The 55,517-nt window shown below is 70.3% G+C and carries 52 protein-coding genes and 2 tRNA genes; 28 read left to right on the top strand and 26 right to left on the bottom strand.

Annotated elements, in window-relative coordinates; translation table 11 throughout:
• Positions 1-33: 33 nt before the first annotated feature.
• Positions 34-243: a DUF397 domain-containing protein gene (locus O2L01_RS21105; RefSeq protein ID WP_270124012.1), complete on the bottom strand. Its 210-nt coding sequence runs from the start codon at positions 241-243 to the stop codon at positions 34-36.
• A gap of 212 nt (positions 244-455) precedes the next feature.
• On the opposite strand from O2L01_RS21105, the gene O2L01_RS21100 reads away from it, so the two are divergent.
• Both O2L01_RS21100 and O2L01_RS21095 read left to right on the top strand, forming a co-directional pair.
• Positions 456-635 carry a hypothetical protein gene (locus tag O2L01_RS21100; protein WP_270124011.1) on the top strand — a complete coding sequence of 60 codons (180 nt, stop codon included), beginning with the start codon at positions 456-458 and terminating at the stop codon, positions 633-635.
• Entirely contained in the window at positions 635-1,927 is a 1,293-nt protein-coding gene (locus O2L01_RS21095) for an RNA-guided endonuclease InsQ/TnpB family protein (protein ID WP_270124010.1), read from the top strand. The genes O2L01_RS21100 and O2L01_RS21095 overlap by 1 nt, the downstream gene beginning before the upstream one ends.
• Here the strand turns inward: O2L01_RS21095 and fbaA are convergent.
• Positions 1,920-2,942: a class II fructose-bisphosphate aldolase gene (gene fbaA, locus O2L01_RS21090; RefSeq protein WP_270124009.1), complete on the bottom strand. Its 1,023-nt coding sequence runs from the start codon at positions 2,940-2,942 to the stop codon at positions 1,920-1,922. The two genes, O2L01_RS21095 and fbaA, sit on opposite strands and share 8 nt — an antisense overlap.
• A gap of 186 nt (positions 2,943-3,128) precedes the next feature.
• Here fbaA and O2L01_RS21085 point away from each other — a divergent pair, with 186 nt between their 5' ends.
• Positions 3,129-3,332 carry a hypothetical protein gene (locus tag O2L01_RS21085; protein WP_270124008.1) on the top strand — a complete coding sequence of 68 codons (204 nt, stop codon included), beginning with the start codon at positions 3,129-3,131 and terminating at the stop codon, positions 3,330-3,332.
• Positions 3,333-3,541: 209 nt separating this feature from the next.
• Here O2L01_RS21085 and O2L01_RS21080 read toward each other — a convergent pair whose 3' ends face one another.
• Positions 3,542-5,641: a S9 family peptidase gene (locus O2L01_RS21080; protein ID WP_270124007.1), complete on the bottom strand. Its 2,100-nt coding sequence runs from the start codon at positions 5,639-5,641 to the stop codon at positions 3,542-3,544.
• Positions 5,642-5,791: 150 nt separating this feature from the next.
• Here O2L01_RS21080 and O2L01_RS21075 point away from each other — a divergent pair, with 150 nt between their 5' ends.
• Together O2L01_RS21075 and O2L01_RS21070 are read left to right on the top strand one after the other, a co-directional pair.
• Positions 5,792-6,832: an ATP-binding cassette domain-containing protein gene (locus O2L01_RS21075; RefSeq protein WP_270124006.1), complete on the top strand. Its 1,041-nt coding sequence runs from the start codon at positions 5,792-5,794 to the stop codon at positions 6,830-6,832.
• On the top strand, positions 6,829-8,700 hold the full coding sequence (locus O2L01_RS21070; RefSeq protein ID WP_270124005.1) for a YhgE/Pip family protein: 1,872 nt from the start codon (positions 6,829-6,831) through the stop codon (positions 8,698-8,700). The genes O2L01_RS21075 and O2L01_RS21070 overlap by 4 nt, the downstream gene beginning before the upstream one ends.
• Before the next feature lie 55 nt (positions 8,701-8,755).
• Here O2L01_RS21070 and O2L01_RS21065 read toward each other — a convergent pair whose 3' ends face one another.
• Positions 8,756-9,502 carry a TetR/AcrR family transcriptional regulator gene (locus O2L01_RS21065; RefSeq protein WP_270124004.1) on the bottom strand — a complete coding sequence of 249 codons (747 nt, stop codon included), beginning with the start codon at positions 9,500-9,502 and terminating at the stop codon, positions 8,756-8,758.
• A gap of 81 nt (positions 9,503-9,583) precedes the next feature.
• On the opposite strand from O2L01_RS21065, the gene O2L01_RS21060 reads away from it, so the two are divergent.
• Entirely contained in the window at positions 9,584-9,985 is a 402-nt protein-coding gene (locus O2L01_RS21060; protein WP_270124003.1) for a VOC family protein, read from the top strand.
• A 504-nt stretch (positions 9,986-10,489) separates the two neighbouring features.
• Here the strand turns inward: O2L01_RS21060 and O2L01_RS21055 are convergent.
• Positions 10,490-11,710 (bottom strand): glycoside hydrolase family 27 protein, encoded by a 1,221-nt coding sequence (locus O2L01_RS21055; protein ID WP_270124036.1) that lies wholly within the window; start codon positions 11,708-11,710, stop codon positions 10,490-10,492.
• A 263-nt stretch (positions 11,711-11,973) separates the two neighbouring features.
• On the opposite strand from O2L01_RS21055, the gene O2L01_RS21050 reads away from it, so the two are divergent.
• Both O2L01_RS21050 and O2L01_RS21045 read left to right on the top strand, forming a co-directional pair.
• A tRNA-Phe gene (locus O2L01_RS21050) sits at positions 11,974-12,050 on the top strand.
• Positions 12,051-12,339: 289 nt separating this feature from the next.
• Positions 12,340-12,807, top strand: coding sequence for a hypothetical protein (locus O2L01_RS21045; protein ID WP_344469284.1), 468 nt, complete (start codon positions 12,340-12,342; stop codon positions 12,805-12,807).
• Between the two features lie 203 nt (positions 12,808-13,010).
• Here O2L01_RS21045 and O2L01_RS21040 read toward each other — a convergent pair whose 3' ends face one another.
• Complete coding sequence (locus O2L01_RS21040; RefSeq protein ID WP_270124001.1) at positions 13,011-13,949, bottom strand: AraC family transcriptional regulator; 939 nt, start codon at positions 13,947-13,949, stop codon at positions 13,011-13,013.
• Between the two features lie 80 nt (positions 13,950-14,029).
• On the opposite strand from O2L01_RS21040, the gene O2L01_RS21035 reads away from it, so the two are divergent.
• Positions 14,030-14,554 carry an anthrone oxygenase family protein gene (locus tag O2L01_RS21035; protein WP_270124000.1) on the top strand — a complete coding sequence of 175 codons (525 nt, stop codon included), beginning with the start codon at positions 14,030-14,032 and terminating at the stop codon, positions 14,552-14,554.
• Positions 14,555-14,687: 133 nt separating this feature from the next.
• Here O2L01_RS21035 and O2L01_RS21030 read toward each other — a convergent pair whose 3' ends face one another.
• The 5 genes from O2L01_RS21030 to O2L01_RS21010 form a co-directional block, all read right to left on the bottom strand.
• Entirely contained in the window at positions 14,688-15,293 is a 606-nt protein-coding gene (locus O2L01_RS21030) for a response regulator transcription factor (RefSeq protein ID WP_270123999.1), read from the bottom strand.
• Positions 15,290-16,417: a sensor histidine kinase gene (locus O2L01_RS21025; RefSeq protein ID WP_270123998.1), complete on the bottom strand. Its 1,128-nt coding sequence runs from the start codon at positions 16,415-16,417 to the stop codon at positions 15,290-15,292. Before O2L01_RS21025 ends, O2L01_RS21030 begins: the two co-directional genes overlap by 4 nt.
• A gap of 23 nt (positions 16,418-16,440) precedes the next feature.
• Positions 16,441-17,181, bottom strand: a complete 741-nt coding sequence (locus tag O2L01_RS21020) for an ABC transporter permease (RefSeq protein WP_270123997.1) — start codon at positions 17,179-17,181, stop codon at positions 16,441-16,443.
• Positions 17,178-18,086: an ABC transporter ATP-binding protein gene (locus O2L01_RS21015; RefSeq protein WP_270123996.1), complete on the bottom strand. Its 909-nt coding sequence runs from the start codon at positions 18,084-18,086 to the stop codon at positions 17,178-17,180. Before O2L01_RS21015 ends, O2L01_RS21020 begins: the two co-directional genes overlap by 4 nt.
• 68 nt (positions 18,087-18,154) lie before the next feature.
• Positions 18,155-18,754: a TetR/AcrR family transcriptional regulator gene (locus O2L01_RS21010; protein WP_270123995.1), complete on the bottom strand. Its 600-nt coding sequence runs from the start codon at positions 18,752-18,754 to the stop codon at positions 18,155-18,157.
• An 85-nt stretch (positions 18,755-18,839) separates the two neighbouring features.
• Here O2L01_RS21010 and O2L01_RS21005 point away from each other — a divergent pair, with 85 nt between their 5' ends.
• From O2L01_RS21005 to O2L01_RS20990, 4 genes are all read left to right on the top strand, one after another.
• Positions 18,840-19,589, top strand: coding sequence for an SDR family oxidoreductase (locus tag O2L01_RS21005; protein ID WP_270123994.1), 750 nt, complete (start codon positions 18,840-18,842; stop codon positions 19,587-19,589).
• Between the two features lie 163 nt (positions 19,590-19,752).
• Complete coding sequence (locus tag O2L01_RS21000; protein ID WP_270123993.1) at positions 19,753-20,787, top strand: SAM-dependent methyltransferase; 1,035 nt, start codon at positions 19,753-19,755, stop codon at positions 20,785-20,787.
• 145 nt (positions 20,788-20,932) lie between these two features.
• Positions 20,933-22,975: a serine/threonine protein kinase gene (locus tag O2L01_RS20995; RefSeq protein ID WP_270123992.1), complete on the top strand. Its 2,043-nt coding sequence runs from the start codon at positions 20,933-20,935 to the stop codon at positions 22,973-22,975.
• Positions 22,976-23,197: 222 nt separating this feature from the next.
• The gene (locus O2L01_RS20990) at positions 23,198-23,671 is read left to right on the top strand and encodes a MarR family winged helix-turn-helix transcriptional regulator (RefSeq protein ID WP_270123991.1); all 474 of its coding nucleotides are present in this window, start codon (positions 23,198-23,200) and stop codon (positions 23,669-23,671) included.
• Between the two features lie 20 nt (positions 23,672-23,691).
• Here the strand turns inward: O2L01_RS20990 and O2L01_RS20985 are convergent, their stop codons facing one another.
• Entirely contained in the window at positions 23,692-25,071 is a 1,380-nt protein-coding gene (locus O2L01_RS20985; RefSeq protein ID WP_270123990.1) for an aldehyde dehydrogenase family protein, read from the bottom strand.
• A gap of 161 nt (positions 25,072-25,232) precedes the next feature.
• On the opposite strand from O2L01_RS20985, the gene O2L01_RS20980 reads away from it, so the two are divergent.
• Positions 25,233-26,330: a calcium:cation antiporter gene (locus tag O2L01_RS20980; RefSeq protein ID WP_270123989.1), complete on the top strand. Its 1,098-nt coding sequence runs from the start codon at positions 25,233-25,235 to the stop codon at positions 26,328-26,330.
• 9 nt (positions 26,331-26,339) lie between these two features.
• On the opposite strand, the gene O2L01_RS20975 is transcribed toward O2L01_RS20980, so the two are convergent.
• On the bottom strand, positions 26,340-27,110 hold the full coding sequence (locus O2L01_RS20975) for a sulfite exporter TauE/SafE family protein (RefSeq protein ID WP_344469282.1): 771 nt from the start codon (positions 27,108-27,110) through the stop codon (positions 26,340-26,342).
• A gap of 101 nt (positions 27,111-27,211) precedes the next feature.
• On the opposite strand from O2L01_RS20975, the gene O2L01_RS20970 reads away from it, so the two are divergent.
• Positions 27,212-27,811: a transposase gene (locus tag O2L01_RS20970; protein WP_270123987.1), complete on the top strand. Its 600-nt coding sequence runs from the start codon at positions 27,212-27,214 to the stop codon at positions 27,809-27,811.
• Between the two features lie 219 nt (positions 27,812-28,030).
• Here O2L01_RS20970 and O2L01_RS20965 read toward each other — a convergent pair whose 3' ends face one another.
• Entirely contained in the window at positions 28,031-29,500 is a 1,470-nt protein-coding gene (locus tag O2L01_RS20965; RefSeq protein ID WP_270123986.1) for a catalase, read from the bottom strand.
• Between the two features lie 155 nt (positions 29,501-29,655).
• Here O2L01_RS20965 and O2L01_RS20960 point away from each other — a divergent pair, with 155 nt between their 5' ends.
• From O2L01_RS20960 to O2L01_RS20945, 4 genes are all read left to right on the top strand, one after another.
• A complete protein-coding gene (locus O2L01_RS20960; protein ID WP_270123985.1) occupies positions 29,656-30,081 on the top strand; it encodes a Fur family transcriptional regulator in 426 nt (141 codons plus the stop codon).
• A gap of 263 nt (positions 30,082-30,344) precedes the next feature.
• Complete coding sequence (locus O2L01_RS20955) at positions 30,345-31,781, top strand: alanine/glycine:cation symporter family protein (RefSeq protein ID WP_270123984.1); 1,437 nt, start codon at positions 30,345-30,347, stop codon at positions 31,779-31,781.
• A 47-nt stretch (positions 31,782-31,828) separates the two neighbouring features.
• Positions 31,829-33,280 (top strand): Na+/H+ antiporter NhaA, encoded by a 1,452-nt coding sequence (nhaA, locus tag O2L01_RS20950; RefSeq protein ID WP_270123983.1) that lies wholly within the window; start codon positions 31,829-31,831, stop codon positions 33,278-33,280.
• A 28-nt stretch (positions 33,281-33,308) separates the two neighbouring features.
• Positions 33,309-33,698 carry a DUF3151 domain-containing protein gene (locus tag O2L01_RS20945; protein ID WP_270123982.1) on the top strand — a complete coding sequence of 130 codons (390 nt, stop codon included), beginning with the start codon at positions 33,309-33,311 and terminating at the stop codon, positions 33,696-33,698.
• A gap of 56 nt (positions 33,699-33,754) precedes the next feature.
• Here the strand turns inward: O2L01_RS20945 and O2L01_RS20940 are convergent, their stop codons facing one another.
• From O2L01_RS20940 to O2L01_RS20930, 3 genes are all read right to left on the bottom strand, one after another.
• Positions 33,755-34,237, bottom strand: coding sequence for a Rieske (2Fe-2S) protein (locus O2L01_RS20940; protein ID WP_270123981.1), 483 nt, complete (start codon positions 34,235-34,237; stop codon positions 33,755-33,757).
• 256 nt (positions 34,238-34,493) lie between these two features.
• Entirely contained in the window at positions 34,494-35,621 is a 1,128-nt protein-coding gene (locus O2L01_RS20935) for an acyl-CoA dehydrogenase family protein (protein WP_270123980.1), read from the bottom strand.
• Between the two features lie 43 nt (positions 35,622-35,664).
• On the bottom strand, positions 35,665-37,185 hold the full coding sequence (locus O2L01_RS20930; RefSeq protein ID WP_270123979.1) for an acyl-CoA carboxylase subunit beta: 1,521 nt from the start codon (positions 37,183-37,185) through the stop codon (positions 35,665-35,667).
• A gap of 634 nt (positions 37,186-37,819) precedes the next feature.
• Here O2L01_RS20930 and O2L01_RS20925 point away from each other — a divergent pair.
• Entirely contained in the window at positions 37,820-39,934 is a 2,115-nt protein-coding gene (locus O2L01_RS20925; RefSeq protein ID WP_270123978.1) for an acyltransferase family protein, read from the top strand.
• 43 nt (positions 39,935-39,977) lie between these two features.
• Here the strand turns inward: O2L01_RS20925 and deoD are convergent, their stop codons facing one another.
• Positions 39,978-40,685, bottom strand: a complete 708-nt coding sequence (gene deoD / locus O2L01_RS20920; RefSeq protein ID WP_270123977.1) for a purine-nucleoside phosphorylase — start codon at positions 40,683-40,685, stop codon at positions 39,978-39,980.
• 107 nt (positions 40,686-40,792) lie between these two features.
• Here deoD and O2L01_RS20915 point away from each other — a divergent pair.
• Positions 40,793-40,883 (top strand) — tRNA-Ser (locus tag O2L01_RS20915).
• 397 nt (positions 40,884-41,280) lie between these two features.
• Here O2L01_RS20915 and O2L01_RS20910 read toward each other — a convergent pair.
• Positions 41,281-41,880 carry a TetR/AcrR family transcriptional regulator gene (locus tag O2L01_RS20910; RefSeq protein ID WP_270123976.1) on the bottom strand — a complete coding sequence of 200 codons (600 nt, stop codon included), beginning with the start codon at positions 41,878-41,880 and terminating at the stop codon, positions 41,281-41,283.
• A 94-nt stretch (positions 41,881-41,974) separates the two neighbouring features.
• Between O2L01_RS20910 and O2L01_RS20905 the strand changes: the two genes are divergently transcribed.
• From O2L01_RS20905 to O2L01_RS20890, 4 genes are all read left to right on the top strand, one after another.
• Positions 41,975-42,217 carry a hypothetical protein gene (locus O2L01_RS20905; RefSeq protein ID WP_270123975.1) on the top strand — a complete coding sequence of 81 codons (243 nt, stop codon included), beginning with the start codon at positions 41,975-41,977 and terminating at the stop codon, positions 42,215-42,217.
• Positions 42,210-43,199, top strand: a complete 990-nt coding sequence (locus O2L01_RS20900; protein WP_270123974.1) for an alpha/beta hydrolase — start codon at positions 42,210-42,212, stop codon at positions 43,197-43,199. The genes O2L01_RS20905 and O2L01_RS20900 overlap by 8 nt, the downstream gene beginning before the upstream one ends.
• Before the next feature lie 415 nt (positions 43,200-43,614).
• The gene (locus O2L01_RS20895) at positions 43,615-44,553 is read left to right on the top strand and encodes an endonuclease/exonuclease/phosphatase family protein (RefSeq protein ID WP_270123973.1); all 939 of its coding nucleotides are present in this window, start codon (positions 43,615-43,617) and stop codon (positions 44,551-44,553) included.
• Between the two features lie 65 nt (positions 44,554-44,618).
• Positions 44,619-45,482, top strand: a complete 864-nt coding sequence (locus O2L01_RS20890) for an ABC transporter ATP-binding protein (protein WP_270123972.1) — start codon at positions 44,619-44,621, stop codon at positions 45,480-45,482.
• A 70-nt stretch (positions 45,483-45,552) separates the two neighbouring features.
• Here the strand turns inward: O2L01_RS20890 and O2L01_RS20885 are convergent, their stop codons facing one another.
• Positions 45,553-47,994 (bottom strand): transglycosylase domain-containing protein, encoded by a 2,442-nt coding sequence (locus tag O2L01_RS20885; protein WP_270123971.1) that lies wholly within the window; start codon positions 47,992-47,994, stop codon positions 45,553-45,555.
• 342 nt (positions 47,995-48,336) lie between these two features.
• Between O2L01_RS20885 and O2L01_RS20880 the strand changes: the two genes are divergently transcribed.
• Positions 48,337-48,663, top strand: coding sequence for a WhiB family transcriptional regulator (locus O2L01_RS20880; protein ID WP_270123970.1), 327 nt, complete (start codon positions 48,337-48,339; stop codon positions 48,661-48,663).
• Positions 48,664-49,319: 656 nt separating this feature from the next.
• Here O2L01_RS20880 and O2L01_RS20875 read toward each other — a convergent pair.
• Genes O2L01_RS20875 through O2L01_RS20865 form a run of 3 tightly spaced genes read right to left on the bottom strand, consistent with a single transcriptional unit; the run spans position 49,320 to position 52,130 of the window.
• Positions 49,320-50,585, bottom strand: coding sequence for an ArsA family ATPase (locus O2L01_RS20875; RefSeq protein ID WP_270123969.1), 1,266 nt, complete (start codon positions 50,583-50,585; stop codon positions 49,320-49,322).
• The gene (locus O2L01_RS20870; RefSeq protein ID WP_270123968.1) at positions 50,578-51,546 is read right to left on the bottom strand and encodes an ArsA-related P-loop ATPase; all 969 of its coding nucleotides are present in this window, start codon (positions 51,544-51,546) and stop codon (positions 50,578-50,580) included. Before O2L01_RS20870 ends, O2L01_RS20875 begins: the two co-directional genes overlap by 8 nt.
• 14 nt (positions 51,547-51,560) lie before the next feature.
• Complete coding sequence (locus O2L01_RS20865) at positions 51,561-52,130, bottom strand: hypothetical protein (protein ID WP_270123967.1); 570 nt, start codon at positions 52,128-52,130, stop codon at positions 51,561-51,563.
• Positions 52,131-52,251: 121 nt separating this feature from the next.
• Here O2L01_RS20865 and O2L01_RS20860 point away from each other — a divergent pair, with 121 nt between their 5' ends.
• Both O2L01_RS20860 and O2L01_RS20855 read left to right on the top strand, forming a co-directional pair.
• The gene (locus O2L01_RS20860; protein WP_205325936.1) at positions 52,252-52,410 is read left to right on the top strand and encodes a hypothetical protein; all 159 of its coding nucleotides are present in this window, start codon (positions 52,252-52,254) and stop codon (positions 52,408-52,410) included.
• A 2-nt stretch (positions 52,411-52,412) separates the two neighbouring features.
• Entirely contained in the window at positions 52,413-52,895 is a 483-nt protein-coding gene (locus O2L01_RS20855; protein ID WP_270123966.1) for a RidA family protein, read from the top strand.
• Between the two features lie 70 nt (positions 52,896-52,965).
• Here the strand turns inward: O2L01_RS20855 and O2L01_RS20850 are convergent, their stop codons facing one another.
• Genes O2L01_RS20850 through ispF form a run of 3 tightly spaced genes read right to left on the bottom strand, consistent with a single transcriptional unit; the run spans position 52,966 to position 55,423 of the window.
• Positions 52,966-54,060, bottom strand: a complete 1,095-nt coding sequence (locus tag O2L01_RS20850; RefSeq protein WP_270123965.1) for a fumarylacetoacetate hydrolase family protein — start codon at positions 54,058-54,060, stop codon at positions 52,966-52,968.
• A 55-nt stretch (positions 54,061-54,115) separates the two neighbouring features.
• Positions 54,116-54,940: a tetratricopeptide repeat protein gene (locus O2L01_RS20845; RefSeq protein ID WP_270123964.1), complete on the bottom strand. Its 825-nt coding sequence runs from the start codon at positions 54,938-54,940 to the stop codon at positions 54,116-54,118.
• A gap of 21 nt (positions 54,941-54,961) precedes the next feature.
• Entirely contained in the window at positions 54,962-55,423 is a 462-nt protein-coding gene (gene ispF, locus O2L01_RS20840; RefSeq protein WP_344469278.1) for a 2-C-methyl-D-erythritol 2,4-cyclodiphosphate synthase, read from the bottom strand.
• Between the last annotated feature and the right edge of the window lie 94 nt (positions 55,424-55,517).

Genomic DNA, 55,517 nt, shown 5'->3' with positions numbered 1-55,517 from the left:
CGCGGCCGGGCCCTCGTTTACTTGCGGGCCTTGCTAACGGCGCTCGCCGGACTTGACACCGGCAAGGAAGGCCGACCAGTCACCGGGGTTCACCAGCAGGTGCGGGAACTCGCCCTCGGTGGGCAACTTCGAGTCACGAACAGCGACAGCCGAAACCAGCCCGGCCACTTCCACGCACTGGCCGTTGCCGGAGTCAGAGCTTCGGCTCGACTTGCGCCAGACCGCACGGTTCAGCTGGGCCATCTGACTCGCGGGTTCCGGGCTCATTCCTCACTCGTCCCTCAACCTGCTCTTGAAGCGCACGGTCCGCAACGACTATCTGCGCTCGCTGGGCACCCTCGGCCTCCCGGTGCTTTCCGCGCCCGTCATCGACAAGCGGGTCGCGCGCTTCTGCCGACTGCCCGGTCAGGCGCGCATCCGCGTGACCTTCGCGAGCGTTCGGCCGCACAGGGATCGTGGCCGACCTCGACACCGGAGAGCCGCGCTTCATCGGCGCTCCGGAACATCTCGACTGGGCGAGGACCGCCGGGCATATCCGCCGCATCGTCGATGAAGCGTTTCTCGCCTACGCCCACCGCGACCGTGTCGAACTGCCGCAGCGCGAAATGTCGGAGTCGCCGGATAGCGTCGTCTGATGCGCAAAGGGTTCCGTGTCCGGCTCTATCCCGATCCAGACCAGGCGGCGTTCCTGCTGCGCACCATGGGATGCGCGCGCCTGGTCTGGAACAGGGTGCTGGCCTGGCGGCGCGAACGCTGGGCTGCCGAAGGGAAGTCGACTTCGTTTCGCGAAGCGTCCGCCTACTTGACCATGTTGAAGCGCGATCCGGATCTGGCCTTCCTCAATGAGGTCTCGGCGGTCCCGCTGCAGCAGTCGTTGCGCCGCCAGCAGCGGGCGTTCACGAACTTCTTCGCCGGGCGCGCTGCATATCCCCGGTTCAAGGTCCGGGGGCACAAGGCCTCGATGACCCTCACCAGATCGGCGTTCAGGGTGCGCGACGGGGAGCTGCACCTCGCGAAGATGGAGCGCCCGGTGCGGTGGGTGTGGACCTTCGACCTCGCTCCCGGCGATCTGGACATCTCCAGCCTGGCCGTGACCTGCGAGCCGGATGGTTCGTGGTGGGCGGCGCTCAATGCCGAGCTGTCCGAGGACCAGCAGCCAGAGCGTCCGGAGCCTTCCGGCAGGTCTGTCGGCGTCGATCTGGGCATCCGCGAATTCGGAGTGCCCTCCGACGGGGCTGCGGTGCTCGCGGCCCCTGACCTAAAGCGGAAGGAGACTAACCGCAGGCGGTACCAGCGGCGGATGGCTCGCAAGGAGTCCGGCTCGAAGAACCTCGAGAAGGCGCGGCGCAAGGCTGCTCGCGCCTACCGCAAGGAGCGCCAGGCCCGGGAGGACATGCTGCAGCAGGCCACCACTCGGCTGGTCCGGGAGTACGACTTGATCTGCATCGAGGACCTGCGGGTCTCGGCGATGGTGAAGAACCGGTGTCTCGCCCGTGCGATCGCGCGGATGGGCTGGCGGCGGTTCCGGGTTCTGCTGGAGGCCAAGTGCGCTCAAGCGGGCAAGCGACTGGTGGTCATCGACCGCTGGGAGGCCACCTCGAAGCGGTGTTCCTCTCCCGGGTGCGGGTTCAAGAACGAGACACTGTCACTGGCGGTCCGTGAATGGGCATGCCCGCGATGCGGCGCCCGGCATGACCGGGATGTCAACGCCGCGAAGAACATTCTTGCCGCCGGGCTGGCGGTGTTGGCCGAAAGCGAGGTTCGGGCCGCGCCTGCGGCGCGACCCGAACCTTCGGTCGACAAAGCCTGCGGAGCCCGTGTAAGACCCCGGAGGCATCCACCTCCAGGGCTGCGGGCGTCGAAACAGGAAACGACCCTCAGCGATGAGGTGAAACCTTCCCCTTGCGGGGAAGGGAAGGTCAATTGATCTTGTTGCCGGCCGAGCGGAGCTGCTGGCAGGCTTCGACGATGCGGGCGGCCATGCCGGCCTCGGCGAGCTTGCCGTAGGCGCGCGGGTCGTAGGCCTTCTTGTTGCCGACCTCGCCCTCGACCTTGAGCACGCCGTCGTAGTTGCGGAAGATGTGGTCGACGACCGGGCGGGTGAACGCGTACTGGGCGTCGGTGTCGATGTTCATCTTGATGACGCCGTGGTCGACCGCGTCGGAGATCTCCTGCGCGGTGGAGCCGGAGCCGCCGTGGAAGACGAGGTCGAACGGCTTGTCCTTGCCGACCTTGGCGCCGACCGCGTCCTGGATCTCCTTGAGGATCTCGGGGCGGAGGTGCACGTTGCCCGGCTTGTACACGCCGTGCACGTTGCCGAAGGTCAGGGCCGTCATGTAGCGGCCCTTCTCGCCGGCGCCGAGCGCTTCGACGGTGGCGAGGCCGTCTTCGACGGTGGTGTAGAGCTTCTCGTTGATCTCGGCCTCGACGCCGTCCTCTTCGCCGCCGACGACGCCGATCTCGATCTCGAGGATGATGTTGGCCTTCGCGGTGCGGGCGAGGAGCTCCTGAGCGATCTCGAGGTTCTCCTGCATCGGCACGGCCGAGCCGTCCCACATGTGGGACTGGAAGAGGGGGAGCTCGCCGCGCGCGACGCGCTCCTCGCTGATGGCGAGGAGGGGGCGCACGAACGAGTCGAGGTTGTTCTTCGGGCAGTGGTCGGTGTGGAGCGCGACCTTGACCGGGTAGTTCTTGGCGATCTCGTGGGCCGCGGCGGCCAGGGCGACCGAGCCGGTCACCTTGTCCTTGATGGTGGGCCCGGAGAGGTACTCGGCGCCGCCGGTGGAGACCTGGACGATGCCGTCGGACTCGGCCTCGGCGAACGCGGCCAGCGCGGCGTTGAGCGTCTGGGTCGAGGTCACGTTGATGGCCGGGTAGGCGAAGGAGCCAGCCTTCGCCCGGTCGAGCATCTCGTTGTATTCCTCGGGTGTTGCGATAGGCATGCTGCCAGCTCCTTAGACAAGTCGTTGATTGCTCCCCGACCGGGGGCGGGACTCAGACGCCGCTGTCTGATGGCCTCGAACTATTGCGTCGAGATGAAGTATTGCCCACAGCCGTGTGAAGGCATAACTCAGGCTACCTGGTGGTTCACTGGCCGGGCGGGCTTGGGCGCGTCTACGGTTGGTTATATGAACTATCACCAGGAATGGGCGGACGAGTCCGACGAGTTGTCCGAGTTCGACCTGGCGGATTCGGCGGAGCCTCCGGCCGACGACGACCCGGAGGAGGCCGTCGAGGCGCCGGAGGGGCTGCTCCCCGACGAGGTCGACCCGGCCGACGCGGCCGAGCAGCGCCGCGAGGTCCCACCAGACGACGAGGAACGCCCCGAATAGCCGAAGGGCCCGGCCTCCGTGAATCGTCACGGGGCCGGGCCCTCCTCAATACCCATGGCTTGCCCGGCGGCGCCGAGCTGCTCCGCCAAGGCGATCTGGGCTGGGCCCAGCTACTCTGCCAAGGCGATCTGGGCTGCGCCCAGCTACTCCGCCAAGGCGATCTGGGCTGCGCCCAGCTACTCCGCCAAGGCAATCTGGGCTGCGCCCAGCTACTCCGCCAAGGCAATCTGGGCTGCGCCCAGCTTGTCAAGCACCCAGGCCAGGTTGAAGGCCTCTTCCTCCCAGGCGTCGTAGCGCCCGGAGCGGCCGCCGTGCCCGGCCTCCATCTCGGTCTTCAGCAGCACGTCCGAGTTCGGGCTCTCGTGCCGCAGCTTCGCGATCCACTTCGCGGGCTCGTGGAAGCCCACGCGCGTGTCGTTCAGGCTGGTCACGGCCAGGATCGACGGGTACCGCACGTCGGCGATGTTCTCGTAGGGCGAGTACGACTTCATGTACTCGTACACCTCGGGGGACTCGAGCGGGTTGCCCCACTCCTCCCACTCGATGACGGTGAGCGGCATCGTCGGGTCGAGGATCGTGTTGAGCGCGTCCACGAACGGCACGTCCGCGAGCACCCCCGCGAACCGCTCCGGGGCGAGGTTCGCGACCGCGCCCATGAGCAGCCCGCCGGCGGACCCGCCGCGGGCGACGATCCGGTCCGGTGCGGCCCAGCCGACGTCGACGAGGTGCTCGGCGCAGTCCACGAAGTCGGTGAACGTGTTCCGCTTGTGGAGCAGCTTGCCCTGCTCGTACCACTGCCGGCCCATCTCGCCGCCGCCGCGGATGTGCGCGATCGCGAAGACCACGCCGCGGTCGAGCAGGCTCAGTCGCGCGATCGAGAAGTACGGGTCGATCGAGTGCTCGTACGAGCCGTACCCGTACAGCAGGCACGGCGCGGTCCCGTCGGCCGTGACGCCCTGCTTGGCGACGATCGAGATCGGCACCTTCGTGCCGTCCGCGGCGGTCGCCCACTCGCGGTACTGCACGTAGTCCGCCGGGTCGAAGTCGCCGAGGACGGGGGTCCGCTTGCGCAGGCGCAGCTCGGCGGCGTCGATGTCGTAGTCGTACACCGAGGACGGCGTCACGAGCGAGGTGTAGCCGAGGCGGATCTGCCGCGAGTCGTAGTCCGGGTTCTCCCCGAGCCCGACCGAGTAGATCGGCTCGTCGAACGCGATCTCCGTCAACCGGCCGTCCTCGCCTCCGAGGATGGCGACCTGCGAGAGCCCGGCGCGGCGCATCGAGACCACCACGTGGTCGGCGAACGCGTCGGCCGACTCGAGCCGCACCGCCTCGTCGTGGGGGATGACCTCGTGGAACTGGGTCGTGTCCTCCACCGGCGTCCAGCCGAGCGTGAAGTTCTCGGCGTCTTTGTTGTGCAGCACCCAGAAGCGGTCGCCCTGGTGGTCCACGGACAGCTCGACGCCCTGCACGCGGCCGTTGCCGAAGACCTTGAACTCGCCCGTGGGGTCGGCCGCGTCGAGGTAGCGGACCTCGGTCGTGATCTTCGAACCCGAGACGATGAACAGGTACTGCTCGGAGCGGGTCAGGTCGATCCCGGTCCAGAACCGCTCGTCGTCCTCCTGGTGGACCAGCACGTCCTTGTCCTCGTGCTCGCCCAGCACGTGCCGCCACACCTGGTACGGCCGCCACGCGTCGTCCACTTTGGTGTAGAAGAACACGGAGCCGTCCAGCGACCACGAGCCCCCGTAGAACACGTTCGGGATGTCGTCCGGGAAGTCCTCCCCGGTGCGGAGGTCCCTGAACCGCAAGGTGAACCGCTCGTCGCCCGAGTAGTTCACGGCGTACGCGAGCAGGTTCCCGTCCGGGGAGACGTCGCAGGTGCCGAGCGAGAAGAAGTCGTGCCCTTCGGCGAGCTCGTTCCCGTCGACCAGGATCTCCTCGCCCTCGATCGCCGTCCCGGCCTCGATCTCGGGCGGGGTGTCACCGTCCGCCTTGAGGCGGCACTGGATGCCGTACTGCTTGCCCTCCTCGGTGCGGCCGTAGTACCACCAGCCGCGCTTGCGGACCGGGACCGAGAGGTCGGTCTCCTGCGTGCGCGACTTGATCTCGCCGAAGATGCTCTTGCGCAGCGCCGCGAGGTGGGCGGTGCGGGCTTCGGCGAAGGCGTTCTCGGCCTTGAGGTATTCGACGGTGGCCGGATCCTCGGGATCCTTGAGCCAGGCGTACGGGTCGTTCACGGTGTCGCCGTGGTGAGTGCGCGGGTGGTCGCGGCGGGGAGCCGCTGGTTTCGCTGCTTGCGTTTCCGACATGCCTCAACTGTAAGGGCCGCGGGCGGGACGCGCCGGTCACAGCGGGGCCGCCTCGCTCCGCACATAAGTTACCCGTGAGTAACATTCTTGAGGTCAGCAACCCGCCCAATCGCCCGAAACCGGGCGCACGGGCCTGTGAGGATAGTGCCCATGAGCGACAGGAGCGATAAGACGGTGCCAACGCCCGAAACGCCCGGCAGCGACGACGACTCCGCCAACGGCGACACCGCCGCACCCGGCCACCCAACCGCCGCGACCGAAGCCGCCCGCACCACACCGGAAGACGCCACCGCGCCGCCCACCGCACCCCTCACCGGCGAAGCCGCCGACCACACGAACGCGCCCGCCACCGGCCCCACACCGGCCGACGGCGACCAAACCCGGGTCCGACCCGCCCACCCCGCAACCGAACCGGGCACCGCCCACGGCGGCGCGGCCGCCGCGACGGACCGACCCGCGCACCCCGGCCCCCTCCACCCCGAACCGCTCGACCACACCGCCGTCCTCGAACGCCCGAACGGCACCCCCTTCCTCACCGCCCACGGCCTCACGGCCGCCGGCCGCCAGGGCCCGATCTTCACCGACATCGCCCTCACCGCCTCCCTCGGCCAGACCGTCGCCCTCTGCGGCGACGGCGGCGAAGGCCGCACCTCGCTCCTCCTCGCCCTCACCGGCCGCTTCCCGTTCAGCAGCGGCACACTCGAAGTCGACGGCGAGACCAGGCCCGGCCACATCCGCCGCCGCTTCACCATCGCCCAGGCCGGACCCCCGATCCGCCTCGACCCCTACGCGACCGTCCGCACCTGCATCAAGGAGACCGTCACCGTCTCCAAAGGCGCCGCGACCCGCGCCAACATCAACGCCTGGCTCGACCGCCTCGCCGTCAACGTCGACACCGGCGACACCTTCGGCTTCCTCCCCCGCATCGACCAGATCCGCTTCACGATCGCCTGCGCCGCAGCCGCCCGCACCCCCGCCATCGCCGTCGACGACGCGGACGACGGCCTCGACACCGCCGGCTCCGAACGCGTCTTCGACGCCCTCCGCACCGTCGCCGACGCCGGCCAGCTCGTCCTCGTCACCTGCACCCGCTCCGACCCGCCCGCCGACACCGTCGTCGACCTCCGCGCCCAACCCGAACCGACCGCCACCGCGCCCCACCGGCGCGACCGAAACGGAGGCCACCGATGATGCGAGCACTGCTCAGCCCCTTCCAGCTCGCCGCCGCCGAGCTCCGCCGCTTCCGCGGCCACCCCATCCGCACCGCCGCACTCGTCGCCATCGTCCTCATCCCGCTCGTCTACGGCGGCCTCTACCTCTGGTTCGCCTGGGACCCTTACGGGAAGCTCGAACACATGCCCGTCGCCGTCGTCAACGAGGACACCGGCGCCAGCGTCGAGAACAACGGCGAGACGACCGCCATCAACGGCGGCGACCAACTCGTCGACCAGCTCAAGGAAGACCGCATCTTCGACTGGCGGTTCGTCTCCGCCGACGAGGCCCGCCGCGGCCTCGAAGCCGGCGACTACTACATGACCATCACCGTCCCCGAAGACTTCTCCACCCGCCTCGCCAGCCTCTCCGGCAGCGACCCCGAGCAGGCCACCGTCGACTTCGAACTCAACGACGCCAACGGCTACGTCGCCGGCATCATGGCCTCCACCGTCGAATCCGAACTGCGGAACCAGATCAACACCGCCGTCTACGTCACCTTCGCCACCACCATCTTCGGCGACCTCACCGAACTCCACCAGGGCCTCACCGAAGCCGCCGACGGCGCGAACCAGCTCGCCGACGGCATCGGCACCGCCCAGTCCGGCGCCGACCAACTCGAAAGCGGCCTCGGCGACCTCACCGCAGGCGCCCAACAGGTCGCCGACGGCGCCTCCCAGGTCAGCGACGGCGTCGACCAGGCCGTCGACGTCGCCCAACCCGTCATCCAGACCCTCGCCGACAACTGGAGCCAGATCCAGACCGGCGCCTCCTCCGCCGCCGACCTCTCCGAACGCGCCAACAGCGACCTCAACGGCGTCTACAGCACCCTCTGCGGCGCCGACACCGCCGACCCCGACGCGTGCGCGCAGCTCCAGACCTACATCGACGACGCCAACGGGGTCAACGACGACATCCAATCCGCCAACACCACCGTCCAGGACACCTCCACGGACACACTCGACCAGGCCTCCAGCGACCTCACCGACCTCCAGACCGGCGCCGCCGACGTCGCCACCGGCGCCTCCCAGGTCGCCGACGCCGCCTCCACCGCCCAGAACGGCGCGGACGACCTCTCCAACGGCCTCAGCGATCTCCAGGACGGCGCGAACACCCTCGCGACCAACCTCGCCACCGCCGCCCAGTCCGTCCCGAGCACCAACCCGGCCGACGACGCCGGCAACGCCGAGGCCTACGGCAGCCCCGTCACCGTCCACGAGGACAACCTCAACCCGGCGGGCACGTACGGGCGCGGGCTCGCACCGTTCTTCATCGCGATCGCCCTGTGGGTCTTCGGCCTCATGGGCTACCTCGTACTGCGTACGGTGAACAGCCGGGCGCTGGCCGGGCCGCTGCGCTCCGTCCCGATCGCCATCGGCGGCTGGCTCCCCGGCGCGGTCCTCGGCGTCGCCTCGGCGCTCGTCCTCTACCTGGCGGTGGAGCTCGGGCTCGGCCTCGACCCGAAGGACGCGTTCGACACGGTCGGTCTGTCGATCCTGGTGATCCTGACCTTCACGGCCATGGCGCACCTGTTCAAGCTCGCGTTCGGCACGGCCGGGAGCCTGCTGCTGGTCGTGCTCCTGATGCTGCAGTTGACGAGCGCGGGCGGCCTGTATCCGGTGGAGACGACGCCGGGGTTCTTCCAGACGCTGCATCCGCTGCTGCCGATGAGCTACGTGGTGGACGCGCTGCGCGTGACCATCAGCGGCGGCGAGGGCTCGCACGTCGTCAAGGCGCTGTTGGTCCTGGCCGCCTACCTCGTCGGCTCGCTGGCGCTCTCCTCGCTGGTGGTGGCCTCGCGCCGCAGGTGGAAGCCGGCCACCCTCAACGTCCCGCTGCAGGTCTGAGCACAGGGATCGGGCCCGCTCGCCTTCCCGGCGAGCGGGCCCGATCCCGTTCGGGTCAGCGTTCGATGAGGACGGCGAGCCCGTCGAGCGTCCGACCCAGGCCGAACTCGAAGGCGTGCCGGGCGTCGTATGCCGCGTCGTGCGCCTCGCCGGCGGCCTGGCCGACGCGGACGGCGGTCGGGAAGCGCTCGGCGTCGAGGACCTTCGCGAGCAGGGGCCCGTTGGCCTCCCACCACTCCTGGTCGTCCATGCCGCTCATCGCGCGCTCGGCATCGGCCTGGGCGGCGTCCTGCGCGGCGGTGCGGACGAAGGCGAGCAGGTAGGCCAGGCTGTCGTCCATCTCGACATCGTTGAGCCCCAAGCCTTCCAGTGCCCGCAGCTCATGCTCGTACTTCGCGCACTGCCCGGGCCCGAGCGGCGGCCGGCTCGGCGACGCGGCCGCGGCCCACGGGTGCGCGCGGTAGAGCGCGTAGTTCTCCCGCGCCACGGCAGTGAGCCGCTCCCGCCAACTCCCGGAGTGCTCGCCCCGCTGCATGACCTCGAACAGCGAGTCGAGCATCAGGGCGACGAGTTCGCTCTTCCCCGGCACGTACGTGTAGAGCGTCATGGGGGCCTTCCCCAGCTCCTGCGCGAGGCGCCGCACCGTGACCGCTTCCAGCCCTTCGGCATCGGCCAGCCTGATCGCGGCGGCGACGACCTCGTCGACGGTCAGCTTCTTGCGCGGCCCGCGCCCGGTCTCGGGGGCGGCCCTCCAGAGCAGTTCGAGCAGGTGCGGCTTCGGTGTCTCGGTGGCGGCAGTCACGGAGAAATCCTAACCGAAGTCTTCGTACGCCGTACATCGTACGTTGTACAATATACAACGTACGAAGAAAAGGAGCCGCACATGCGCATCACCTCATCCGCCGTCTCGCTCAACGTCGCCGACCCGACCGCCTCGGCTGAATTCCTCAAGCGCCACTACGGCTTCACGGAGGACATGGCCGCCGAGGGCTTCGTATCGCTCTCGCGCCCTGACGCCGGCTTCAACGTCATCTTCCTGAAGACGGGCCTGCCCACCTTCAAGCCGGAGAGCGCCAAGGGCCATGCCGACGGCCTCCTGCTCGCCTTCGTCGTCGACGACATCGACGCCGAATACGCCCGAATCCAGGCCGAGGGCGTCACCATCACGACGCCGATCGAAACCGAGGAATGGGGCGAGCGCTATTTCCAGACCGCCGACCCGAACGGCGTCATCATCCAACTGGTCCAGTGGATGACCGACCCCGAAGCGGCCGTGAGCGCCTGACCTGAGGTCCTGGCGCGATCCACAAAGTTATCCACAAGAAGAAAACTCACGGTTGCCGAATAAACGCAACCCGTGACACCGTTGCTGCATGTCCCAGAATCACCAAGCCAGCAGTACCTCCGCCACCGCTTTCACAACTCTCCACAAGGCCGTGTCCAGCAAGGATGTCGTCGCGCGGAAAGTTATCCACAGGCAGAAACTTTCTGTTGCAGAGCAACTACAACATGTGTCAGCCTTGGATCAAAAAAGCCATCTGGCCTTGCGGGATGGCGGCGACAAGAGGGATTTCGCGAACGCCACCATACCGAGACCGCGCGCGGGAAGCCGCCCGCGCGCGGTCCCCGCACAGGCCACACCTCCTCCATGGAGGAACACCAGAGGGCGGCCGGACACACCAGCCCGGCCGCCCTCTACACGTATGCCCGTCGCCCTTCAGTCGACCGGCGAATCGCCCGTCGGCAACACCACCCACCGGCAAAAGGCCGATGACCTCCTGATGACCTGTCAGGACAAGCGGAACAGCGTCGCACTGTGCGGCTGGAGCTTCGCCCGGAGGTGATCCCCGGGCACGATGTCCGAGCGTTTCCAGCAGTCGCGCAACCCGTCCGGCCGGGCCAGACCCAGGGTCTCCCACGGCAGTTGCAGCTCGGCCGCCTCGGTGCTCCGGTTGAAGACCGCTGCGAAGGCGCCGTCCTCGGAGGCCCAGGCCACGTGCCGGCCTTCGCGCCAGACCTCCCGGGCGGGGGCGGGGTGGCGTTGGGCCGCGAGGACTTCGGGGTTCGTCAGCAGTTCGATCGTTTCAGCGCTCGACGAGGGCAGATCGGCCCCGACCATGAGCGGCGAGCGGGCGATGCACCACAGGGTGAGCATGGTCCGCTGCTCGTCGGGCGTCAGCAGACTCTCCCGGGGTTCTCCGACTTCGGCGCGGATGCCCATGTGGCCCACGGGGAGCATGTCGGCGTCGGGCCAGTGGCCGGGGCCGGCGTAGGGGGCCCAGTCGCGGAGCAGGTCGAACTGGGTGTCGATGTCGCGCCAGCGGTCCCAGAGGTCGGCCGAAATGCGCCACAGGTGCGAGTGCGCCTGGAGGTGCCGGGCGTGGTCGGTGGAGAGGCTCATCCCGGGGGAGAGGCTGAGAATGATGTCGCGGTCGGCGCGGTCGACCGCGTGCCAGAAGGCCTCGACCTCGTCCTCCCAGTAGGGGGCGATCATGTCGTCGGCCTTGATGTAGTCCACTCCCCAGTCCGCGAACTGGCGGACCAGGGCGTCGTAGTACGCCTGGCCGCCCGGGTGGGAGTGGTCGATGCCCCAGTTGTCGTCGATCCAGGAGGAGACCCGCTCCCGGTCGGGGATCTGCGCGGCCGAGTATTCGCTGCCTTTGATGGGGGTGTCCGCGGCGACGGCTTGGCGGGGGACGCCTCGGAGGATGTGGACGCCGAACTTCAGGCCCAGGGAGTGCACGTAGTCGGCGAGGGGTTTGAACCCGGCGCCGTTCGCCGCCGAGGGGAAGCGGTTCGGGGCCGGCTGGGGGAGGCCGTACTCGTCGAGGGTGAGGCGGGTGCCCAGGTTGTAGCCGCCGGCGCGGGCCGCGGGGTCGTACCACTGGATGTCGACGACCACGTACTCCCAGCCGTGTCCGGCCATGTGCTCGGCGATGAAGGCGGCGTTGGCGCGGGTCTCGGCTTCGGTCACCGATGTTCCGAACACATCCCATGAATTCCAGCCCATGGGTGGGGTGGCAGCGAGTCGGGTCACAGAAACCTCCTCGGGGGTCGGGTCCCATTACGCTACCCGCGCGCGCCGACGCCCATGATCACGCCTCCGGAAGGGGTTGCGGCCCTTGGGGTCGGCCTGGTCAGGGCGGTGAAACGGCCGCGGCGGGGCCGCCGGGCGCGGGCAGGGGCCGGCGTCACGTTGGCGGCAATGCCGCTTGGAGTGCGTGACCGGCGGTGCTGTACAGTGTTCACGGCGGTGCGCGCGACGCGCCTCCTGGCCAGGTAGCTCAGTTGGTACGAGCGATCGCCTGAAAAGCGATAGGTCGCCGGTTCGATCCCGGCCCTGGCCACCATAGTGAAAGCCTCGTTGGTCTGCAGTTCTCTGCAGTGAACGGGGCTTTTGTTCTTCGCCACGGACGACCGTCCGCCATACGTCCGGATCCGGCACGTCTCACTGTGCCGTGCAATGTGGCGGGGGCCGTCGAGCAGACCGAGGGCCGGCGTCGCCCCGAAGCGCCGCGGCGCAGTGGCGTTCACGGCCCGCGTGCGGGCCGCACCGATCGACGCGCCTCGCGAGGTCCTAGTATCACCCACGCCCTCGCCCCCGGGCCACACCCGCTCATGGAGGTCGTCGTGGAGAGCATGACCGCGTATTCCCTTGCCGCACTGGTGGTCGCGTTCGTGGTGGTGCGCCAGTTGCGAGCCCGGCCGGTCCGCCCGGTCGGGTCGCTGATCGCTCCCGCGCTCTTCGCCGTGCTGGGTGCGGCGGGCATCGCGTTCGGCGTCGCCTCGGTCGTGAAGTTCCATCCGCTCACCGCGACGCCCATCGTGCTGCTTGGCGTCAGCTTGGCCGCTGTCGCGGTCCTCGGCGCCGCCCGCGCACGGACGGTGTCGGTATGGCGCGCGCCCGAAGGCGGCGTGCTTCGTCAGGGCACGGTGATCACGAGCGGGCTGTGGTTCTTCTCCTTCGCCGTGCACCTGGGATTCGGCCTGTGGATCGATCAAGCCGACGGGGTGGGCATCCTCGGCGCCGCATCGCTCTACGCCTACGTGGCGATCGGCTTGACCACCCAGAACCTCCTCCTGCGCCGCCGCGCGTACGCCCTCTGACGCGACCGGGCACTCGGCACGGCCCCCGCTCCGCCCCGCGCTTTCGCCCGGGGACGATGTCGTCCTTGATTTGCCGTCGCTTCGCCGTGCTCCTCACCGGTGGAACCGGGAACCCTCTGCCGTACAACGGGTCCGGTCACCCGGGGAGTTGGGATGGCCGGAGTTGAGATGGACGGAGTTGAAATGGCAGACGAGAGCGGGAGTCACGAGCTGCGCCTCTGGCGGTAGGCGAGAGGGCTGTCGCCGTAGTGGCGTTTGAAGGCGGTGCTGAAGGTGAACTGGCTCCGGTAGCCGACCTCGGCGGCGACGCGGAAGACCGGCGCGTCGTCGTGGCGGAGCCGGTCGGCGGCGAGCGCTAGGCGCCAGGCGGTCAGGTAGGACATCGGGGGTTCGCCGACCGCGGTGGTGAACCGGCGGGCGAATCCGGCCCGGGACAGTCCGACACGCCGCGCCAGGGAGGCGACGGTCCAGGCCTCGGCGGTCTGGTCGTGCATGAGGTCGAGCGCCGCCCCGACGACCGGGTCGGCGCCGGCGCCGAGCCATCCCGGCGGTCGCTCCTGGGGCGACTCGACCCAGTGGCGGATCGCCGTGACGGTGAGGCCGTCCAGGAGCCGGTCGAGCAGGCTGGCCTGGCCGACGCCGTCGCCTTGGATCTCATTGGCGAGGACCGTGATGAGTCCGGTGCGGTGCTCCGCTTCGCGTACCAGGATCGTCGGAGGCAGCACGCTCAGCAGTCGCGACCCGGCCGCGCCGACGCTCGGGTAGGTGCCCACGAGCATCGTGTCCTGGCCCTGCGTGGCGTTGCCCCAGGTCCGGACCCCTTGTCGCATGGGCAGTTCCAGGCTCGCGCCCGCCGGGGTCTCGCATCGGCCGCCGGGGTGGATGAGGGCCTGCGGCGGCCGGTCGGGGGTGTCGGCGAACAGGTACGGGTCGGGGCGGGCGATCAGGATCAGGTCGCCCGGAAGCAGTCGGACCGGCTCGCCTCCGTCGGGTGCGTAGCAGGCCGATCCCGATGTCACGGCGACGATCGTCAGCGGCGCCTCGTCCTCGATCCTGACCGACCACGGCGGCGTCATCGTCACCCGCAGCAGGAAGGCGCCCTGTGCGCGCGGGGCATCGAGCAGGGCGGTGATCGGGTCCATCCGGAGATCGTAGACGAATTCGAATGGAATGGCGCTTGACAGCTATGGATGATCGCATCGGGACGGGCTTTGATGAGGACATGACGAATGCACCGCACACCCTCGCCCGTCCGACCCGGCAGCCCCTGCGCACCGGAGTCCTGTTCCTCGCCACCTTGACGACCGGCCTGACGGCCGGCGTCTACGCGGATTGGTCGAGCACGATCATGCCCGGCCTCGGCGAGGTCGACGACCGCACGTTCGTGGCGGCCTTCCAGTCGCTCGACGCGGCCATCATGAACCCGCTCTTCATGGGCGTGGAGTTCACCGGCTCGCTGCTGCTCATCGCACTCGCCCTGGTCCTGCACCTGCGCTCGGGCCAGCGCGCCGTGCTGGTGTGGCTGTCGGTGGCGCTCGCGGCCTACCTGGTGTCCGTCGTGATCACCATGGGCGTCAATGAACCTCTCAACCAGCAGCTGCGGTCCGCCGTCGACACCGATCCGGCCGCGGCCCGCGCGCTGCTCGACGAGGCGCGCTGGACCGCGTGGAACACCATGCGGGCCTCGGTGACACTGACGGCCTTCGGCGGTCTCGCCTGGACGCTCGTCATCCACCGGCGCCGTTGATCACGTGTTCGGGCCGTGCACGTCTGGGTGGCTGCCGTCGGTCGGGCTGGTGCCGCTGCGGGTCCGGGCCGCTCGTGGCGGCCGGCCGCCGCCGGGGTCGGATTCGTCCGCTCCTGGTGCTGGTTCGCGGGGTTCAGATCCAGCCTTGTTCTTCTGCCAGGCGGGCGGCTTCGGCTCGGTTGCGGGCCCCCAGTTTGCCGATGGCCGTGGACAGGTGGTTGCGGACGGTGCCTTCGCTGAGGTGGAGGGCGGCCGCGAGGTCGGCGGCGGTGCCGCCGTTGAGGGACAGGCGCAGGACCTCGCGTTCGCGGCCGGTGAGCGGGCCTTCGCCGGTGGCGAGGGATTCGGCGGCCAGGGCCGGGTCGACGACGCGGAGGCCGCTGTGGACGCGGCGGACCGCTTCGACGAGCTGTTCGGGCGGGGCGTCTTTGACGACGAAGCCGACTGCGCCGGCGGTCATGGCGCGGGCGAGGTAGCCGGGGCGGCCGAAGGTCGTGCAGATGATGATGCGGCAGGCCGGGCGGGCGCGGTGGAGTTCCGCGGCGGTCTGGAGGCCGTCCTTGCCGGGCATCTGGACGTCGAGGAGCGCGACGTCGGGTGCGGTTCGGGCGGCCGCTTCGAGGGCTTCGTCGCCGGTGCCGGCCTGGGCGACGACGTCGATGTCCGGTTCGAGGCCGAGGACGGTGGCGAGGGCGCCGCGGACCATGGCCTGGTCGTCGGCGAGGAGCACTCTGATCATGGGACCTCCGCTTTCACGATGAAGCCGCCCTCGGGCGCGGGTCCGGCGTCGAGGGTGCCGCCGGCGGCGGCGAGGCGTTCGGTCAGGCCGCGCAGGCCGGTGCCGGCGGTGTGGCCGGTCTTGGCGCGGCCGTCGTCGGCGACGGTGATCCATTTGGGGCCCAGGCGGACGCGGACGGTGGCGGCATTGGAGTGGCGGATCGCGTTCGTGACCGCCTCGCGGACGACGTACCCGAAGACGCTGTGCAGGGCCGGGTCCACGTCGTCGACGGCGCGCGGCAGGTCCGCGTCGATGTCGGCTGCGCGGAGGGCCGCGCGGGCTCCGGCGAGTTCGCCTGCGAGGGAGACCTCGCGGTACTCGGAGACGGTGGCGCGCACGTCCGTGAGGGCCGAGCGCGAGAGGGCTTCGACGTCGCGGATCTCCTCGATGGCGCGGTCGCCGCCGCTGCCGGTCTCGATGAGCCGCCGGGCGAGGCCGGCTTTGACGGTGATGGTGGTGAGGCTGTGCCCGAGGAGGTCGTGGAGGTCGCGGGCGAGGCGTTCGCGTTCGGCCGCGACCGCGAGGGCCGCGATCTGCGCGTTCGCGTCCCGCAGGCGCCGCACGGTGCGGATGAGCCGCACCATGAAGAACAGTGTGGTGGTGATGCCGGCCATCGCCCACAGGTCGCTGTAGTCGTACCCGGCGCCGAGTGCGTCGGCGAGGCCGAGCAGTTCGAAGACGCCGAGGGCGGCGACGGTGCCGCCGTCGAGGACGAGCATCCAGCCGAGCGGGAGGCCCATCGCGACCGGGATGATCCCGTACAGCAGGCCGTAGACGCCGCCGGTGTTCGCGACCGCGAAGAGGGTCCAGCCGAGGCCGAGGATGAGGAACCCGAACGCGACCTTGAAGCGCAGGTCCGGGACGGCGACCGCCCACGGGAACACCATGTAGCAGGCGCCGTAGGCGAGTGCGACGGCCAGTGTGGACCATGCGCCGTTGTGGATCGCGTCCGCGGCGACGGGGATCGTGAACGGGGCGAGGATGGCGAGGCCGATGATCAGCCAGCGCCAGCGGGCGGGTGCGGCGAACGGGCCGGTGGAGTCGTCGCTCCACCAGCCCGTGCCGGTGCCGTTCGTGGCGGTCACGGGAGGCCTTTCGTTCCGCCCGGTCAGGACCGGGACGAGTCCTTACGGTACCGCCAGATGACGAGGGCGCCCAGGGCGATCGTCCAGGCGGCGAGGACGGCGGCGGTGGTGGCGAGGTTCTGGGAGAGGTCGCCGGTGACGGCGCCGCGGCCGAGTTGGGTGAGCCAGTAGCTGGGGAGGACGGGGGCGAGGCCCTGCATCCAGTCGGGCATGGCGTCGATGGGGATCCACATGCCGCCGAGGAAGCCCATGACGAGGGAGAGGCCCATGTTGAGGGGTTGGAGGGTTTCGGGGCGGGCGAGTTGGCCGATGAGGAGTCCGAGGAGGACGAAGGGGACGGCGCCGAGCCAGGTGCCGAGGATGATGCGGGTCCAGGCGGCGGGGTCGAGGTGGACGCCGCTGGTGAGGGCGGCGATGAGGGGGACGGCGATGAGGACGGGGAGGCCGAGGAGGAGGCCGGTGAGGCCTTTGCCGAGCATGTAGCCGCGGCCGGTGAGGGGGGTGAGGCGGAGTTGGCGCTGCCATCCGGCGGCGCGTTCGGTGGCGAGGCGGCCGCCGTTGGTCATGGCGGCGAAGAAGACGCCGAAGGCGAGCATGTTGACCATGATGACGGCGGTGGCGGTGGTCTTGCCGGGGTCGCCGTCGTGGATGAAGACGTTGGTCTGGAGGAGGAAGAGGAAGACGGGGAAGGCGAAGGCGAAGATCATGAAGCGGGGGTTGCGCAGGGAGCGTTTGAGTTCGATGCGGGTGTAGGCGAGGTTCATCGGGTGGCCTCCGTTGCGGTGGTGAGGTTGAGGAACGCGGTTTCGAGTCCGGCTGCGGCGATTTCGATGTCGCGGGCGGCGGGGTAGTGGGCGAGGAGGGCGCGGAGGGTGGTGTCGGAGTCGGCGCTGGTGATCTCGGCGCGGTCGTCGCGGAGGGTGGCGTGGGTGACGGCGGGGAGGGCGAGGAGGTCGTCTTGGCGGGCGCCGGGGATGGCGGCGCGGAGGGTGCGGCCGCCGGCGGCGGCGCGGACTTCGGCGACGGTGCCGTCGGCGGCGATGCGGCCGGCGTTCATGAGGATGACGCGGTCGGCGTATTCCTCGGCTTCTTCGAGGTAGTGGGTGGCGAAGAGGACGGTGCGGCCGCGGGTGGTGTCCTCGTACATGGCTTTCCAGAAGTCGCGGCGGGTGGCGGGGTCCATGGCGGCGGTGGGTTCGTCGAGGACGAGGAGGTCGGGGTCGGAGACGAGGGCGATGGCGAAGCGGACGCGCTGCTGCTGGCCGCCGGAGAGGCGGTTGGCGCGGCGGTCGGCGAGGTCGGCGGCGCCGGCGCGTCGGAGGGCGTGGTCGACGGGGAGGGGTGTGCGGTGGAGGGAGGCGACGAGGCGGACGGTTTCGGCGACGGTGAGGTCGTCGAGGAGGGTGCCGTTCTGGAGCATGGCGCCGATGGCGCCGTCGTGGATGGCGGCGGTGGGGGTGCGGCCGAGGATGCGGGCTTGGCCGGCGTCGGGGGTGGTGAGGCCGAGGATCATGTCGATGGTGGTGGATTTGCCGGCGCCGTTGGGGCCGAGGAGGGCGACGACTTCGCCTTGGCGGATGGTGAGGTCGATGCCGTCGACGGCGGTGACCTGGCCGTAGGTCTTGCGGAGGCCGGTGAGGGCGATCGCGGGAGGGTTGGTGCTGCTCATGTGGAAAGCATGGCGCGGCGGGGGGTCGGGTGCCTCTGTCGAAGGTCAGGAGTTGCCCCTGACGAAAGTCATGGTTTCGGGGTGGGGGCCTCGGTCTGGTTGAGGAGTGCCTGGGTGAGTTCGGTTGCGGCCCTGGGGGTGAGGGGGCCGTTGTCGAGGAGGATGCGGTACCAGAGGACGCCGAAGACCTGGTCGATGAGGAGGTCGGCGGGGGTGTGGAGTTCGCCGTTGGCGGTGGCGCGGTCGAGGAGTTCGCGGAGGGCTTGGCGGCGGCGGTCGGTGAATTCGCGGAGCATGCGGTGGACTTGGGGGTCGCGTTGTGCTTCGGCCATGAGGATGCGCAGGAGTGCGCTGGTGGTGGTGTCGCGGGCGGCGTTGAAGGTGGCGGTGATGAACGCTTCGAGGTCGCCGGCGTAGGAGCCGGTGTCGGGCTGGTCGACGCTGGTGCGGCCGAGTTCGGTCATGGCTTCGAGGAGGATCGCGTATTTGGTGGGCCACCAGCGGTAGATGGTCTGCCTGCCGACGCCGGCTTCGGCGGCGATGGTGGCGACGGTGACTTCGGCGGCGGGGCGTTCGCCGAATTGGCGGCGGGCGGCGCGGAGGATGGCGTCGCGGGCGGCTTCGTTGCGTTGGCGTCCGGTGTGGGGCCGGGCGGCGGGGGTCGTCATGTGACGAACCTACCATTGACGAGACGTGGCGTCTCGTCGCATGATTGTCAAGACATCAAGTCTCGACAAATTGGAGGCGATCCCGATGACCGACCAGCAGCGGTTCCAAGGACGAAGAGTGCTCGTGGCGGGCGGCAGCTCGGGCATCGGCGAGGCGACCGCCGCGCGCTTCGCCGCGGACGGCGCCCGCGTCGTCATCACCGGACGCCGTGAGACGGCGCTCAAAGCAGCCGCCGACCGCATCCAGGCCCGCACCGGACGCGACGTGGAAGCGGTCCGCCTCGACGCCGCCGACCGCGCGGCGCTCGAAGACCACTTCGCCGCCGGCACCGGCTACGACCACCTCGTCCTCGCCCTCGGCGGCGCCGAAGGCGGCGGCCCCGTCGCCGCCCTCGACCTCGACAGCCTCGCCGCGGGCTTCGAAGGCAAGTTCTGGCCCCACCTCCGCACCCTCCAAGCGGCGCTGCCGCACCTGCGCGAAGACGGCTCGATCACCGTGGTCAGCGCCGTCTCGGCCCGCGCCGCGATGCCCGGCACCGCCGGCCTCGCCGCGATCAACGGCGCCCTCGAGGCGATGATCGGCCCGCTCGCGGCCGAACTCGCCCCGCTGCGCGTCAACGCGGTCTCCCCCGGCGTGATCGACACGCCCTGGTGGTCCGGGGTCCCCGAGGACCAGCGCCGCGCCCTGTTCGACCAGTTCGCCGCCGCCCTCCCCGCCGGGCGCGTCGGCCGCCCCGACGAGGTCGCCGACGCCGTCGCCTTCCTCGCCGGGAACGGCTACACCACCGGCACGGTCCTCGAAGTCGCCGGCGGCGCCCACCTCGCGAAAGGCTGACCCGCGCGGCCGGGCCCCGGCCCGGCCGCCGCCCCCGGTCGCGGCAGACCTGTGACAGCGGACATGCGGACGTCGCGCGGCGGGAACGCCCCCGATGAATACACTGGTCGCGAATGTCCCCCGGCACGCGGCGGGCGTCCGCACGACCCGAGGGGCTACCCGCATGGCGACACGTAAGACGCTGCTTTCGATGGCGGCCGACTCCTGGCCGGCCGCGAAGGACGAGCTGCTGCGCCACGTCGAGGACGCCGTCGAAGTCCGCCGGGTCGGCGAGGAGTCCGCGGTCATCGAGACCGCCCACTCGACCGCCCGCGACCTCGCGGTCCTCGCCCGGCGGGTCCCGCTCGTCTTCCCCCGCCACCTCACGAACGTCGTCGCCGAGTACGACCACGCCGCCGCCGGCCTGGAGACCGTGATCGACTTCCTCGACACCGCGATCCGCGAGGCCACGACCGACACCCAGATCGCCCTCCAGATCTGGCTGAGCGGCAAGACCGCGTACAAGTTCAGCCGCCACGACGCGTGGGAGGCCGCCGCCCAGGTCCTCACCGACCGCGGCTACCAGGTGACCCGCACGGGACGCCCTGTCGCCGTGTCGATCTGCTTCACCCCCAAGACCGCGATCGTCGGCGTCAACCGCGTCGCGGACAGCCTCTCCTCCTGGCCCGGCGGCGAAGTGCGGCTCTCCAAGACGCCCGAGCAGGTCTCGCGCGCGGAGTTCAAACTCGAAGAGCTCTTCCAGGCCTACCCGATCGACGACGGCATCGCGGACAAGGGCACCGCCCTCGACTACGGCGCGGCCCCTGGCGGCTGGACGCGGATCCTCGCCGCCCGCGGCTACCGCACCACCGCCGTCGACCCCGGCGACCTCGACCCCCGCGTCCTCGCGCTCCCCGGCGTCGTCCACGAGCGCACCACCGCCGGGAACTTCCTGCGCGACAGCACCGCCCGGTTCGACCTCATCGTCAACGACATGAAGATGAGCCCCGACCGCTCCAGCCGCCTCATGGTCGACTCCGCGCGCCTCCTCAAGCCCTTCGGCGTCGCCGTCACCACCCTCAAGACCGGCAACCACCATGTGCTGGAACAGGTCGACGAGTCCTTCGCGATCCTCGGCGCCGCCTACGACATCGAGTTCGCGCGCCAGCTCCGCCACAACCGCAACGAGCTCACGGTGGTCCTGCGCCGCTTCGGCTGAGCAGAAGGGCTGCGCACAGGGGCTGCGCACGATGCCCCGACTGGCTCGATTTGGGGATACACCCGTCGGTCCGTCATGACAGAGTTGTGACGGGGGGTTCTAGCGTTGCGCATCATTGGGAACCGCCGACCACAGGAGCCGTCGCATGAAGCCACTCCGCGATGACGAACCGCGGCAGATCGGGCCGTACCGGGTCCTCGCCGAGCTCGGCGAGGGCGGCATGGGCCGCGTCCTCCTCGCCGCCGCCGGGGACGGACAACTGGTGGCCCTCAAGGTCATGCGCCCGCACCTCCTCCACGACCCCCAGTTCCGCTACCGCTTCCGCCGCGAGGCCATCACCTCCCGCGAAGTCGCCGCCAGCCGCTGGACCGCCGCCGTCCTCGCGTCGGACGAGCACGCGCCCGAACCCTGGCTCGCCTCCGAGTTCTTCCACGGCCCCACCCTCGCCGAAGCCCTCCACGCCAACGGGCCCTTGGACGAAGCCTCGAGGAGGCGCCTCATGCACGGCCTCGCCGCCGCGCTCGCCGAGATCCACTCCTTCGGCGTCGTGCACCGGGACCTCAAGCCCTCCAACGTGATCCTCACCGACGACGGCGTGCGGCTCATCGACTTCGGGATCGCCCGCGTCACCGAGGACGCCGGCGGCGAAGCGTCCGTCACCCAGACCGGCGCGCTCATCGGCGCGCCCGCCTTCATGTCGCCCGAGCAGGTCACCCGCCAGGCCATCGGGCCCGCCTCCGACCTGTTCTCGTTGGGCACCACCGTGATCACCGCGGCCACGGGCGTCAACCCGTTCGACGCCGAAGCGCTGTACGAGATCATGAACCGCGTCGTCAACGGCGACCCCGGCCTCGACCGCCTCCCCGAGGCACTGCGGTACCTCGTCGAGCCGTGCCTGCGCAAACAGGCCGACCAACGCGTCACCGCCGCCGAACTCGCGCTGCGCATCGGCGAACCGCTCGCCGCGCCCTGGCCGCCCGCCGTCGCCGCGGTCGAGCAGGCGCAGCGCGCCGAAGTCGCCGACCTGGCCCGCCGCCACGGCTGGGACACCCTCGTCCGCCCGGACCGCACCGTCGTCGCGTACGGGCCCGGCTTCGTCGCCGCACAGCCCTCCGAACCGGCGACCGTCACCTACCCGCCCGTGCCCACCGCCCCGTATCCCTCGGCGCCGCAAGGGTATTCGCCCGTCCCCTCGAACCCCTACCCGCCCGGGAGCCCCGGCTACGCGCCCGACGGCGCGCCCCTCCCGCCCGGCGGGCCGATGCTGCACCCCGGCCCCTACCTGCCGCCGCAGGCCGCCAAGCCCGACCGCACGGCCCTGTACGCCGCGCTCGCGGTACTCGCCGTGCTCGTCATCGCCCTCATCGTCATCCTCCCCAACCTCGGCGGCGACGACGAGGACCCGGACCTCACCGCCGGCGACGGCACCACCGGGGACGCCACCGCCACCGGCGACGACTCCGGGCTCGGCGGCGAGGAGACCGAACCCGTCGAGACCGAGACCGACCCGGTCGTGAACGCCGTCGTCGGCGACTGCTTCTGGGACTACGGCGACGAGACCACCGCCGACCTCGAACCGTCCTCGTGCGAGGACGGCGGCTTCGAAGTCGTCGACATCTACTACGACACCACCGAGCTCTCCTCCTGCGACGGCGTCGACGACGTCACGACCAGCGTCTCCTCCTCCGCGGGCAACCTGGTCCTCTGCCTGAGCTACCTGCACCCCAACGGGGACGCGTACCACGCCGAGGTCGGCGAGTGCGTCTTCGGCCCGAACGACAGCGTCTCCGAGTGGTACCCGATCGACTGCCAGGAGGGCGCGTTCGAGGTCCTCGAGCGCCTCGAAGGCGTCAGCGACCCCGCCTCCTGCTCCGCATCGGCGTACTACAACCAGAACTACACCTTCACCACCTCGCAGTCCTATCTGGACGTGGTGCTGTGCCTGAGCATGATCTACCCCGACGACATGGGGTACGCCAGCCAGGACGACTGCATGTCGATGAGCGGCGACCCCGACGCCGGGACCGCCCTGTTCGCCTTCGCCGACTGCGACAGCGCCAACACCTACGTCACCGGCCGCGTCGACGAGTACGACAACCGGGACTGGTGCGGCGACGACGGCTGGTCCACCTGGATGAGCAGCGACTTCCCCGAGCACGCCTACACCGTCTGCTGGCGGTACCTGTAGTCCCCAGTGGACTGTGCGGGTGCGCGTGAACCTACAAAAGCCTTGGGAGCGTGGACGATCCGCGTGGCAGGGCCCTGCTCTAGCGCGCGCAAGCGAGTTGGTATGATCTTTCCAGACTTGTCTTCGAGGGGTATGGGCCCTGACCGGTGGCGACACCGGTCAGGGCTCTTTTTCACGCCCGTATCGTTAGGGACACTAACGCCGCTGCGCTAGGCTGGCCCCATGGAATCCGACGACGCCGGACTGCGCCACAGCGACGCCGACACCCCCGAGCGGGTCCGCCGCCAGCTCTCGCGGCTCGTGGGCATGACCGCCGGGCAGCTCCGCAAGGCCGCCGGCGCGGCCCTCGCCGAGGTCGGCGCGCACAAGGACCACTTCGTCGTCCTCGCCTCGCTCGCCGAGTTCGGGCCCGCCAGCCAGTCCCGGCTCTCCGACCGCACCCGCGTCTACCGCAGCGACCTCGTCGCCGTCCTCAACGACCTCGAAGCGGCCGGCCACATTCAGCGCGCCCCCGACCCGGAGGACAAGCGCCGCAACGTCATCACCGTCACCGCGAAGGGCCGCTGCCGCCTCGGCGAACTCGACGAGGTCCTCGCCGGCGTCAACGAGCACGTCATGGCCCCGCTCGACCCCGCCGAGCGCGACACGCTCTTCGCGCTGCTCGCCAGGGTCAACGCCCACCTCGCGGACGGCTGAGCCTCACCGGATACGCCGCCTCAGCGCAGCCGCCGCAGCACCTGCTCCTTCAACGCCGTGAACGGCGGGTACACCACCCGCATCGTGTCCGGCGCCAACGGCTTGTCCAGCACCGACTTCGCGTGGCTGAACGTCTCGATCGACGCCTTCCCGTGGTACGCGCCGAGACCCGACTGCCCGACCCCGCCGAACGGCAGCCCCGGCACGTCGATGTGCGCCATGGGGACGTTGAAGCCCACCGCGCCGGAAGCCGTGCGCGTCAACAGCTTCCGCCGCGTCAGGTCCGAGTTCGTGAACGCGTACAGCGCGAGCGGCTTCTCGCCCCTGTTGACGAACGCGATCGCCTCGTCCAGGGTGTCCACGGCCAGGACCGGCAGGATCGGCCCGAACACCTCCTCGCCCATCACCGCGTCGTCGGGCGTGACGTCCGCGAGGACCGTGGGCGCGATGTACTTCTCGTCCCGGTTGTGCCCGCCCCCGCACACGAGCCGCCCCTCGTCGAGGAACCGCGCGAGCCGGTCGAACGACCGCTGGTCGATGATGCGCCCGAAGTCCGGGCTGTCGGCCGGCGCGTGCCCGTACATCTCCCGCACGGCTTCGGCGAGGTGCTTCTCGAGTTCGGGGCCGACGCCGTCGACGGCGAGCACGTAGTCGGGGGCGACGCAGGTCTGCCCGGCGTTCATGAACTTGCCCCAGGCGATGCGGCGCGCGGCCGTCGCCAGGTCCGTGCCCGGCTCGACGATCGCCGGGCTCTTGCCGCCCAGCTCGAGCGTCACCGGCGTCAGGTGCTCGGCGGCGGCCTTCGCGACGATCCTGCCGACGCGCGCCGAACCGGTGAAGAAGATGTGGTCGACGCGTTCGGCCAGCAGCGCCTCGGTCGCCTTCGGGCCGCCCTGGATCACGGCGACCGCGTCCGGGTCGAGGTATTCGCCGATGAGCCGCTCGAGGACGGCCGCGGTCGTGTTCGCGGCCTCGCTCGGCTTCACGACCACCGCGTTCCCGCACGCCAGGGCACCCGCGAGCGGCGCGAGGAGCAACTGCACCGGGTAGTTGAACGGCCCGATGACCGTGACGACGCCGAGCGGTTCGCGCAGCACGTACGCCTTCGCGGGCTGGAGGTGCGGCGGCGTGTAGACCCGCTTGGGGCGGAACCAGGTCCGCAGGTGCTTGCGCAGGGCCCGCACTTCGGCGGCCACGAAGTCGATCTCGGCGAGGAACGACTCGGGCGCGGCCTTGCCGAGGTCGGCGCGCAGCGCGTCGGCGAGTTCGTCTCCGGCTTCGCGCACCATCCGGTCGAGGCCCTTGAGCTGCTCCAGCCGCCATGGCAGGGGCTTGGTGCGGCCGGTCGCGAAGTGCGCGCGCAGGCGCTCCACGGTGGTGTGAATGTCGTTGCCGGTCATGCCATGAGCCTAGCGGGAATCGTCCAGCTGAGGGAGGGCCGCGCATGCCGCTGCCCTCCAATGCTGCCAGTGACAATGGGGACGATCAACGGTTTGTGGGCGGTTCCATCCGATCCGTGAAGTCGCACGTCGCGCGGACGCGTTTGTGAAACCATGCGCCCATGGCCGCCGTCACGAGGAATCCGCTGCTCTCCTGGACCGTCATCGCACCGATCGTGGGGATGGCGGTGCTCGCCGCGGTCTGGGATCGCCACCTCGGGGCGTTCTGGGTGACGGTGGCGGCGATCGCGCTCATCGCCACGGTCCTCGCGGCGGTGCACCACGCGGAGGTCGTCGCGCACCGGGTGGGCGAGCCGTACGGGTCGCTCGTGCTGGCGGTGGCGGTCACGGTCATCGAGGTCGCGTTGATCGTCACGGTGATGGCCGGGGGCGGCGAGGAGTCGACGACGCTCGCGCGCGACACCGTGTTCGCGGCGGTCATGATCACCACGAACGGCATCGTCGGCATCGCGCTGCTCGTGGGCGCCCTCAAGTTTGGGGTGACGCTGTTCAACCCCGAGGGCTCGGGCGCGGCCCTGGCCACCGTGGCGACGCTCGCGACCCTCGGGCTCGTGCTGCCGTCGTTCACGACCAGCGAGTCCGGGCCGGAGTACTCGACCTCGCAGTTGGTCTTCGCGGCGCTCGCGTCGCTGATCCTGTACGGGCTCTTCGTGTTCAACCAGACGGTGCGCCACCGCGACTTCTTCCTGCCGGTCACCGCGGAGGGCGTGGTCGAGGAGGAGGAGCACGCGGACCCGCCGAGCGGGAGGACCGCGCTGCTGAGCCTCGTCATGCTCCTCGTGGCGCTCGTCGGCGTCGTCGGTTTGGCGAAGGCCGAGTCGCCCGCGATCAAGGCGGGCGTGCTCGCGGCCGGGTTCCCGGCCTCCTCGGTGGGTGTGGCGATCGCGCTGCTGGTGCTGCTGCCGGAGTCGATCGCGGCGATCCGCGCGGCCTCGCGCGAGCGGATCCAGACGAGCATCAACCTCGGGTACGGCTCGGCGATGGCCTCGATCGGCCTGACGATCCCGGTGATCGCCGTGGCCTCGTTCTTCATGGACGGGCCGCTGCTGCTCGGCTTGAGCTCGACCGAGATCGTGCTGCTCGGCCTCACCGTGGTGGTCAGCGTGCTGACGATCGTGCCGGGCCGGGCGACGCGCCTGCAGGGCGGCGTGCACCTGGTGCTGCTCGCGGCCTACCTGTTCCTCGCGATCAACCCGTAGCGCCGACGGTCAGCGGAGCCAGACGTCCCAGCTCAGGCGGGCGAGGAGCGCGAGGACGACGATGACGAGGACGACCCGCACGAACCTGCTGCCCTTGGACATCGCGGTGTGCGCGCCGAACCACGCGCCGAGCATGGTGCCGAGGCCCATGACGGCGCCGAGGAGCCACCAGATGTTGTCCTGCGCGGCGAAGACGATGAGCGCGCCGAGGTTGGTGGTCACGTTGACCACCTTCGTGTGGGCGGCGGCGGCCAGGAAGTCCATGCCGAAGATCGTCGTGAACGCCACGGCCAGGAAGATCCCGGTGCCGGGCCCGATCATGCCGTCGTAGAACGCGATCGCGACGCCGCACACGACGAGGACGGCCGCGCCGCGCCACCGCGTGCGCAGCTCCGGTCTCGGTTCGAGGCCGAGCTGCGGTTTGGCGACGACGAGCACGAGCACCGCGAGGAGCACGGCGATGATGATGGGTTTCAACGCTTCCGAGGAGACCGCGAGCGCGGCGAGCGCGCCCGCGCCGGAGCCGAGGAGCGCGAGGCCGACGGTGGGCCACAGCAGCCGGTGCTCGAGTCTGATCTTGCGGGCGTAGGCGATCGCGGAGGTGGTGGTGCCGAAGACGGACGCCATCTTGTTCGTGCCCAGCATGAGCGCGGTGGGCGCTGTGGGAAAGGCCACCAGGAGCACGGGGAGCTGGATGAGGCCGCCGCCGCCGACGACCGCGTCGACCCAGCCGGCGAAGATCGCCGCGGCGATGAGCAGGGCGAACAGGCCGGGGTCGATGTCGAAGGGCACCACGCCAAGTTACTTGCCGCGCGGCTGGCGGACACGCCGATGAGGTGAGGAACACGTGTCGGTGTGTAATCGTCTGATATCAACAGGTCATGGACATGACGAAGCCTATGACCCACTTGGTGAAACGCGGCTACGAGTATACGTTCGACCCCGATGAGCAGCAGCGGCGGAACCTGGAGGAGACGCTGGAAGCGGTTCGGGCCGTGTACAACTGGTCGCTGTCGGTGTTCCAGCGCGAGTGGCGCGCGAAGGGGGAGAAGATCTCGTACGCGGAGATCTCGGCGCGCCTCACGAAGTGGAAGAACCAGCCCGCGAACCGGTGGGTGAAGGTCTATTCGTCGGTGCCGCTGCAGCAGATCGCCCGGCAGCTGCACACGGAGTACCACTCGTTCCTCAACGGGCGCGCCCGGGAGCCGGTGCCGAAGGAGCACGGGGAGCAGACGCAGCTCGTGTACTCGCGGGCCGGGTACTACCTGAAGGGCCGCGAGGTGAAGCTCGCGAAGCACAAGGAGCCCTTGGACATCATGTGGGGCCTGGAGCGCCCGAGCCGGGACGACATCACCTCGATCACGGTGAACCGCGAGCCGGACGGGAGCTGGAAGCTGTGGATCGTGGCGGAGGAGTTCATCGAGGTGCCCCGCCAGAAGCCGCCGGAATGCGGCGAGTGCGGGCGCGTCCTGGAGGACTAGCCCCGCGAAGCGGCACGGCCCGGCGGTCTCACCGCCGGGCCGCTTCGCGTTCAGGGCCTTGCGATGCGAGACGCCCGGCCGGGGTGCCCTTCCCGAGGCCCCGGCCGGGCGGCCGGACCCGTTCCGGTGCTGCCGACAGGGGGCGTTCCGGATCGGGTCGTTGTCGAAAAGCCGCGGGCCCGGCGGCTTCTTTCTGTGGGCCCGCGGTTCTCGGCGTCGTTACTTCCGCAGCTCGGCCACGGCTGCCGCGAGGCGCTTGCCGTAGTTCTCGTCGGCCTTCGCGAAGTTCGCGATGGCGCGCTCGGCGATGTCGTCGCGGCTGACCTTGGCGATGAACCCGGAGAGGTTGGCGATGAGGCGGTCCTGCTCGTCCTCGCTCATGAGGCGGTAGAGCTTGCCGGCCTGCACGTAGTCGTCGTCCTCGGCGTGGCGCGGGGTCTCCCACTCGCCGGTCTCGCCGCTGAGCTGCAGCGGCGCCCACAGGGGCCGGCCGGTCTCGTACGGGCCGCCGAACGAGTTGGGCTCGTAGTTCTTCTGGCGGCCGTGGCGGCCGTCGTAGCCGATGCCGTCGCGGTTGCCGTTGCGCGCCACGGTGGCGTGCGGGCGGTTGACCGGCAGGTGGTCGGCGTTGATGCCGACGCGGTAGCGGTGCGCGTCGCCGTAGGCGAACAGGCGGCCCTGGAGCATCTTGTCGGGCGAGGGGCCGATGCCCGGCACGAAGTGCGCGGGGGAGAAGATCGACTGCTCGACCTCGGCGAAGATGTTGTCGGGGTTGCGGTTGAGCTCGAGCTTGCCGATGGTGATGCGCGGGTAGTCCTCGTTGAGCCACACCTTGGTGAGGTCGAACGGGTTGTACCGGTAGGTCGCGGCCTCGGCGGCGGGCATGATCTGGACCTGCACGGTCCAGCTCGGGAACTCGCCGCGCTCGATGGACTCGCGCAGGTCGCGCTGGTGCGAGTCGGGGTCCTCGCCCGCGAGCTTGTTGGCCTCGTCCTGGGTGAGGTTCTTGATGCCCTGGTCGGTCTTGAAGTGGTACTTGACCCAGAACTGCTCGCCGGCCTCGTTGACCCACTGGAAGGTGTGGGAGCCGAAGCCGTCCATGTGGCGGTAGGACGCGGGGATGCCGCGGTCGCCGAAGAGCCAGGTGACCTGGTGGGTCGACTCGGGGGAGAGGCTCCAGAAGTCCCAGACGTTGTCCGCCTCCTGCGAACCGGTGTACGGGTCGCGCTTCTGGGTGTGGATGAAGTCGGGGAACTTGATGGCGTCGCGGATGAAGAACACCGGGGTGTTGTTGCCGACGAGGTCGTAGTTGCCCTCTTCGGTGTAGAACTTCAGGGCCCAGCCGCGCGGGTCGCGGCGGGCGTCGGCGCCGCCGAGGGAGTCGGCCACGGTGGAGAAGCGCAGGAAGGTCTCGGTCTCCTTGCCCACCTGGGACAGGAACTTGGCCTTCGTGTACTGGGTGACGTCGGCGGTCACGGTGAAGGTGCCGTAGGCGCCGGCGCCGCGGGCGTGGACGACGCGCTCGGGGATGCGCTCGCGGTTGAAGTGCGCGAGCTTCTCGAGGAGCACCTGGTCCTGGATGAGCAGGGGCCCGCCGACGCCGGCGGCCTCGCTCTGGTTGTTGTCGGAGATCGGCGCGCCGGACTCGGTGGTCAGCGGCCCAGCAGTGTTGTCGAACTGCTCGCTCATGGCTGCCCTTTCTGGCTGTTCACGGCTGTACTTGTAGTGAGACTCGATCCTAGCTTAGACTATGTCTAAACAAAGAACCAGTCCCAGGTAGTTAGTGCCACAGTGTTTCGCCTGCTAGAGTGGTATCCAATGCCCCGACCGCGTGAGAGAACAGCATGAGCGACCTCGTTACCCGACTCCGGCGCCACAACTGGCGCATCACGCCTCAGCGACGTGTCATCGCCGAGACCCTCGAGGGCTCCCACGTGCACTTCACCGCCGAGGAGATCCTGGAGCGCGCGGTCGAGCGCATGCCCGAGCTCTCCCGGGCCACGGTCTACAACACGCTCAACGAGATGGTCGCGCTCGGCGAGGTCCTCGAGCTGACCCTCGACGGCCGCTCGAAGCGGTACGACCCGAACGCCGACCACGAGCACCACCACCTCATCTGCGAGGGCTGCGGCCTCATGAAGGACGTGCACGCCATGGCCGACCCGGTGGACTGGCTCCCCGGCGACGAGCGCCACGGCTTCGCCGTCTCCCGCGGCTCCATCACCTACCGGGGCCTGTGCCCCGCATGCCAGGCCTCGCAGCAGGCCTGAGCCGGCGGCGCATCGCAAGGGGCGCAAACACACTCGAGCGGCCGTTCCATGGCCCGACTGTCGCGCTCTAGTCGCGCTTCGGTGACGATACGGTCTCGGCCCGTCCCTTTAGCTTGCCTTGTCCCGTTCTGCTCCGATATCGTCGGCGGGCCGCCTCGCCCCGATCCCCAGCGAGACCCCCGGCGGACCGCTAGGTTCAGGCCACGAGCCTGATCGCCCGTATGCGGGCCACAGGCCCGCGCGCCCGACCGAAGGAGTCCGAAGTGGACCAGTTGCTGTCCTGGAACGACCAGTACTGGGCGTGGGTGGTCATCCCGCTCATCGTCCTCACCAGCCTCCTCTACCTGGTCCTCACCAAGGGCGTGCAGTTCCGCCTCTTCGGTCAGATGATCCGCGGCCTGCGCGAAGACCCGGGCGAGAGCACCGAGGGCCACCGCAAGGTCTCGGCGTTCCAGGCGTTCGCGATCTCCTCGGCCGCCCGCGTCGGCACCGGCAATATCGTGGGCGTCTCCACGGCCATCGCCGTCGGCGGGCCCGGCGCGGTCTTCTGGATGTGGATCATGGCGATCACGGTGGCCGCCACGGCGTTCGCCGAGTCCACGCTCGCGCAGGTCTACAAGGAGCGCACCCCCGAAGGGTTCAAGGGCGGCCCGGCCTACTACATGAAGCACGGCCTCAAGGCCCCCTGGCTCGGCGCGGTGTTCGCCGTCATCCTCATCTTCACGTACCCATTCAGCTTCAACATGGTGCAGGCCAACACCTTCACCGGCGCGGTGAACGACTCGCTCGACGGGATGGGCGTCGCCACCGGGGACGCCACCACCTGGACCATCGCGGTGGTCCTCGCCGCGATCACCGCCGTCGTCGTCTTCGGCGGCCTCCAGCGCATCGCGCACTTCGCGCAGCTCGCCGTCCCCGTCATGGCCCTCATCTACCTGGGCCTGGGCACCGCGATCGTCGTCATCAACGCCGACGAGCTGCCCGGCGCCATCGCGAGCATCTTCAACTCCGCGTTCGGCATCGAGCAGTTCGCGGGCGCCGCGCTCGGCACCGTCATCATCCAGGGCGTGCGCCGCGGCATGTTCTCCAACGAGGGCGGCATGGGCTCGGCCCCGAACGCCGGTGCCACGGCCACCGTCAGCCACCCCGTCAAGCAGGGCCTCACGCAGGCCTTCGGCGTCTACTTCGACACGATCTTCATCTGCTCGATCTCGGCGTTCATCATCCTCACCACGAACCCGGTGTACGGCGACGCGAACGTCAACCTCGTCACCCGGGGCGTCGACGCCGCCCTCGGCGGCTGGGCGCTCCAGGTCATGGCGCTCATCCTCGTCCTGTTCACCTTCACCTCCGTGGTCGGCAACTACTTCTACGGCGAGAGCAGCATCCGCTACCTGCGCGACAGCCGCTGGACGGTCGGGGGCCTGCGCGTCATCGTCGTCGCCCTCGTCCTCGTCGGCTCCGTGGCCTCCCTCGAGACCGTGTGGAGCATCGCGGACGTCACCATGGGCCTCATGGCCACCGTCAACCTCGTCGCGGTGCTCGGCCTGACCGGCGTCACCGTGAAGGTCCTGCGCGACTACGACCGCCAGCGCAAGGCCGGCCTCGACCCGGTCTTCACCCGCGACTCCGTGCCCGGCCTCAGTGGACTCCAAGTGTGGGAGCCCGAGGACGCGCCTGTGACGGCGGTGCGCGATTAGTGACGACAAGGTGCCGATGAGTCCGCTCCGTCGATAGGCTCCCTCGCATGACCGAGTCGAAGGAACCCTGGAAGTCACCCATCTGGCGCTCCGAGCCGGCGTTCCTCTACTCGCGACGCCCGCTCGCCCGCTACGTCGGACGCCCCGCCGCCGAGTTCCTCAAGATCGAACCGGCGGCGGGCGTCGTCCTCGTCGTCTGCGCCGTCGTCGCGATGCTCTGGGCGAACTCGCCGTGGGCCGACTCGTACGACGCCCTGTGGGGCCTGGACATCACGTTCCAATTCGGCGACTTCGAACTGCACCACACCCTCCAGGACTGGATCAACGACGGCCTCATGGCCATCTTCTTCTTCGTCGTCGGCGTGGAGATCAAGAGCGAGATCGTCTCCGGGGAGCTCTCCAACCCCCGCAACGCGGTCCCGCCCATCGCGGCCGCGATCGGCGGCATGGCCGCCCCGGCCCTCATCTACGCCGCGTTCAACGCCGGCGGCGAGGGCGCGGGCGGCTGGGGCATCCCGATGGCCACCGACATCGCGTTCGCCGTCGGCGTCCTCGCCCTCTTCGGCTCCCGGATCCCTTCGGCCGCAAGGATCTTCCTCCTCACGCTCGCGATCGTCGACGACCTGGGCGCGATCGCGGTCATCGCGGTCTTCTACACGGACGACCTGTCGATGGCGTGGCTCGCGGCCGCCGGGGCGCTCACCGCGCTCGCGATCGTGCTGCGCCTCCTCAACGTCTGGTCCGCCCCCCTCTACCTGCTTGTGGGCATCGCCCTGTGGGTCGCCATGCTCGAATCCGGGGTGCACGCGACGATCGCGGGCGTGATCATGGGCCTCATCATCTCCGCGCGGCCGCTGCTCGACCCGCAGGTCGCGCACGAGGAGGCGCAGGAGATGGCCAAGGGCGGGCTCACGGCCGAGGAGACCGAGCGCCTCGTGAAGATCGCCCGGGACGCGGTGCCGCCGACCGAGCGGATCCAGGCCCGCAACCACATGTTCTCCTCGTACGTGGTCCTGCCGCTCTTCGCGCTCGCGAACGCCGGGGTCGCGCTCTCCAGCGACCTGTTCGCGGCCGCCGTCACGTCCACGGTGACACTCGGGATCGTGCTCGGCCTCGTCGTCGGCAAGCTCGTCGGCATCACCACCGTCACGTGGGTCGTCGTGAAGCTCGGGTGGGGGCGGATGCCCACGGGCGCCACCTGGCCGCTGCTCGCCGCGATCGCGATGGTCGCGGGCATCGGGTTCACAGTGGCGCTGTTCATCACCGAGCTCGCGTTCAGCGGCGGGGACGCGGACCTGCTCACGGACGAGGCCAAGATCGGCGTGCTCTGCGCCTCGTTCATCGCCGCGGTCCTCGGCGCGCTCGCCGTCCACCTGACCGCCCCGAAGACGCCGCAGCCCGACGAAGCGGACGAGGACGAGCGGGCTGTGGAGGGCGCTGCCAACGCGGGGTTAGGCTTGGCCGACTGCTTTGTTCACAGCGACTCGACCCTAGAGTGAGGACAGCGTATTGGCTCCGCAGAATCTCATGTCCCAGCCTCCGGCGACGAAGCTGCCCGAGGACACCGAGGCCAGGACGTTCCTCGACGAGCACTCGCCCGAGGACACGGTCCGCCGCTTCCCGTGGTTCTGCGCCGCCTGGGCGCGCCTCGCGAAGAACGCCCTGGAGTCGGGCGACGACGTCACCGCTTACGCGTTCGCGCGCACCGGATACCACCGCGGCCTCGACCAGCTGCGCCGCAGCGGCTGGAAGGGCCACGGCCCGATCCCCTGGGACCACAAGCCGAACCGCGGCTTCCTCAAGTCCCTGCACCAGCTCTCGCGTGCCGCGGCGGCGATCGGCGAGGCCGACGAGGCCGCCCGCTGCGCGCAGTTCCTGCGCGACTCGGACCCGGCCGCGGCGGACGCCCTGACCTAGACCGAACGACAACGGCCGGGACGCCCCGCGTCCCGGCCGTTGTCGCGTCTTCGCCGCTAGGCCAGGGAGATCTGGCCGTCCTCGACGGTGATCTCCACGGCGGACAGGTTCGTCTCGGCGGGGCCCTCTTCGAGCTCGCCGTCGATCGTCCACGTCGACTGGTGGCGGGGGCAGATGATGTTGCCGTCCGCGTCGGGGGCGGCGACGATCGCGCCCTGGTGGGGGCAGACGGCCGAGAACGCCAGGAACTCGTCGGCGGTCGGCTGCACGATCACGGTCTCGTCGACGACGATGCCGCCGCCGACGGGCACGTCCGCGGCCGCGGCGATCCCGGTGCCGCCGGTCTCGCCCGCGGACCCGGTCGAGCCGGTCGTCGCGTCGGCCCCGCCGGAGGTCGGGTCGGACCCGTTCGGGGACTCGGCGGTGCCGCACGCGGCGAGCGCGCCCGCCGCGCCCAGCCCGGCCAGCCCGCACATCACGCCGCGCCGTGACGCGAGCACGCGGCCCGCCGGATCGGATCCCGCCCTGGTGTCGGTCATTGTCGAACTCCTTAGCGCTCCGCGGCGCCGTGGCCGGCCGCGGCCCGTCCTGCGGGCCGGGCCTTGCCGTTGCGGCGCCTGCGGCCGCAACGCTAACGCCGGAATGCCGAGCTTGTCACGGACAGCGGCCGGATATCAAGAGTTTTAGTTGAAGCTTCATCGAATTCTCAGGAAGCTCACAGACCCCCGGCACCACCGCGCCACCACTCCGGCCACACCGCGCCCACCAGCCCCGAGACCCAACGGCCCCAACGCCCTACAGCCCCAGCGACCGCGCGATCAGCATCCGCTGCACCTCGTTCGTGCCCTCCCCGATCTCCAGCACCTTCGCGTCCCGCCACGCCCGCGCCACCGGCGTCTCGTTCATGAACCCGTACCCGCCGAAGATCTGCGTCGCCTCCCGCGCGTTCTCCACCGCCGCCTGCGACGCGTGCAGCTTCGCCAGCGCCGCGTCCGTCCCGAACGGCTCGCCCGCGTCCGCCTTCAACGCCGCGTCCTGCCACGCCAGCCGCGACGTGTGCGCCCGCAGCCGCATGTCCGCCAGCATGAACGCGATCGCCTGGTTCTCCCCGATCGGCCGCCCGAACGCCACCCGCTCCTTCGCGTGCGCCAGCGCCTCGTCCAGGCACCCCTGCGCCGAACCGGTCGCGAGCGCCGCGATCGCCACCCGGCCCGCGTCCAGCAGCTCCAGGAACTGCACGAACCCGCGGCCGCGCTGGCCCACGAGGTTGGCCTCGGGGACGCGGCAGCCGTCGAAGTAGACGGGCCGGGTGTCGGAGGCGCGCCAGCCGACCTTGGAGTACTCGGGGCCGATCTGGAGCCCGGGGGTGCCGGGTTCGACGGCGATGCAGGAGACCTCGCCGGGGCCGGTCTGGGCGGTGGCGATGATGAGGTCGGTCATCTCGGTGCCGGCGTTGGTGATGAAGCACTTGGCGCCGTCGATGACCCATTCGCCGTCATCGAGGCGGGCCTTGGTGTCGGTGTGGCCGGCGTCGGTGCCGCCGCCGGGTTCGGTGAGGGCGAACGCGACGAGGCCCTGGCCGTTGGCGAGGCGCGGGAGCCATTTGGCGCGCTGCTCGGCGCTGCCGTAGCGGGCGATGCCCTCGGCGCCGAGGGTGACGGAGGCTTCGACGGTGACGGCCACGGAGGCGTCGACGCGGGCGATCTCCTCGAGGGCGAGGCCGAGCATGAAGAGGCCTTCGCCGGCGCCGCCGTACTCCTCGGGGAGGGTGACGCCGAGGACGCCGAGTTTGCCGAGGTCGCGGACGAGTTCGGCGGGGAACTCGCCGCGCTCGTAGAAGTCGCCGATGACCGGTTTGATGCGGTCCTGGGCGAAGGCGCGCACGGCGGCGGCGAATTCGGTCTGCTCGAGGTCGAGTTTCATGGCGGTCTCCCTGCTGGTAGGCGGTTCGCAAGCGCCGTGGCGGCTACACCGGTGTGATCGGGTGTCTGCGGTCGGAGAACCGGCGGTCCTTGTGGGTCAGCCGGCGGTATCGGGCGATGAGGTCATCGCGGAGTGCGGCGGGTTCGACGATGTCGTCGACGACGAGTTCGCCGGCGAGGCGGCGCAGGTCGACGTCGGCCTCGTACTCGGCCCGCTTGTCCGCCACGAACCGCTCCCGCTGGGCGGGGTCGTCGATGGCGGCGATCTTGTTGGCGTACACGGCGTTGACGGCCGCTTCGGCGCCCATGACGGCGATGCGCGCGGTCGGGAGGGCGAGCACGGCGTCGGAGCCGAAGGCGGGGCCGGCCATGGCGTAGAGGCCGGCGCCGTAGGCCTTGCGGACGACGACACAGAGCTTGGGGACGGTGGCTTCCGCCACCGATGCGATCATCTTGGCGCCGTGGCGGATGATGCCGCCGTGCTCGACGGCGGCCCCGACCATGAAGCCGGGGACGTCCGCGAGGAACAGCAGCGGCACATTGAACGAGTCGCAAGTGGACACGAACCGGGCGGCCTTGTCCGCGGAGTCGGAGAACAGGACCCCGCCGCGCACCGCGGAGTTGTTGGCGACGACGCCCACGGGCCGGCCGTCGAGCCGCGCGAACGCCGTGATGAGCTCCCCGGCCCAGCGGGCCTGCACCTCGAGCACGGAGTCGCGGTCGACGAGCCCGTCGATGAAGGCGTGCATGTCGAACGGCGCGGACTCGCTCGCGGGGATCTGCGCGGCGAGGTCGACCGGCAGCGGCGGGCGGGCCGCGCGCACCGGCGCGGGCTGCGTCCAGTTCGACGGCAGGTACGAGAGCCAGCGCCGGACCGACGCGATCGCCTCGTCCTCGTTGCGGCACAGGAAGTGCCCGACGCCGGACTGCTCGCAGTGGACGCGCGCGCCGCCCATGTCCTCCAGGGTGGTCTTCTCGCCGGTGACCATCTCGACCATGCGCGGGCTGCCGAGGTACATGGAGGCGTTGCCGTCGACCATGGCGACGATGTCGCAGAACGCGGGGATGTACGCGCCCCCGGCGGCGCTGGGCCCGAACAGCGCGCACGCCTGCGGGATCCGGCCCGAGGCGCGCACCTGCTCGTGGAAGATCCGGCCCGCGCCGCGGCGGCCGGGGAAGAGCTGCACCTGGTCGGTGATGCGCGCCCCGGCGGAGTCGACGAGGTAGACGATCGGGTGCTGCTCGAGCTGGGCGGCCTCGACGGTGCGGATGATCTTCTCCACGGTGCGCGCGCCCCACGACCCGGCCTTCACCGTGGAGTCGTTGGCGACGAGCCGGATCGGGCGGCCCTGCACGGTGGCGGTGCCGACGACGACGCCGTCGGCCGGCAGCGTCGGATCGGGGTTGGCCCAGAGGTTGTCCTCGCGGAACGAGTCGGGGTCGCACAGTCGCCGGATGCGCTCGCGGGCGTGGTACTTCCCCGCGGCGGCCGCGGCCTGGTGGTACTTCTCGGCGCCGCCGCGCTCGATCCGCTCCCGTTCGACCGGGTAGTCCCCGAATTCCACGGCACGGCCTCCTTGCCGAAACAGCGTCCCTTAACGATCGTTAAGGCAAGCATATTGTGTCCCGCCCGCGCCCGCCTGTCAACGAATTCGCCCCACCGGTCATTCAGTTGTCAGACCCGCCCGCCACCGTCGAATCAAGGGCGCTCACCAACGCCCGTTTTGCATAGAAAAGCCAGGACGCCCCGCGGGCCCCGAACCCCGCCCCGAGTCCGAACCGCAAACCCCGAGCCGGGCCGCACCGCGAACCCGGAGCCTCGCCCAGGGCCCGCCCCGCCCGCCCGAGCCGCATCGGCGTCCGAGCCCGCCCGCCCCAAACCGCCTCGCCGCCGCACCCGAGAAGGCGCAACCGCACACCGGGGCCGCGTCCCGCCCGACGCGAGCCCGACTCGCGCCGCCCGTCGGTGCTGCGCCGCCGATCCGCAATCCGACCGCACTGTCACACCCTCCTGCCATCATCGAACCGGGGGCGGCTCCGAATGCCCGATTTATGGGCATCCGCCGCGAACCGCCACACTCGCGTTCAACCTCCCGACCCCTTCCGCGCCAACGCCGCCCGCCTTCCCGCAACCCGCCGCCGCTACCCTCGGGAGACCACCGCACCGTGCCCCCAGCACGCCGCCTCCCCCGGAGACCGATGAGCACCCCCGCGAGCACCAGCGCCGCCCCCACCGGCACCGCCACGACCGCACCCGCGCCGCCCGCCGCCAAACCGCCGCGCCTGCGCGAGATCGACGGCCTCCGCGGCCTCGCCATCGTCGTGATCGCCGTCTACCACCTCTGGTTCGACCGCGTCTCCGGCGGCGTCGACGTGTTCCTCCTGCTCTCGGGCTTCTTCATCACCGCGAGCCTCCTCCGCAGCGTCGAGAAGACCGGCTCCGTCCGCCCCCTCGCCTTCGCCGCCCGCATCGTGCGCCGCATCTTCCCGCCCGCGCTGGTCGTCGCCGCGGCCACCGTCCTCATGACCGTCGTCTGGCTCCCGCGCGCCACCTGGAACCAGCAGCTCGGCGACATCCTCGCCTCCGCGCTCTACTACGGCAACTGGAACCTCGCGCTCCACTCCGTCGACTACCTCTCCTCCAACAACGGCGCGAGCATCGTCCAGCACTACTGGTCCATGGGCGTCCAAGCCCAGTTCTACGTCCTGTGGCCGATCCTCATCGCCGCAGCCGCCTGGCTCGCCGCCCGCGCCCGCTGGAGCCGCCGCCGCGTCCTCGCCGCCGCCTTCGCGCTCGTCTTCGCCGCGTCGTTCGCCTTCGCGCTGTGGGAGACCGCGACGAACCAGGCCTTCGCCTACTTCGACCTCCGCGCCCGCCTGTGGCAGTTCGCCGCCGGCGGCCTCCTCGCCGTCGCCCTCCCGCGCCTGCGCGCCGCCGCCGCGAGCACCGATGCGCCGCAAGCCCGTTGGACGGCCGCACTGCTCGGCTGGGCCGGCGTCGCCGTCCTCCTCGGCGCCGGGTGCTTCCTCGACAGCACCGCCTTCCCCGGCCTCGCCGCGCTCTGGCCCGTCGGCGGCGCCTGCGCCGTCGTCATCGCCGCCTCCCTCAGCCCCGGCGGCGGCGCCGGGCGCCTCCTCAACGCCCGTCCCGTGCAATGGCTCGGCGACCTCTCGTACACGCTCTACCTGTGGCACTGGCCGATCCTCGTCTGCTACCTCACCGCCACCGGCCGCGACACCGCCACCGTCCTCGGCGGCCTCGGCATCCTCGCCGCCGCGGCCCTCCTCGCCTGGGCCACCCACTGGGCGCTCGAACAACGGCTCCCCGCAACGGGACTCGGCCAGCGGAGCCTGCGCGGCGCCTTCGCGCTCGGCGCCGCGAGCCTCGCCCTCGTCCTCGTCTCCTATGCGGCCCTGAGCTGGTATATCACCGTCGAACGCGACCGCCTCGCCGAGGCCGTCGCCGACCCCGCCGTCTACCCCGGCGCGGCCGCGCTCGCCGAAGGCCTCGAGACCCCCGACGCCCCCTTCGCACCCTCCACACTGGAAGCCGCCGAGGACTACGACCCCGCGCTCTCCGGCCGCTGCAACCAGACCATGGAGGGCTACGAGCCCATCCGCTGCGACTTCGCCGGAGGCGAACTTGTGCAGAGCGCCACGCCCGCAGCGGAAGCCACCGCCACGGTCGTCATGTACGGCGGCTCCAAGATCTGGCAGTGGCTCCCGGCCGTCCTCCACGCCGCCGATGCCCGGAACTGGCACGTCATCGCGTACACCAAGAACGCCTGCATCATCGAGACCGGCCAGGAGGCCCTCGGCGAGGAGCGCTACCGCTCCTGCGCCGCATGGAACGACGCCGTCGTCGCCGAGCTCGGCGAGATCCGGCCCGACCTCGTCCTCACCTACGGATCCCGCGTCGGCTACGAGGCCTACGAGACCTTCCCCGACTACACCGACCGCTACGAGCAGCTCCTCGCGACCGGCGCGGCCGTGGTCGCCCTCCGCGACACCCCGAGCCCCCGGTTCGACATCCCCCTCTGCGTGGACCTCAACGGCCACAAGTCGAACGAATGCACCGTCGACCGCGCCTCCTACTACGACGAGGGCGCGTTCGAGGCCCTGGAGGTCCCGAGCGGCATCCACAAGGTCGACCTCATCGACTACATCTGCGGGCCCCGCGTCTGCCCGCCCGTCGTCGGCAACATCCTCGTCTACCGCGACGACGCCCACATGACCAACACCTACGCCGCGACCCTCGGCCCCTACCTCGAGGCCGAACTCGCCGCCGCGCTCGCCGAACCCGCTGCGGGGTGAGCGAAAGGCCCGGCTCGCGCGAGCCGGGCCTGTTCGATGAGCCTTAAGCGGTGACCGCGTCCAAGGCGATCTCGACCATCTCGGAGAACGACTCCTGCCGGTCGGCCGCGGGCAGCTCCGTGCCCTTGAGGATGTGGTCCGAGATCGTGCACAGCGCCAGCGCGCGCGCCTGGAACTTCGCGGCGAGCGTGTAGATCGCGGCGGCCTCCATCTCGATCGCGAGGATGCCGTACCCGGCGAGCTTCGCCTCGACCTCGGGGGCGTCCGTGTAGAACGTGTCCGAGGAGTACAACTGGCCCACATGCAGGTTGATCCCGCGCGCGGCCGCCGCGTCCACGGAGGCGCGGAGCAGGCCGAAGTCGGCCACGGGCGCGTAGTCGACCACGCCGTTGAAGCGGATGCGGTTCATCGACGAGTTCGTGGAGGCGCCGATCCCGGCCACCACGTCGCGCAGCTCGATCCGGTCGTGGATCGCGCCCGCCGAGCCCACCCGGACCACGGTCTTGACACCGTAGACGTCCAGCAGCTCGTGCGTGTAGATCGACGCCGACGGCTGGCCCATCCCCGTGCCCTGCACGGACACGCGCTTGCCCTTGTAGGTGCCGGTGTAGCCGAACATGTTCCTGACCTCGGTGTAGCGGGTCGCGTCGGTCAGGAAGTTCTCGGCGATCCACTTGGCGCGCAGCGGGTCCCCGGGCAGGAGGACGCTCTCGGCGATGTCGCCCGGCTTGGCGGAGATGTGTGCAGTCATGACGCCAGCTTCTCATAAACATCCCATGAATTTGCGAGGACGGGCTGTGAGCTGGATCGCCGGGCCCGGTTCAGCGGGAGTCCGCGCGGTCCGGTAGTGTTCTCGGCGGTGGCGTGTCCGAGCGGCCGAAGGAGCTCGCCTCGAAAGCGAGTGTTGGGTAACCCTCAACCGTGGGTTCAAATCCCACCGCCACCGCCAACGTAATCCCAGTTCAGACGCCTGAGAAGGCGGATGAGCTGGGATTTTTCTTTGCCCTCTGACCTGGTGTTCCGGGTACGTCCGGGCTGCTCAAGGTTGCATTCCCCATCGATTCCCCACCGGTTTCCGGCTTCTCCGGGCTTCCAGGGCCGATCTGGGAGTGATCGCTCCCGCTCGCTGCCTGGATATCCGACTTCTCCCGGCCGCCCGGACCGGCCTCGGGGCGATCTCTCCCGCTCGGCTTCCCCGGCGGCCTGTTCGAACCCTTGCTTTCCTTTTGTCGGATCGGCTGGGGCGCAGCGGCTTCTGCGGAGGCTGTGCCGCTCGGTCACGCCGAGGGTGCGTTTCGGGCGCTGCGTTGGCTTGGGCGTCGGTCGTGAGACGGCGCCGTGGCGGTTCAGCGGGCGCGGAGTGCGGCGAGGCGGTGTTCGAGGGCGGCGAGGGCCGTCCGGGAGTCGTGGCGTCCGAAGAGGATCTGGAGGTTGAGGCCGTCGGTGAAGGTGATCAGCGCGTCCGCCTCCTGATCGGGGTCGAGGTCGGCGCGGAGGTCGCCGTCACCTTGGCCGGCGCGGATGAGCACGTTGATGAGCGCGGCCAGGTCCGCGTACTGCCGGCGCTGGATGGCCGCCAGGGCCGGGTCGACGGCGGCCTGGGCGGCGAAGGCCAGCCATACGCGGGTCTCGGCCAGGCTCGGCTCGTCGACCGGGACGATGCCGATGAGTGTCTGCTCCAGCATGATCGCGGCCGAGTCGGGGTCGCCGGAGGCGTCGATGCGGTTCTGCACCCGCTCGCTGACGCGCTGGTTCATGTATTCGAGGACGAACGTCATCATCTCCGCCTTCGTGGAGAAGCAGCGCTGCACGGCCCCCATCGACACCCCTGCTCGCGCGGCCGCCAGGCGCAGCGTGGCCCCTTCGGTCCCCTGCTCGCTGATGAGCTCGAAGACCGCCTCGGCGATCTGGCGCCGCCGGGCGGCATGGTCGACCTGTCTGGGCATCCGCCAAGCCTAACCGATGCGGTCGCATCGGTACCGTGTTACGATTCGATACGACCGCATCGGAACGTCCGGTGCGCCATCGAAGGAGACCCAGATGACCGAAGGCAAGCCGCGCGGCGACAGTTGGCAGGGCGCCCGCTGGGTGCTCGGGACCGTCCTGTTGCTGCAAGGATTCGGATCCGCGGCCACCGAGGCGTTGTGGAACACCGGCTTCGGTGCCGCAGGGCTGCTGCGGGCCGCAGGCCTGCCGCAGTGGACCGACTTCGCGGTGGGCGCCGCCGGGGTGGCGCTGCTTGTCTGGGCGGCGGCGCGGACGCGAAGGAGCGCCCGTGTCTGAGCGAACACGCGCTCCGCGACCGGACCAGACTGCCCGCCGGGGGCGGGCCGGGCGCCGCGGATTCCTGAAGGCCGCCGCGGCCGGGATCGGCGCCGGAGCCCTGACCGCGGCGGCGCCGGCCGGCGCGGGCCGCGGGCCGCGGCCCGTCTTCGTGCTCGTGCACGGCGCCAACGGCAACGGCGCCTCGATGGCGCCGCTGGCCTCCGGGCTCGCGCTGCACGGCTGCCCGGCCGTGTCCGTGGACCTGCCCGGGCACGGCCCGTCCGGCAGCTTCCCGCAGTCCTACCAGGCGCCGCAGGATCTGGAGGCGCTCGCGGTCGCCCCTTCGCCGGTGCTGGCCGAGACCACCCTCGCTGACAACGTCGACCATGTAGTCGCCATCGTGCGCCGGGCCGCGCGCAAGGGACCGGTGATCCTGGTGGGGCACAGCATGGGCGGAGCGACGATCACCCGCGTCGCGAACGAGGTGCCGCACCTCATCGCGCGGCTCGTCTACGTCTCGGCCTTCTGCTGCGTCGAGCTGCGTACCGTGCTCGACTGCTTCCTCACCCCGGAAGCCGCCACCACACTGCTGCCGACGATCCCCCAGATCGGCGACCCCGAGTGGATCGGCGCCACCCGCACCAACTGGCGCTCGGGCGACCCGGAGTTCATCGCCGCCACGAAGGCCGCGCTCATGGCCGACTACAGCGACACCGGATTCCTGGCCGCGCTCAACCTCTTCGAGCCCGACGAATCGAGCGCCGTGCCCGTGGACGATGCGAGCGGCGACCCCGCGACGTGGGGGCGGGTGCCGCGAACCTACGTGCGATACACCGCCGACCGCGCGATCCCGCTCGCGCTCCAGGACCGGATGATCGCCGAGGCCGACGCGGCCACCCCCGACAACCGGTTCGACGTCCACTCACTCAATGCGCCGCACCTGGGCCCGGAGAACCCGCAGGCCCTCATCGAGATCCTGCTGGCAACGGCGGGAACGTAGGACCTGGCGGGCGCCCCGGGTGAGGCCCGAACGCGTGCGGGGCGGAGAAGGGCGGGAGTGTCGAGCTCCCGCCCTTCCGTGCTCGTGGCTGCCCGTCATTCCCGTTCGGGAGGATGCCGAGCCTCGTGACTGACGGTCAATATTGAATCGCAGACGGTGAGTTCTCCATCTCTTTCCCGCGCGGGTCCGAGATGGACTCAGCTGCCGGCTTCGAGCTGCGGCGGAACCTGGACTGCGGGCAGCGGCCAGTGGGTTCGAGTCCCGCCGCCACCGCCGACGTTCCGGATGCCGGGTCTGTCTTCACAGGCCCGGCATTCGTCGTTGCTCGCCACGGGCGGCTAACCTGTCGGGACCGCGCCCGCCGCCGGCGGCGCGGCCGGCGCGGGTGCGCCGCACACAGAAAGGCGGACAGCGGGTGAGGCGATCCTCGACGGGCGGGAAGATCTTCAGCGGGGCGGTCATCGTCCTCTCGCTGCTCCTCGCCGCGATCCTGCTCCTCCACCGGTTCATCCCCAACCGCTGGTTCAACCTGGGCAGCCTCATCGAGACGTTCCTGCCCTGGTTCGGGCTCGCCGTCCCGGTCCTGCTCGTCCTGGCCGCGATCCGCCGCCGCCCGCTCGCGATCGTCTGCGCCCTGCTGCCGGGCCTGGTCTGGTTCCAGATGTACGCCGCGCTCATCCCGGACAAGCACGGCGGCGACGGCGACTTCCGGGTCGTCGCCCACAACGTGAACGCCAACAACACCGACACGGCGGCGACCGCGGCGACCCTGCTCGCCGCCGAACCGGACGTGATCGTCCTCGTCGAGCTCACCGAGGACCAGCGCTCCGCCTGGAGCGAGGTGCTCGACCAGCAGTACGAGTACTCGGTGTCGTACGGGACGGTGGCGCTCTGGTCGGCCTACCCCGTGGTCGACTCGAACGAGGTCGACCTCGACCTGGGGTGGGCGCGCGCCTTCCGCGCCGCCGTCGAGATCGACGGCGAGCCGGTCGCGTTCTACGTCGCGCACCTGCTCTCGGTGCGGGTAAACACCGAGGGGTTCACGTCCGCGCAGCGCAACCAGACCGCGCTGCTCCTCGGCGAGGCGATCGCCGACGAGCAGCTCGACCGGGTCGTGCTCGCCGGGGACCTGAACGGCACCTCGCAGGACCGGGCGCTCGCCCCGATCACGTACCAGCTGCACTCGGCGCAGGCCGACGCCGGCAAGGGCTTCGGGTTCACGTGGCCCGCCGACACCCCGCTGGCGCGGATCGACCAGGTCCTCTACCGGGGCCTGGAGGCCACGGGCTCGGACGTGCTGGACGCGACCGCTTCCGACCACCGCCCGGTCATGGCGGACTTCGCGTTCTCGTAGGCGCCCCGCCGAGCCGATCGCGGGCGGCGTGCAACCACTCGCGACGGTTCGGGCGTCTTGGAGACGTGACCGAAGACGACGCGACCATGATCCTCCCGACCGTCGGCGCGAACGGCCCGGCCGGCGCCGACGACACTGCGGTGTTCGCGCGCGTCGAGACCGGGCCCGCGGAGCCCGGCCGGGCGCTGATCGAGCTCGACGGCGTGGGCATGACCTACCCCGGTCCGCCGCCGGTCGAGGCGCTGAAACCGGTCGAGCTGCGGATCGAGGACGGCGAGTACGTCGCGATCGTCGGCCCCTCCGGTTCGGGCAAGTCGACGCTCCTCAACCTGCTCGGCCTCCTCGACGCCCCCACCGCGGGCACGTACTGGCTCGACGGGCACGACACCTCCAAGATGAAGGAGGCGCACCGCACGCAGCTCCGCGCCGACAAGATCGGCTTCATCTTCCAGGCCTTCCACCTCATGGCCCACCGCACCGCGACCGAGAACGTCGCGATGTCCCTGGTCTACCAAGGGGTCCCGAAGCGCAAGCGGCGCCAGATCGCCCGCGAGAAGCTCGAACTCGTGGGCCTCTCGCACCGCCTCGACTCCCTGCCCACCACGCTCTCCGGCGGTGAGCGGCAGCGCGTCGCGATCGCCCGGGCCCTCGCGGCCGGGCCGAGCCTGCTGCTGTGCGACGAGCCCACGGGCAACCTGGACTCGAAGACCGCCGACTCGATCATGGCCACATTGGACGAACTGCACCACGAGGGTCTGACGATCCTCATCATCACCCACGACCACGAGGTGGCCGAGCGCGCCCAGCGGGCCGTGACGATCCGCGACGGCCAACTGCGCGAAGGCAACCACCTCCACGACGACCACGTCGCCGCCGTCCCGACCGACCGCGCCGCCCCTGGCACCCTCGTGATGCCGAAGGCCCCCTAGACCTTCCTTCCTCCCAAAAAGGACCGCGGGCCCGCACCGAAAGGTGCGGGCCCGCGGTTCGTGTTGCGGCTCAGTCCCGGTCGGGCGGCGTGGCGCCGCCGTCGGGCGGCGTCTCGCTCTCCTCGGCCTTCTCGTCCTCGTAGTCCTTGCCGTTGGAGATGAGGATGTAGATCGGCGTGCCCTTCGGGGCGGAGCCGGTCATCGAGGTCGAGAATGCTTCGCCCTCTTTGCAGTCGGAGTCGAACTGGCCGGGCGCGATCGACGCTTCGAAGCCGGCGTTGGCCACGCGGGACCGGGCGTCGTCGGCGTCCATGCAGTCGATCGACGGGATCGACACGAGGTCCTTGCCGTTCTTCATGGCGTTGGTGGGCTTGGGCCAGTCCTCCTCGTCGAGGCCCTTCACGGCCTTCTTCAGAATCGCGACGCCGACCTCCTTGACGGAGATCTTCAACTCCGGGGTGGCCACATTGGACCGGAAGCTCGCGTCGGGGTCGCCGACGAAGGTCGCGGTGGTGGCGTTCGGGGTCGAACCGATGAACCAGTACGAGCGGTTCGAGTCGGCGGTACCGGTCTTGCCGAACAGCGGGCGGCCGAAGCCCCCGGTGTAGGCCGCGGCGGTGCCGTTGCCGGAGCACTGGGTGCCCTCGGCGTTCTGGCCGACCACGCAGCGCCCGGCGCTGACGGCCGCGTTCGCGACCTCCTTCGGGAAGGCCTGGTCGCATTGCGGCGCAGCCGCATCGGTCCATTCCTTGCCGTCGGAGCCGATCACCTGCATCACCGGCAGCGGCTCGCAGTGCAGGCCTTGGGCCGCCACGGTCGCGTAGGCCTCGGCCATCTCGAGCGGCGTGGTCGCGTCGAACCCGAGGGTGAAGGTGCCGTAGTTGTCGAGGTCGTCGTTCTCGGCGCGTACGGCCGCCTCGCTGCTGGGGGCGAAGTCGATGCCGGCGGCGGTGGCGGCCGCATAGGCCTTGCTGGTGCCGACGGCCTGCTGCAGTTGGACGAACGCGGTGTTGGAGGAGCGTCCGAACATGGCCCACATGTTCATCGGTCCGGAGGACCAGTTGCCGTCGTTGGTGGGGCACCAGTGCCGCAGGCCCCCTTCGGTGACGCTGCCGCACGCCGAGGGGTCGTCCTTGCCGGTGAGGTACTGGGAGGTCAATCGCGACGGCGACGGCAGCGCGGTTCGCAGCGGGAATCCCGCGTCGAGAGCGGCGACCATGGTGAACAGCTTGAACGTCGAGCCCGCGGGGTAGCCGGAGACTTCGTCGTTGCCGCTGAGGAGCGGGATCGTCGTGTTCGGGTAGTTCGACGGCTTGGAGTCGTCGCCGTCGGTGCGCGGTTTGTTCTCGGTCTGGTCGAGACTGTAGTTGCGGTTCACGGCCATCGCGCGCACGTGCCCGGTGCCCGGGGTGATGGTGACCGAGCCGAGCGCGGCCGAGTTGTTGACGCTCACCTCCTCGGTGAGGCGCTCGGTGGCGTCGTCCTGGAGCTTCGCGTCGAGGCTGGTCACAATCCGGAAGCCGCCGCGCTTGAGCAGGCTCATGCGCTCGCGCTCGTCGGCGCCGAAGGCCTCCTGGCTCGCCCACCACTCCTTGAAGTAGTCGCAGAAGAAGCCCCAGTTGGGGGTCGCGACGTCGACGCACTCGCTGCGGACGGGCCGCGGGTTCAGGCCGAGCGGCAGCGCCTTGGCCTCGTCGGCCTCGGCCTGGGAGATCTTGCCGAGGTCGGCCATGCGCTGGAGGACCCAGTCGCGTCGATCCACAATGGGCTTTTCGTCGCCTTCGCCGTCGAGCAGGCCGTCGGCGAGGGAGGGGAACTTCGGCAGGGAGGCGAGGGTGGCGGCCTCGGCCACCGTCAGCTCGCTCGGCGGCTTGTTGAAGTACGTGTATGAACCGGCGTGGACCCCGTAGGCCTGGTTGCCGAGATAGATCACGTTCAGGTAGCCCTCGAGGATCTCCTCTTTGGACATCGTCTCCTCGACACCCATGGCGTACCGGGCTTCTCGCAGTTTGCGCTCGTACGAGTCCTCCGACGCCGCGATCACCTCGTCGATGGTTGAAGCGGAGTAGATCAGGGTATTGCGTACGAACTGCATGGTGAGGGTCGACGCCCCCTGGGAGTCACCGCCCTGGTTCGCGACCGCGGCCCGGACGATGCCGGCCCAGTCGACCCCGTTGTGCTCGTAGAACTTCGAGTCCTCGGCGGACAGGAGCGCGTCGATCATGACAGGGGAGACCTCGTCGAGAGTGATCTCGCGGCGGTTCTCCTCGTAGAAGGAGGTGATGAGTGTCTCGCCATCGGACGCGTACACATAGGTCGTCTGCGGCAGGGTGGGTTTGGTGAGTTCCGTCGGCAGCGCCTCGAACGAGTCGACGCTGTTCTCGGCAACGAGGCCGCCGAGCCCGACGAGGGGGAAGGCGGCCGCGGCCGCGAGCACACCGGCGAGCACACCGCAGATCAGCAGCGCGATGCCGTCCCTCAGGGGACTCCGGTCGCGTTTCAAGGTCTCCACCGCCTCAGATTAGAACGAATGTCGGGAAGTGCGGCACGGCAGCATCCGGATACCGGACGGCGACTCGCATGCAAGGCGACATGTATGCCCGCAATTCATACGCCGCAATCCGGAAGGGGAGATGCGCTCGTATCGGAATCGTTATTATCCGAGCCGCAGTCGCCTTGTGAGCCGTAGGGGTGAAGCCATCCCACGGAGTCCGATTTTCGTCTCGGAGAGTAGTCAAACCCTTACGAGAGGTGTAAGGTCCGTTCTGACGGCCACATTGTGTGATCGAGAGATCACTCTGATGTAGTCGTCGGGGGGTATGAAGGGGAAAGATCTCACGGGGAGGTCATGCGGATGGGACTGCTGATCGACTGGACGACCAAGGCGCTATGTCAGGAAGGTGATCCTGACGCCCTGTTCGTGCAAGGAGCAGAGCAGAACAACGCGAAGAAAGTGTGCCGCGGTTGCCCGGTACGGCTGGAATGTCTCGCCGACGCGCTCGACAATCGCATCGAGTTCGGCGTCTGGGGCGGCATGACCGAGCGGGAGCGGAGGGCGCTGCTGCGACGGCACGCCGATGTCCGCTCCTGGAGAGCGGTCTTCGAGGTCGCACTGGAGGAGGAACAGCGAAGCGCCCGCAAGGGCAACCGGCGCCGGATACCGGTGGACGTCAACTTCTGACCGGCAAGCCTCTCGACGAAAGGCATGAGCACCGCGCCTGGACGGCATCCCCGTCCGGGCGCGTTTTTCATGCCCCGCTCCCGGATCCCGCCTGTGGATAACTCTCCCCCTCGCGAACAGGCAAAATGAGCGAACCTCGCAAAGTTATCCACAGGCGAAAAATAGTTCTTGGCATCCGATACCGGGCATGTGATTGTAGATATCAAAAACAGCTGCTTCGCCGGTGGTGGTGGAAGTGCGGAGTGGCGACCCGGTCCTGGCAGGACTGGCGGTGATATGTGGGATTCCCCGGGGGCCGCCCCCGAAGACCGAGCGCGGGTGCACCCGCGCTCGGCTCCTGCCAGGACACCTCGCGAGGTCATTCGCGGGCGCACCAGCAAAGGCGCTGGTGCGCCCGCGCCAAACCAGACACCTCGCGAACCCGAACGACACGCACACCCGAACAGACACAAGAAAGGACCAGCGCCGCCCGAACGAACGCCTCGCCAAAGCACCACACACCCGAACGGCGCTCGCTAACCGGCACGGCATACCGGAGAGCGCAGCCCGCGCCTCAGAGCGGCGCACCAATGAAACCCGCGCACGAACCACAGAGGAGGCGGTGCTGGGCCGCCTGCGGCGCACTCGCCCGCTCATGCGCGAAGCGCGATTGAACGCTAGACGCCTGCGGCCGTCGCGCCGAAGGCGCGTAGGTCGTCCAGGTCGACGACTTCGACGCCCAGCGTCGGCAGCCAGCGCTGCGGGACCTCCGGACATGCGGCCGCGTAGCGGGCCGCGACGCGTTCTTCGGCGGCGCGGCGACGGGCCAGGTCGGCGTGGGTGCGCAGGACCGCCGCTACAGGGTCGTCGACGTCGGACTCTTCGAGCGCCGCTGCCGCGCCGAGGGCGCGTTCGGCCGTCAGGTCGGCCGCGACAGGGGTGAGGCGGTTGAGGATCATGCCGTCGAGCGGCATCCGCTCCTCGGTGAGGCGCCGCGTGAAATAGACGGCCTCGCCCACGGCGGCCGGCTCGGGGGCGGCGATGACCAGGAATGAGGTCTGGTCGTCCTGCAGGGCCCGGAAGGTCGCTTCGGCGCGTTTGCGGAAGCCGCCGAAGGTGTCCTCGAGGCTCGCGGTGAACTCGGCGACGTCGGTGAGCAGGTGCCCGCCGAGGACCTTGTTGAACACGCGCGTGAAGACGGCCGCGCTGGCGCCCATGAGGGAGAGCATCGACCGGCGGGCGCCGGGGGTCGAGGCCGAGAGGAGGCGGATGACGCGGCCGTCGAGGAGTCGGGCGAGGCGGGCGGGGGCGTCGAGGAAGTCGAGGGCCGAGCGGGAGGGGGGCGTGTCGAGCACGATGAGGTCCCATTGCCCGGTCGCGCGGAGCTGGCCGAGCTTCTCCATGGCCATGTACTCCTGCGTGCCGGAGAAGGTCGAGGAGACCGCCTGGTAGAACGGGTTCGCGAAGATCTCCGCGGCGCGCTCGGGGGTGGTGTGGGAGGCGACGACCTCGTCGAAGGTGCGCTTCATGTCGAGCATCATCGCGTCGAGGGACCCGCCGCGGACGGCTTCGACCGCCTTCGGGACGTTGTCGAGGGCTTCCACGCCGAGCGATTGGGCGAGCCGCCGGGCCGGGTCGATGGTCAGGACGACGGTGCTTCGGCCGTGGACTTCGGCCGCGCGCAGGGCGAGGGCCGCTGCGGTCGTGGTCTTGCCGACGCCGCCGGAGCCGCAGCAGGCGATGACGTGCTTGTCCTTGTTGCTGAGGAGGGCGTCGACGTCGAGTCCGGGTATTCCGGCGGGGGTGACGTTGAGTCTGGCGGCTGCGATGGGGGCGGCGTCTGGCGTGGGTGCCCCGGCCGGGGCGGCGTCGGGTCTGGAGACTTCGGTCGGGACGTCGAGCCGGGGTGGTTCGGCGGCGGGGTTTTCAGGGGTCTCAGCCATTGCGTCGCTCTCCGATGATGCCGGGCCGCAGGACACGGGCGAGTTGGTAGAGGCCGGACAGGTCGACGCCCTCGGGGAGCAGCGGCAGTTCCTCGACCGGCCGGCCGAGCTGTTCGAGCCGGTCCCGGTAGGCGTCGATCGACTCGATCTCGGCGCGGGCGGCCGAATACTCCTTGAGGAGGCCGGTGACGAGGGCTGGTTCGGGGGTCAGGCCCGCTCGTTCCAGTCCCGCGTTGATTGCTTCCGCTTCGACTTCGACGGCCTTCGCGCCGGCGACCTTGTTCAGGACGAGGTGTCCTACGGGAAGGTCGGCCGCCATGAGTTCCTTGTTGGCGTCCAGGGTTTCTTGGACGGGCATGGCCGCTGGGGTCGTGACGAGGTGGACGGCGGTGAGCGAGGAATGGAGCATCCTCGCCACGGACCTGGAGTGTTTGCCGATCGGGCCGGTCTTCGCCAGGCGGCCCGATTCGACCGTCACGTTCAGGAATTTCACGATGCGGCCGGTGGGCGGCGCGTCCAGCACCACCGCGTCGTACGACATCCGCCCGGCCTCGGCCCGCGAGACCGCCTCTTTCAGCTTGCCGGTGAGCAGGATGTCCCGCAGCCCGGGCGCGATCGTGGTCGCGAAGTCGATCGCCCCGAACTTCTGCAGCGCCTTCCCGGCCGAGCCGAGCCGGTAGAACATCGTCAGGTAGTCCAGAAGCGCCTCGTCGGCGTCCACCGACTGCCCGAAGACCTCCCCGCCGTCCAGGCCCGCCGCGAGGTGCCGCTCCTCGTAACCCAGCGAAGGGGCGTCGAACAGCGGCGCGATCCCTTGGCGCCCTTCGACTTCCACCAGCAGGACCCGCCGGCCGGTGCCTGCGAGCGCGAGGGCCAGCGCGGCCGCGACCGAGGTCTTGCCGGTGCCGCCCTTCCCGGTGACGATGTGCAGTCGCGGCACCGGGAACGCTGAGGCAGTCATTCATCGGAGTCTAGTCATGCCGCGGTGATCCCGCAGATGAGCCATTGCGGGTCGCCTTCCTCCGCGACGAGCGAGAACTCCCACGTCGCGGGCTCGGAGAACGCGCCGCTCTCGCCGATGCGGATCTCGGCGGCGACAGTGGCCGCGCCGACGGAACGCCCGGTCTCGGTGACCTCGTCCCACGCGAACTCGCCGGTCCCGTCCGTGTAGGAGAGGGCCGCGACGGCCTCGCTGAGGTCGCGGTCGGCCTTGTCGGCGCAGAGCCAGGCCGCGGCGGCTTCGGCGTCGCGGTCCTCGAGGAGTGCCCCGAGGAACGCGTCGACCGTGTGCACGGGCGTGTCCGTGACGTCGTCGACGCCGGTGTAGAGGCGCATGGCGCCGAGGACGAGTGCGACGCAGAACGCGATGGCGGCGGCCGCGATGATCCACGTCCACAGGCGGTTCGAGCGGTCGCGCGGCGGTTCGTGGCGGCCGTGCGCGGGCTTGGCGCGATGGTCGGGGATGCCGGGCGGCGCGGCGGCGGCGTCGCTGGTCGGTTCGTGGGGCGCGGTTTCGAAGGACGGCGCACTGGTGTCTGACGACACGGGAACTCCCTGGTTCGACTGGTGCGGCCCGAGGCGGCGCACCGTAAGGACTTCGGGGAGGCGACGCACTCTGAGCGTAGCGGTGCGTCGCCGCTCGAGCAAGACGCCGTACTGTGGGCGCATGGAGAAATGGGAGTACCTCACCGCGCCGCTGCTGATCCACAACACGAAGATGATCCTCGACAACTTCGGGGACGAGGGCTGGGAACTGGTGACCGTCCTGCCCGGTCAGAACTCGGAGCAGCTCGTGGCGTACTTCAAGCGCAAGAAGGAGCAGTAGCGGTGGCCGATGTGGACAAGGCGCTGGCGCGCCTGGGCCTGTCGCTGCCGGCGGTGGTGCCGCCGGTGGCCGCTTACCAGCCGGCGGTCCGCTCCGGGGAGTACGTGTACACCTCGGGGCAGTTGCCGATGGTCGACGGCGTGCTCGCGGCGACCGGGAAGGTCGGCGCGGAGGTGGATCCGGAGCAGGGCTACGACCTGGCCCGGATCTGCGCGTTGAACGCGTTGGCGGCGGTGGCTTCGATCGCGCCGCTCGACGAGGTCGTGCGGATCGTGAAGGTCGTCGGCTTCGTGGCCTCGGCGCCCGGGTTCACCGGTCAGCCGAAGGTGGTCAACGGTGCTTCCGAGCTCCTCGGGGAGGTCTTCGGCGAGGCGGGGACGCACGCGCGCAGCGCGGTCGGCGTGGCCGAGCTGCCGTTGGGCGCCCCGGTCGAGGTGGAGCTGATCGCTCAGCTCGCCCCGAGTGCGAAGACCGTCCTGGTCTGATCGATTGTTCCCCGGCCGGTACCGCGTCTCGCGGTACCGGCCGGTTCTCGTTGCCGCCGTGGGCGTCCGGTCAGGTGATGGACGGCAGGACGCGCGCTTCGACCTCGCCGAGGGCGATGGTGGTGCCGCGCGGGCCCGGTGCGGTGGCGGTGACCTTGACGGTGTCGCCGGTCTCGAGGTTGAACTGGCCGGTGACGGCTTCGCCGGAGCCGTACAGGAGGCCGGAGCGCAGGAGCGCGCCGCCGGAGGTGAGCTGCGCGAGCTGCTGCGCGGGGGTCCAGTAGGACTCGGCGAAGTCGGCGCCGGCGACGGCCACTCCGTTGACTTCGATGTTCAGGTGCAGGTCGAAGCCGTACCGGTCGGATTCCTTGAGATAGGACGCCATGTCCGCGGTCGGTTCGGGCGCGGCGGTGCGGGCGGCGTTGAGCGCTTCGATGGGCGTGACCCAGGCGCTCATGGAGGTCGCGAACGACTTGGACGCGAACGGGCCGAGGCCGTCGGTCTCGAGTTCGGCGAAGTCGCGGGCGGTCCAGTCGTTGAGGAGGACCGCGCCGAACACGTGGTCTTCGAACGCGTCGGGCGAGACGGGTTGTCCGAGTTCGGATTCGCCGCCGATGAGGAAGCCGACTTCGGCTTCGATGTCGAGGGCCCGGGTGGGGCCGAAGACGGGCTGGCCGTCGTCGCCGCGGCGGTGCCCGGAGGGGCGCACGACGTCCATCCCGGAGGGGATGAGGGTCGAGGCCCGGCCGTTGGAGGCGCGCGGGTAGACGCGGGCGGCGTCGGGGGCGCGCATGGTGAAGTCGACGTAGTCGGTCACCAGGAGCGGGGCGTGCATGACGGCGTCGCTGAGCGGCGTGAGCCAGTTGGTGGCGATGTCCTGGATGCTCGACTCGGTGAGCGCTTCCTGGGCTTGGGCGCGGATCTGCTTCCAGGCGTCCTTGCCGAGCGACAGGAGCCGGTTGAGGGCGGGGTCGCGCAGGGCGGTGCAGGCGGCGCAGGTCTGGCAGTCGCCGGAGAGCACCGCTTTGTGCATGTCGAGGATCTGGTCGCCGATGCGCACGCCGATGCGCGGCAGGGTCTCGTCGGCGGTCGAGAAGACCCCGAACGGAAGGTTGTGGATGTTGTAAGGGCTTTCGTCGGCCCCGGGAACCCAGCACGTGGTCACTAGCTCGTCCTCCAAAGATCGTGGTGAAGGAGTAACGAGCGCCGCGCGCGAAAGGTCACTCGGGGTTGCGGTGCCTGCGCAGAACTGTGAACCACGCCACCCATGCGGCGATGGCGACGATGGCGAGGAACAGCCGCGGGCCGGTGTCGATCTCGCTGCCGAGGAGGGCGGGGACGGCGAAGACGACGGCGATGCCGAGGAGGACCGAGCGGCCGAGCGCGCCTCGGAAGAACCCGGGCCCGTAGATCTTGTCGCGCCAGCGGGGGTCGTCGGGGTCGGCGTCGACGAAGCGGCGCGGGGGCCGGCTGACCTCGGCGGGCATCGCGGGGACGGGGACGCCGGTCTGGTCGGGCCCGAGGTCCTCGGCGGCCTGCCGGGAGCGTTTCGCGAGTTCGCTCATGTCGAGGCTCTCGGCGATCGCGGCGAGCGCCAGGTGGGTGCGCGGCTGTGAAGGCGCGAGGTTGACGGCGTTCCACGCGGCGTCGAGCGCGGGCTGGGCGGCGCCGGCGCGGCGGGTGATGAGCGCGTAGTGCACGTGGTGCTGCCAGGAGGCGCGGTCGAGGTCGAGCACGCTCGCGGCGGCCTGGAGGGCCTCGCCGCGGCGGCCGATGTCGGCGAGCGCGTACCCGCGGGTGATCATCGCCCGCGAGTGCTGGGGCTTGTGGGCGAGGGCGGCGCCGGCGTAGGTGAGGGCCTCGTCCGGATCGTGCGCGGCGAGCGCGCACGCGGCGGCCATGGCGTTCGCGTCGGGGTCGAGGGGGTCGACGCGCAGGGCGGCGTCGGCTTCGGCTCGGGCGTCGGGGACTTGGCCGAGGTCGTACAGCATCTCGGCGCGCTGGAGGTACTCCGCGACGGAGCGGCGGTTGGGGTCTGCGTCCATGGGATAACTTCCGAATGGCGGTCACTGCTGGTACAGCAGCAACGCTACCGCGGTCGCGGCGAGACCTTCGCCTCGTCCGGTGAAGCCCAGGCCGTCCGTGGTGGTCGCGGAGAGGCGCACGGGGGCGCCGACGGCCGCGGTCATGGCGGTCTCGGCCTCGGACCGGCGCGGGCCGATCTTCGGGTGGTTGCCGATGACCTGCACGGACACGTTGCCGATGAACCACCCGGCGGCGCGGACGCGGCGGGCGGTCTCGGTGAGGAGGGCGGCGCCGGAAGCTCCGGCCCATTCGGGCCGGGACGTGCCGTAGTTGGAGCCGAGGTCGCCGAGTCCGGCGGCGGAGAGCAGGGCGTCGCACGCCGCGTGGGCGGCCACGTCCCCGTCGGAGTGCCCGGCCAGACCCGCCTCGCCGGGCCAGGAGAGGCAGGCGAGGCGGCATGTCCGGCCTTCGTCGAAGCGGTGCACGTCGCTCCCGTGCCCGATGACGAAGGGCGTATGGGGACTCGCACTGGCGCTTTCGCGTTCGTGGGAGTCCGCGGCGGGCCCGGGGCCCGCCTTGTCGTTGGTGCTCACGCTG

The sequence above is a fragment of the Glycomyces lechevalierae genome, from assembly GCF_027622945.1.
Taxonomy (GTDB): domain Bacteria; phylum Actinomycetota; class Actinomycetes; order Mycobacteriales; family Micromonosporaceae; genus Glycomyces; species Glycomyces rutgersensis.
This window is presented reverse-complemented; position numbering and strand designations above follow the sequence as displayed.

Bases quoted from the DNA above. Each gene is read 5' to 3' on its own strand.
- O2L01_RS21105 (WP_270124012.1), bottom strand. From the start codon at position 243: ATGGCCCAGCTGAACCGTGCGGTCTGGCGCAAGTCGAGCCGAAGCTCT.
- O2L01_RS21095 (WP_270124010.1), top strand. From the start codon at position 635: ATGCGCAAAGGGTTCCGTGTCCGGCTCTATCCCGATCCAGACCAGGCG.
- fbaA (WP_270124009.1), bottom strand. From the start codon at position 2,942: ATGCCTATCGCAACACCCGAGGAATACAACGAGATGCTCGACCGGGCG.
- O2L01_RS21085 (WP_270124008.1), top strand. From the start codon at position 3,129: ATGAACTATCACCAGGAATGGGCGGACGAGTCCGACGAGTTGTCCGAG.
- O2L01_RS21080 (WP_270124007.1), bottom strand. From the start codon at position 5,641: ATGTCGGAAACGCAAGCAGCGAAACCAGCGGCTCCCCGCCGCGACCAC.
- O2L01_RS21075 (WP_270124006.1), top strand. From the start codon at position 5,792: ATGAGCGACAGGAGCGATAAGACGGTGCCAACGCCCGAAACGCCCGGC.
- O2L01_RS21070 (WP_270124005.1), top strand. From the start codon at position 6,829: ATGATGCGAGCACTGCTCAGCCCCTTCCAGCTCGCCGCCGCCGAGCTC.
- O2L01_RS21060 (WP_270124003.1), top strand. From the start codon at position 9,584: ATGCGCATCACCTCATCCGCCGTCTCGCTCAACGTCGCCGACCCGACC.
- O2L01_RS21055 (WP_270124036.1), bottom strand. From the start codon at position 11,710: ATGGGCTGGAATTCATGGGATGTGTTCGGAACATCGGTGACCGAAGCC.
- O2L01_RS21045 (WP_344469284.1), top strand. From the start codon at position 12,340: ATGACCGCGTATTCCCTTGCCGCACTGGTGGTCGCGTTCGTGGTGGTG.
- O2L01_RS21040 (WP_270124001.1), bottom strand. From the start codon at position 13,949: ATGGACCCGATCACCGCCCTGCTCGATGCCCCGCGCGCACAGGGCGCC.
- O2L01_RS21035 (WP_270124000.1), top strand. From the start codon at position 14,030: ATGACGAATGCACCGCACACCCTCGCCCGTCCGACCCGGCAGCCCCTG.
- O2L01_RS21030 (WP_270123999.1), bottom strand. From the start codon at position 15,293: ATGATCAGAGTGCTCCTCGCCGACGACCAGGCCATGGTCCGCGGCGCC.
- O2L01_RS21020 (WP_270123997.1), bottom strand. From the start codon at position 17,181: ATGAACCTCGCCTACACCCGCATCGAACTCAAACGCTCCCTGCGCAAC.
- O2L01_RS21015 (WP_270123996.1), bottom strand. From the start codon at position 18,086: ATGAGCAGCACCAACCCTCCCGCGATCGCCCTCACCGGCCTCCGCAAG.
- O2L01_RS21010 (WP_270123995.1), bottom strand. From the start codon at position 18,754: ATGACGACCCCCGCCGCCCGGCCCCACACCGGACGCCAACGCAACGAA.
- O2L01_RS21005 (WP_270123994.1), top strand. From the start codon at position 18,840: ATGACCGACCAGCAGCGGTTCCAAGGACGAAGAGTGCTCGTGGCGGGC.
- O2L01_RS21000 (WP_270123993.1), top strand. From the start codon at position 19,753: ATGGCGACACGTAAGACGCTGCTTTCGATGGCGGCCGACTCCTGGCCG.
- O2L01_RS20995 (WP_270123992.1), top strand. From the start codon at position 20,933: ATGAAGCCACTCCGCGATGACGAACCGCGGCAGATCGGGCCGTACCGG.
- O2L01_RS20990 (WP_270123991.1), top strand. From the start codon at position 23,198: ATGGAATCCGACGACGCCGGACTGCGCCACAGCGACGCCGACACCCCC.
- O2L01_RS20985 (WP_270123990.1), bottom strand. From the start codon at position 25,071: ATGACCGGCAACGACATTCACACCACCGTGGAGCGCCTGCGCGCGCAC.
- O2L01_RS20980 (WP_270123989.1), top strand. From the start codon at position 25,233: ATGGCCGCCGTCACGAGGAATCCGCTGCTCTCCTGGACCGTCATCGCA.
- O2L01_RS20970 (WP_270123987.1), top strand. From the start codon at position 27,212: ATGGACATGACGAAGCCTATGACCCACTTGGTGAAACGCGGCTACGAG.
- O2L01_RS20965 (WP_270123986.1), bottom strand. From the start codon at position 29,500: ATGAGCGAGCAGTTCGACAACACTGCTGGGCCGCTGACCACCGAGTCC.
- O2L01_RS20960 (WP_270123985.1), top strand. From the start codon at position 29,656: ATGAGCGACCTCGTTACCCGACTCCGGCGCCACAACTGGCGCATCACG.
- nhaA (WP_270123983.1), top strand. From the start codon at position 31,829: ATGACCGAGTCGAAGGAACCCTGGAAGTCACCCATCTGGCGCTCCGAG.
- O2L01_RS20945 (WP_270123982.1), top strand. From the start codon at position 33,309: ATGTCCCAGCCTCCGGCGACGAAGCTGCCCGAGGACACCGAGGCCAGG.
- O2L01_RS20940 (WP_270123981.1), bottom strand. From the start codon at position 34,237: ATGACCGACACCAGGGCGGGATCCGATCCGGCGGGCCGCGTGCTCGCG.
- O2L01_RS20935 (WP_270123980.1), bottom strand. From the start codon at position 35,621: ATGAAACTCGACCTCGAGCAGACCGAATTCGCCGCCGCCGTGCGCGCC.
- O2L01_RS20925 (WP_270123978.1), top strand. From the start codon at position 37,820: ATGAGCACCCCCGCGAGCACCAGCGCCGCCCCCACCGGCACCGCCACG.
- deoD (WP_270123977.1), bottom strand. From the start codon at position 40,685: ATGACTGCACACATCTCCGCCAAGCCGGGCGACATCGCCGAGAGCGTC.
- O2L01_RS20910 (WP_270123976.1), bottom strand. From the start codon at position 41,880: ATGCCCAGACAGGTCGACCATGCCGCCCGGCGGCGCCAGATCGCCGAG.
- O2L01_RS20905 (WP_270123975.1), top strand. From the start codon at position 41,975: ATGACCGAAGGCAAGCCGCGCGGCGACAGTTGGCAGGGCGCCCGCTGG.
- O2L01_RS20880 (WP_270123970.1), top strand. From the start codon at position 48,337: ATGGGACTGCTGATCGACTGGACGACCAAGGCGCTATGTCAGGAAGGT.
- O2L01_RS20875 (WP_270123969.1), bottom strand. From the start codon at position 50,585: ATGGCTGAGACCCCTGAAAACCCCGCCGCCGAACCACCCCGGCTCGAC.
- O2L01_RS20870 (WP_270123968.1), bottom strand. From the start codon at position 51,546: ATGACTGCCTCAGCGTTCCCGGTGCCGCGACTGCACATCGTCACCGGG.
- O2L01_RS20860 (WP_205325936.1), top strand. From the start codon at position 52,252: ATGGAGAAATGGGAGTACCTCACCGCGCCGCTGCTGATCCACAACACG.
- O2L01_RS20845 (WP_270123964.1), bottom strand. From the start codon at position 54,940: ATGGACGCAGACCCCAACCGCCGCTCCGTCGCGGAGTACCTCCAGCGC.